The sequence below is a fragment of the Paenibacillus sp. PastM-3 genome (genome assembly GCF_029893965.1).
Taxonomy (GTDB): domain Bacteria; phylum Bacillota; class Bacilli; order Paenibacillales; family Paenibacillaceae; genus Paenibacillus_AQ.
Map to the genome: position 1 here is coordinate 1 of NZ_JARXXP010000036.1, position 46,884 is coordinate 46,884.

46 protein-coding genes, 1 tRNA gene, 1 other RNA gene and 2 riboswitches are annotated in these 46,884 nt (G+C 51.4%); of the genes, 14 read left to right on the forward strand and 34 right to left on the reverse strand.

Annotated features, from left to right (window positions below; all coding sequences use genetic code 11):
- Positions 1–264 precede the first annotated feature (264 nt).
- The 14 genes from M2108_RS28115 to rpoE all read right to left on the reverse strand — a co-directional run bounded on the left by M2108_RS28115 (position 265) and on the right by rpoE (position 13,181).
- Positions 265–528, reverse strand: coding sequence for a pro-sigmaK processing inhibitor BofA family protein (locus M2108_RS28115; protein ID WP_277472750.1), 264 nt, complete (start codon positions 526–528; stop codon positions 265–267).
- Between the two features lie 39 nt (positions 529–567).
- On the reverse strand, positions 568–825 hold the full coding sequence (locus M2108_RS28120) for a hypothetical protein (RefSeq protein ID WP_068722309.1): 258 nt from the start codon (positions 823–825) through the stop codon (positions 568–570).
- Positions 826–1,036: 211 nt separating this feature from the next.
- Entirely contained in the window at positions 1,037–1,633 is a 597-nt protein-coding gene (gene recR, locus M2108_RS28125) for a recombination mediator RecR (protein WP_277472749.1), read from the reverse strand.
- 36 nt (positions 1,634–1,669) lie between these two features.
- Positions 1,670–1,981, reverse strand: coding sequence for a YbaB/EbfC family nucleoid-associated protein (locus M2108_RS28130; RefSeq protein WP_090719013.1), 312 nt, complete (start codon positions 1,979–1,981; stop codon positions 1,670–1,672).
- A gap of 48 nt (positions 1,982–2,029) precedes the next feature.
- Positions 2,030–3,808 (reverse strand): DNA polymerase III subunit gamma/tau, encoded by a 1,779-nt coding sequence (gene dnaX, locus M2108_RS28135; protein ID WP_277472748.1) that lies wholly within the window; start codon positions 3,806–3,808, stop codon positions 2,030–2,032.
- Between the two features lie 135 nt (positions 3,809–3,943).
- An RNA gene (ffs, locus tag M2108_RS28140) (signal recognition particle sRNA large type) lies at positions 3,944–4,212 on the reverse strand.
- Between the two features lie 124 nt (positions 4,213–4,336).
- Complete coding sequence (rpmE, locus tag M2108_RS28145; RefSeq protein ID WP_068722301.1) at positions 4,337–4,534, reverse strand: 50S ribosomal protein L31; 198 nt, start codon at positions 4,532–4,534, stop codon at positions 4,337–4,339.
- 122 nt (positions 4,535–4,656) lie between these two features.
- Positions 4,657–5,934 carry a radical SAM family protein gene (locus M2108_RS28150; RefSeq protein ID WP_277472747.1) on the reverse strand — a complete coding sequence of 426 codons (1,278 nt, stop codon included), beginning with the start codon at positions 5,932–5,934 and terminating at the stop codon, positions 4,657–4,659.
- A 25-nt stretch (positions 5,935–5,959) separates the two neighbouring features.
- On the reverse strand, positions 5,960–7,315 hold the full coding sequence (gene rho / locus M2108_RS28155) for a transcription termination factor Rho (RefSeq protein ID WP_277472746.1): 1,356 nt from the start codon (positions 7,313–7,315) through the stop codon (positions 5,960–5,962).
- A 134-nt stretch (positions 7,316–7,449) separates the two neighbouring features.
- Entirely contained in the window at positions 7,450–8,703 is a 1,254-nt protein-coding gene (locus M2108_RS28160) for a UDP-N-acetylglucosamine 1-carboxyvinyltransferase (RefSeq protein ID WP_277472745.1), read from the reverse strand.
- 186 nt (positions 8,704–8,889) lie between these two features.
- Positions 8,890–9,744: a class II fructose-1,6-bisphosphate aldolase gene (fba, locus tag M2108_RS28165; RefSeq protein WP_277472744.1), complete on the reverse strand. Its 855-nt coding sequence runs from the start codon at positions 9,742–9,744 to the stop codon at positions 8,890–8,892.
- Between the two features lie 221 nt (positions 9,745–9,965).
- Entirely contained in the window at positions 9,966–10,340 is a 375-nt protein-coding gene (locus M2108_RS28170; RefSeq protein WP_068722293.1) for a response regulator, read from the reverse strand.
- Between the two features lie 281 nt (positions 10,341–10,621).
- Positions 10,622–12,229, reverse strand: a complete 1,608-nt coding sequence (locus M2108_RS28175; protein ID WP_068722291.1) for a CTP synthase — start codon at positions 12,227–12,229, stop codon at positions 10,622–10,624.
- 394 nt (positions 12,230–12,623) lie between these two features.
- The gene (gene rpoE, locus M2108_RS28180; protein WP_277472743.1) at positions 12,624–13,181 is read right to left on the reverse strand and encodes a DNA-directed RNA polymerase subunit delta; all 558 of its coding nucleotides are present in this window, start codon (positions 13,179–13,181) and stop codon (positions 12,624–12,626) included.
- 359 nt (positions 13,182–13,540) lie between these two features.
- On the opposite strand from rpoE, the gene M2108_RS28185 reads away from it, so the two are divergent.
- On the forward strand, positions 13,541–14,716 hold the full coding sequence (locus tag M2108_RS28185; RefSeq protein WP_277472742.1) for a S8 family peptidase: 1,176 nt from the start codon (positions 13,541–13,543) through the stop codon (positions 14,714–14,716).
- A gap of 120 nt (positions 14,717–14,836) precedes the next feature.
- Here the strand turns inward: M2108_RS28185 and argS are convergent, their stop codons facing one another.
- The 6 genes from argS to M2108_RS28215 form a co-directional block, all read right to left on the reverse strand.
- Positions 14,837–16,522: an arginine--tRNA ligase gene (gene argS / locus M2108_RS28190; RefSeq protein WP_277472741.1), complete on the reverse strand. Its 1,686-nt coding sequence runs from the start codon at positions 16,520–16,522 to the stop codon at positions 14,837–14,839.
- Positions 16,519–16,962, reverse strand: coding sequence for a YwiB family protein (locus M2108_RS28195; RefSeq protein ID WP_277472754.1), 444 nt, complete (start codon positions 16,960–16,962; stop codon positions 16,519–16,521). The genes argS and M2108_RS28195 overlap by 4 nt, the downstream gene beginning before the upstream one ends.
- 188 nt (positions 16,963–17,150) lie before the next feature.
- Positions 17,151–17,822 carry a GNAT family N-acetyltransferase gene (locus tag M2108_RS28200; protein ID WP_277472740.1) on the reverse strand — a complete coding sequence of 224 codons (672 nt, stop codon included), beginning with the start codon at positions 17,820–17,822 and terminating at the stop codon, positions 17,151–17,153.
- Positions 17,823–17,877: 55 nt separating this feature from the next.
- Positions 17,878–18,546, reverse strand: a complete 669-nt coding sequence (locus M2108_RS28205) for a GNAT family N-acetyltransferase (protein ID WP_277472739.1) — start codon at positions 18,544–18,546, stop codon at positions 17,878–17,880.
- A 15-nt stretch (positions 18,547–18,561) separates the two neighbouring features.
- Complete coding sequence (locus tag M2108_RS28210; RefSeq protein WP_277472738.1) at positions 18,562–19,419, reverse strand: carbon-nitrogen hydrolase family protein; 858 nt, start codon at positions 19,417–19,419, stop codon at positions 18,562–18,564.
- Between the two features lie 204 nt (positions 19,420–19,623).
- Complete coding sequence (locus M2108_RS28215) at positions 19,624–20,784, reverse strand: beta propeller repeat protein (RefSeq protein WP_277472737.1); 1,161 nt, start codon at positions 20,782–20,784, stop codon at positions 19,624–19,626.
- 229 nt (positions 20,785–21,013) lie between these two features.
- Here M2108_RS28215 and M2108_RS28220 point away from each other — a divergent pair, with 229 nt between their 5' ends.
- The 3 genes from M2108_RS28220 (at position 21,014) to M2108_RS28230 (ending at position 24,523) form a co-directional block, all read left to right on the forward strand.
- Positions 21,014–23,077: a transglycosylase domain-containing protein gene (locus M2108_RS28220; RefSeq protein ID WP_277472753.1), complete on the forward strand. Its 2,064-nt coding sequence runs from the start codon at positions 21,014–21,016 to the stop codon at positions 23,075–23,077.
- Positions 23,078–23,163: 86 nt separating this feature from the next.
- Positions 23,164–23,832, forward strand: coding sequence for a DNA-3-methyladenine glycosylase (locus tag M2108_RS28225; protein ID WP_277472736.1), 669 nt, complete (start codon positions 23,164–23,166; stop codon positions 23,830–23,832).
- 220 nt (positions 23,833–24,052) lie between these two features.
- On the forward strand, positions 24,053–24,523 hold the full coding sequence (locus M2108_RS28230; protein WP_277472735.1) for an AbrB/MazE/SpoVT family DNA-binding domain-containing protein: 471 nt from the start codon (positions 24,053–24,055) through the stop codon (positions 24,521–24,523).
- 108 nt (positions 24,524–24,631) lie between these two features.
- Here M2108_RS28230 and M2108_RS28235 read toward each other — a convergent pair whose 3' ends face one another.
- The gene (locus tag M2108_RS28235; RefSeq protein ID WP_128083729.1) at positions 24,632–25,138 is read right to left on the reverse strand and encodes a YwhD family protein; all 507 of its coding nucleotides are present in this window, start codon (positions 25,136–25,138) and stop codon (positions 24,632–24,634) included.
- 104 nt (positions 25,139–25,242) lie between these two features.
- Here M2108_RS28235 and M2108_RS28240 point away from each other — a divergent pair, with 104 nt between their 5' ends.
- The 6 genes from M2108_RS28240 to M2108_RS28265 all read left to right on the forward strand — a co-directional run bounded on the left by M2108_RS28240 (position 25,243) and on the right by M2108_RS28265 (position 31,219).
- Positions 25,243–27,258 carry a M1 family metallopeptidase gene (locus M2108_RS28240; protein ID WP_277472734.1) on the forward strand — a complete coding sequence of 672 codons (2,016 nt, stop codon included), beginning with the start codon at positions 25,243–25,245 and terminating at the stop codon, positions 27,256–27,258.
- Between the two features lie 11 nt (positions 27,259–27,269).
- A complete protein-coding gene (locus tag M2108_RS28245; RefSeq protein WP_277472733.1) occupies positions 27,270–28,100 on the forward strand; it encodes a hypothetical protein in 831 nt (276 codons plus the stop codon).
- Between the two features lie 224 nt (positions 28,101–28,324).
- Positions 28,325–28,463, forward strand: a riboswitch (cyclic di-AMP (ydaO/yuaA leader).
- Positions 28,464–28,535: 72 nt separating this feature from the next.
- The gene (locus M2108_RS28250) at positions 28,536–28,964 is read left to right on the forward strand and encodes a C40 family peptidase (RefSeq protein ID WP_277472752.1); all 429 of its coding nucleotides are present in this window, start codon (positions 28,536–28,538) and stop codon (positions 28,962–28,964) included.
- 382 nt (positions 28,965–29,346) lie between these two features.
- Positions 29,347–29,492: riboswitch (cyclic di-AMP (ydaO/yuaA leader) on the forward strand.
- A 5-nt stretch (positions 29,493–29,497) separates the two neighbouring features.
- Positions 29,498–29,989 carry a C40 family peptidase gene (locus tag M2108_RS28255; RefSeq protein WP_481856959.1) on the forward strand — a complete coding sequence of 164 codons (492 nt, stop codon included), beginning with the start codon at positions 29,498–29,500 and terminating at the stop codon, positions 29,987–29,989.
- A 262-nt stretch (positions 29,990–30,251) separates the two neighbouring features.
- Positions 30,252–30,737 carry a GNAT family N-acetyltransferase gene (locus M2108_RS28260; protein ID WP_277472732.1) on the forward strand — a complete coding sequence of 162 codons (486 nt, stop codon included), beginning with the start codon at positions 30,252–30,254 and terminating at the stop codon, positions 30,735–30,737.
- 125 nt (positions 30,738–30,862) lie between these two features.
- The gene (locus M2108_RS28265) at positions 30,863–31,219 is read left to right on the forward strand and encodes a c-type cytochrome (RefSeq protein ID WP_068728857.1); all 357 of its coding nucleotides are present in this window, start codon (positions 30,863–30,865) and stop codon (positions 31,217–31,219) included.
- A gap of 94 nt (positions 31,220–31,313) precedes the next feature.
- Here the strand turns inward: M2108_RS28265 and M2108_RS28270 are convergent, their stop codons facing one another.
- Together M2108_RS28270 and M2108_RS28275 are read right to left on the reverse strand one after the other, a co-directional pair.
- On the reverse strand, positions 31,314–31,601 hold the full coding sequence (locus tag M2108_RS28270; protein ID WP_277472731.1) for a 4a-hydroxytetrahydrobiopterin dehydratase: 288 nt from the start codon (positions 31,599–31,601) through the stop codon (positions 31,314–31,316).
- A 223-nt stretch (positions 31,602–31,824) separates the two neighbouring features.
- Positions 31,825–32,118, reverse strand: a complete 294-nt coding sequence (locus M2108_RS28275; RefSeq protein WP_277472730.1) for a hypothetical protein — start codon at positions 32,116–32,118, stop codon at positions 31,825–31,827.
- Between the two features lie 204 nt (positions 32,119–32,322).
- On the opposite strand from M2108_RS28275, the gene motA reads away from it, so the two are divergent.
- Positions 32,323–33,123, forward strand: a complete 801-nt coding sequence (gene motA / locus M2108_RS28280; RefSeq protein ID WP_277472729.1) for a flagellar motor stator protein MotA — start codon at positions 32,323–32,325, stop codon at positions 33,121–33,123.
- A complete protein-coding gene (motB, locus tag M2108_RS28285) occupies positions 33,107–33,922 on the forward strand; it encodes a flagellar motor protein MotB (protein WP_277472728.1) in 816 nt (271 codons plus the stop codon). Before motA ends, motB begins: the two co-directional genes overlap by 17 nt.
- A gap of 82 nt (positions 33,923–34,004) precedes the next feature.
- Here motB and rluF read toward each other — a convergent pair whose 3' ends face one another.
- Together rluF and M2108_RS28295 are read right to left on the reverse strand one after the other, a co-directional pair.
- Complete coding sequence (gene rluF, locus M2108_RS28290; protein ID WP_277472727.1) at positions 34,005–34,706, reverse strand: 23S rRNA pseudouridine(2604) synthase RluF; 702 nt, start codon at positions 34,704–34,706, stop codon at positions 34,005–34,007.
- Between the two features lie 48 nt (positions 34,707–34,754).
- Complete coding sequence (locus M2108_RS28295) at positions 34,755–37,022, reverse strand: ATP-binding protein (RefSeq protein ID WP_277472726.1); 2,268 nt, start codon at positions 37,020–37,022, stop codon at positions 34,755–34,757.
- 322 nt (positions 37,023–37,344) lie between these two features.
- Here M2108_RS28295 and tadA point away from each other — a divergent pair, with 322 nt between their 5' ends.
- Both tadA and M2108_RS28305 read left to right on the forward strand, forming a co-directional pair.
- Positions 37,345–37,845 carry a tRNA adenosine(34) deaminase TadA gene (gene tadA / locus M2108_RS28300; protein WP_277472725.1) on the forward strand — a complete coding sequence of 167 codons (501 nt, stop codon included), beginning with the start codon at positions 37,345–37,347 and terminating at the stop codon, positions 37,843–37,845.
- Positions 37,846–37,913: 68 nt separating this feature from the next.
- Positions 37,914–38,480 (forward strand): GNAT family N-acetyltransferase, encoded by a 567-nt coding sequence (locus M2108_RS28305; RefSeq protein WP_277472724.1) that lies wholly within the window; start codon positions 37,914–37,916, stop codon positions 38,478–38,480.
- Positions 38,481–38,552: 72 nt separating this feature from the next.
- Here the strand turns inward: M2108_RS28305 and M2108_RS28310 are convergent, their stop codons facing one another.
- The 9 genes from M2108_RS28310 to guaB form a co-directional block, all read right to left on the reverse strand.
- Entirely contained in the window at positions 38,553–39,644 is a 1,092-nt protein-coding gene (locus M2108_RS28310; RefSeq protein ID WP_277472723.1) for a hypothetical protein, read from the reverse strand.
- 104 nt (positions 39,645–39,748) lie between these two features.
- Positions 39,749–39,898: a small acid-soluble spore protein P gene (locus M2108_RS28315; protein ID WP_277472722.1), complete on the reverse strand. Its 150-nt coding sequence runs from the start codon at positions 39,896–39,898 to the stop codon at positions 39,749–39,751.
- Between the two features lie 13 nt (positions 39,899–39,911).
- Positions 39,912–40,253, reverse strand: coding sequence for a hypothetical protein (locus tag M2108_RS28320; RefSeq protein ID WP_277472721.1), 342 nt, complete (start codon positions 40,251–40,253; stop codon positions 39,912–39,914).
- A gap of 171 nt (positions 40,254–40,424) precedes the next feature.
- Positions 40,425–40,513, reverse strand: a tRNA-Ser gene (locus M2108_RS28325).
- Positions 40,514–40,577: 64 nt separating this feature from the next.
- Positions 40,578–41,867 carry a serine--tRNA ligase gene (serS, locus tag M2108_RS28330; protein WP_277472720.1) on the reverse strand — a complete coding sequence of 430 codons (1,290 nt, stop codon included), beginning with the start codon at positions 41,865–41,867 and terminating at the stop codon, positions 40,578–40,580.
- 85 nt (positions 41,868–41,952) lie between these two features.
- Positions 41,953–42,537 (reverse strand): pyridoxal 5'-phosphate synthase glutaminase subunit PdxT, encoded by a 585-nt coding sequence (pdxT, locus tag M2108_RS28335; protein ID WP_277472719.1) that lies wholly within the window; start codon positions 42,535–42,537, stop codon positions 41,953–41,955.
- Between the two features lie 18 nt (positions 42,538–42,555).
- On the reverse strand, positions 42,556–43,437 hold the full coding sequence (gene pdxS / locus M2108_RS28340) for a pyridoxal 5'-phosphate synthase lyase subunit PdxS (protein ID WP_277472718.1): 882 nt from the start codon (positions 43,435–43,437) through the stop codon (positions 42,556–42,558).
- Between the two features lie 40 nt (positions 43,438–43,477).
- A complete protein-coding gene (locus M2108_RS28345) occupies positions 43,478–44,884 on the reverse strand; it encodes a D-alanyl-D-alanine carboxypeptidase family protein (RefSeq protein WP_481856958.1) in 1,407 nt (468 codons plus the stop codon).
- 119 nt (positions 44,885–45,003) lie between these two features.
- Entirely contained in the window at positions 45,004–46,461 is a 1,458-nt protein-coding gene (gene guaB / locus M2108_RS28350; RefSeq protein ID WP_277472716.1) for an IMP dehydrogenase, read from the reverse strand.
- Between the last annotated feature and the right edge of the window lie 423 nt (positions 46,462–46,884).

The following is a 46,884-nucleotide window of genomic DNA, read 5'->3' on the forward strand; positions in this document are numbered from 1 at the left end:
CGAGAATGTTACATTCTCTAATTTGGAATCACCGAAGTGAATTCCGATACTCACTCGTTGTTCAGTTTTCAAAGATCAATTTGTTCTTTTCTTCAACGTCGCGCTTGTCAGCAGCGACCTTTATAATATATCACAACACCTTCGATTAAGTCAAGCGTTTTTTTGATTTCTTTTTTCGCTTTCCTTTTGAACAAGTTATTGATAATTAGCTTGTCCGAAGGGCCGAGAATTAATGTACCATAGATCCTTAGGCCCCGTCAACCTTTAAAATAAAGTTATTTTTAGACCAAGTAACATCAGTACACCCGGTAGTCCTAAAACCGTTACTGCGCCTATCGTCGCCGGATTTATGGGTATATAGACTTCAGTCAGCAGACCCGAGAAATTAACAATATAAATCCCTACAGCCGCAAGTACCAGGTGAGTTCCAAATACAGTAAGCCAGCCCACGCCCAGCTTTTTACGGAATACAATTAAGCCCAGCAGGATTAACGACCCGACCAGAACGGCTAATGCAATTGTCCGCATCCCACTCTCTCCCCCACTCATATAAATTACCTGACGGCATTACAACCGGCTACGGTTAATCCCCAGGCTTTTGGCGTGCTTGAGATGGATCTGATACTTACGTTCGGCAGCCTCAAGAATAAATATGGCGTAATCAATCTGATCCTGGCCCAGAGCCTCATTAAACATCAGGTGTGCTCTCTCCCACTCCAGCTGAGCATTACGAACCTCCAGGAACACACGCCAGTCCTCATCCACGCTTGAATCACGGAAGCTTTTATCGCTGCTTTCCTGCCGGGCACTCCCCCACCACCGCATACTATACTCCCCCCTTATGAAGAATCCTGCTTCCACAGGCCAAACTGCACAGCTGCATATTCTCATTCATATCGGCGGGAGGACAAACTTAGAACCAAAAAGCAGAAAGCTTCAATTCAAGAAAAGGAGCAGCATTTGTTTATAAACAAAAAAGAAGCCTCGCGGGCTTCTCTTCTGCATACAGCTATAGCAATATCCGTTACAAGACGCCTCACAGCTCGCGTCGGCCCTCCAGAGCTTTGGACAAGGTCACTTCATCCGCATACTCCAAGTCGCCGCCTACGGGCAATCCGTGGGCTATTCTCGTGATTTTGATATCAAACGGCCGGACAAGACGGGAAATGTACATAGCTGTAGCTTCCCCTTCGATATTCGGGTTGGTCGCCATAATAAGCTCCTTGACCCTTTCGTCGCTCAGCCGTGTCAGGAGCTCTTTAAGCCGGATATCATCCGGACCAATCCCTTCCATCGGAGAGATTGCCCCCTGCAGAACATGATAATAGCCGTCAAACTCCTTAGTCCGCTCGATGGCAACAAGATCCTTGGGCTCCTGAACCACGCAGATGACTGAGGAATCGCGGGTTTTGTCCTGGCAAATCCGGCAAGGATCAGTATCGGTAATATTACAGCAGACCGAGCAATAGTGAAGATTTCGTTTGACGCTGACAAGCGCCTTGGCAAAATCAATAACTTCGTCCTCTTTCATGTGTAGCACATGAAAAGCCAGCCGGGCTGCTGTCTTTGGCCCGATTCCGGGCAAGCGCGTAAAAGCATCAATCAGCTTGGCTAGCGGTTCTGGATAATACAAAGTGATGATTCTCCTTTGAGCTAGAGTGTAGCGGGCTTAGAACAGTCCCGGGATCTTCATTCCGCCAGTGAATTTGCCCATGTCATTGTTAGCCAGTTCTTCCGCTTTGGTAAGCGCATCGTTAACAGCAGTAATCACAAGATCCTGCAGCATTTCAACATCATCCGGATCTACAGCTTCCGGTTTGATCTGAATGGACAGTACTTTTTTGTGTCCGTTAACCTGTACGGTAACTACTCCGCCGCCGGATGTTCCTTCTATCGTTTTGCTGCCCAGCTCTTCCTGTGCCTTAAGCATTTGCTCCTGCATTTTCTTAACCTGTTTCATCATTTGATTCATATTATTCATTGGTCGTCTCTCCTTTGGGATGCGCTTAGGCGCTGATAGGCTTAAAGGCTATTCCTTTATGACAACAAGGTCTTCCCCAAACAGCTGGATCGCCTCGTCAATCCATGGTTCACTCTTATCTTCCGCGGCATCGTGCTCATGCTCCAGCCGCAGCTCCTCACTGCCCGGTTTGGCAGCTGATTTCTGCGAAGCCTCATTCCAGTCACGCAGCATCATTGTCACCAGGCGATACGGCTTGCCCAGACGCGAAGCAAACACATTCTCGATTACCTGCCTGTTAGCCGGCTTCTCGGTAGTATCCCGGTGGATAGTATTCTTAAAAGCCACCAGCACCGCATCATCCAGCACCGATACCGGCTCCCCGTCAACAAACCAGGCGTGAACCGTAACCCGCTCTTCCTTCACGGCCTGGAGCACAGTACTCCATTGTTTATAAACAGCATTAGAGTCAGAGCTATCCTTGCTGGCAATGAATTTATCAAGCTGCGGAGGCAGCTTGGAGGATGACGAGACACGCGGAGCCGGGCTTGCAGCAGGGGTCTGGCGCTGCCCAGCACCCTGATCCCGTCCGCCCCCGGATAATCCGCCCGCTTGAATAGCCTGCTCAAGCTTCTTCTCCAGCGCCGCAATCTGACGCTTCAAGGCTTCCAGTTCGCCCGCAGCTGCCGGCTGGCCGCCGGCCGCCGGCCGCCGCAAAGCATCAGCTGCTGATGAAGAAGCTGTTAACGGCGGCACAGTTTCCTGCTGCATGGTGCACAGCTTCATCAGGGCTACCTCAAACAGCGTCTGGGGATGGGTTGCGTATTTCATTTCACCAAGATAGCGGTTTAAAGTCTCAACGATCTGAAACAGCCTTTCCCGGGAAAAACCGTTGGCCATATCACGGAACTCAGCAGGATTAAGCACACGGTCCGTAAGCTTATCGGCACCCGGGACCATCTTGATCATCAGCAGATCCCTGAAATAATACAACAGATTCTCCAGACACTTATCAGCGCTCTTGCCTTCCTGCATAAGCTGCTCCACCAGTTCCAGCAGCCGCCCCATATCTCCTTCAAGAATGGCAGTGGCGAGCTTTGCGAACTGTTCGGAAGGAATGCCGCCGGTCATGCCGAGCACCTGCTGATAGGTCACTTGGCCGTCTGTAAAGGACGAGATCTGATCCAGTATGCTGAGCGCATCGCGCATCCCCCCGTCGGAGAGCCTAGCGATATACTGGAGCGCATCGGCATCTGCGGTAATGCCCTCTTTCTGGCAGATCTCGGCCAGCCGGCCGCTCTGCTCCTCCAGAGATACCCGGCGGAAATCAAAACGCTGGCAGCGGGATATTATCGTTGCCGGCAATTTATGAGGCTCTGTCGTGGCCAGTATAAACATTACATGCGGAGGCGGCTCCTCCAAAGTCTTCAGCAGGGCATTAAACGCCTCTGTTGTCAGCATATGCACTTCATCAATAATATACACTTTACGGCGTACTTCGGTAGGCGCGTATTTCACCTTATCCCGCAGGTCGCGTATTTCCTCAACACCGCGGTTGGACGCCGCATCAATCTCCTGAACGTCCATGATATTGCCCGAAGTGATCCTTAGGCAGGAAGGGCATTCATTGCACGGCTCAGGACCCGGCCCGCGCTCACAGTTGACCGCTTTGGCGAGCACCTTGGCCGCACTGGTCTTGCCGGTTCCGCGCGGGCCGCTGAACAGGTAGGCATGAGAGACCCGCTGTTCACGGATTGCATTCTGCAGCGTCTGGATAATATGCTGCTGCCCTACCATGTCCTGAAACGACTGCGGCCGCCAAGCACGGTACAGCGCGATATGTTCCACTATGCATTACCCTCTCTTAGACTGCCGCTTTCCGGCATTTGTCGCTAATTTATTATACTATATTCACCAGAATTTGACCAAAAACAAAAAGCATCTTCGCTTGTGGCAAAGATGCTGTTATTAGCTGATATTAAACCGTGCACCTGTTATTGATGACTGCGATCCAAGCGGCAACCCTACGGAACTGCTCGGGCTAGGCCACCCTCCGGCACAAGAGTAAACTTGCTTATGGCTGCTTCCTTCCGGACCTGACCAGGTTCACAAGCACTCATTGCGGAGGACCCAACCGTCAACACAGCCCATAGGAACCAAGGCCTCACATCGACAGCACCTCTAACAGGAATTCAACCTCGCTACAGCGGATTGCGAGTTACAGGGCACCGCTACCTCCCCGTCTAGCACGGCGAAGATAAGTATAGCTCACACCCCGGCAAAAATCAACCTCTCCCTGGAAGTGGCAAATAAAAACTCCCCGGATATGCATCCGGGGAGTCCATTTAGTGCTAAGCCGCAGCCCAGCGCTGGTAATTAGATACCGTATTTCTTCTTGAATCTATCGACACGACCACCAGCATCCAGGAATTTCTGTTTGCCAGTGAAGAACGGATGGCAGTTGGAGCAAATTTCGACGCGCAGTTCCTGCTTAACAGAACCGGATTCGAAAGTGTTGCCGCAAGCGCATGTCACATTAGTAACGTGGTACTTCGGTTGAATGGCTTCTTGCATTTCAATTTCACCTCTCTTGCCCTAGGCCTCATGCGGACCCAGAGTTATTAAACACACAACGACATTTTAGCACGAAATTTGGGACACTGCAATATCTTTAAAACACGGTATACCGGATCTGATTAGAGTGTGACACGGCGTGCCTTCACCCGAGCGAGCTCAGCTGGAGGTACATGTGTATAAGAGCCAATTACTACATCCGGCAGCTCCTCACGGAAGATATCAAGCATGGTCTTCATTCCCAGAATCTCCCCCCGGGCAGGAGGAATAAGTCCCAGGTAGCTCTCAGGGTCAATATTAAGATTGCGCATCTGAATCAGCTTAAGATCAGTGCGCCGGCAAAATTCAACCATCGCTTCAATCTCCTCCTCCCGGTCTGTTACTCCCGGGAAAATCAGATAGTTAATTGAAGTATACACGCCCTGGGAAGCTGCATATTTCAACGACTTCTCTACATTGGCAAGCGTATACCCGCGCGGCTTGTAATAGGCATTGTAGTGATCGTCCAGCGCACTGATGGTGCTGACCCGCATAAGGTCAAGCCCAGCATCCACAATCCCGCGGATATGGTCGCTGAGTCCGGCATTTGTATTGATATTGATGTATCCCATATCTGTAGTTGCCCGGACTTCACGGATCGCTTCAATAATCAGTTTAGCCTGGGTGGAGGGCTCACCTTCGCAGCCCTGCCCGAAGCTGATAATGGACTGCGGCGTCTTCAGATGCTCCAGCATGACCTGGGAGATTTCGCTCACTGTTGGCCGGAAGTTCATCCGGGTCTGCGGAGAGACGAATCCGCTGTCATCAGGCTGTTCTGATATACATCCGAAGCAGCCGGCATTACACGAGTAGGAGACCGGGACAGCTCCTTCCCAACGGCCCAAAAAGGTGTTGGAGGAGGTAAGGCATTCGTAGCCGAGCGCACAATTCGAGAGATGGTCATACAGGCGGTTATCCGGGTATTTAGCCCGCAAATCACCTACCCCTACTTCGACTTCTCCCCGGTCACAGTTGAGGGGGTTCCACTTCTCCGGATCATCCGTCGGATCTGCAGCAACATAAAAGCCGCCGTCCTTCCACACTACAGCTGAATAGCCGAAGAGCGGAAGCTTATACGACTTGTCTGTCTTGACATAGCCGGGAAGGCACAGTCTCGTATAACCCTGCGGCAGCAGTGCACCGACTGCTTGTGACCCCTCCGGCAGCGGCAGCATTTCACCCGTCTCAGGATTCATGCCTACTGCACGGGTGCTTGGCAAACCTACGAGGGTAGCTCCTTCCGGCAGCGGAATCAGCTCCTCCTCCAGCATCTCAACGATCATATCGCCGCTGCGGGCAAGACCATACAGCTCCGGATGATCATATACATTTCCTTGTTCATCGGCATATACCAGATACATGTTAATCTCCTCTTATTTTCTATTCTCAGGTTGTAGGGACAGAAGGTGTCTTGGGCCGTGAGGTACGCCGTGCAGATGCACCGCTATTTGAGGTTCCGCCGCTGCTTGCAGTACCGTTTGTTGCCGAATCCTTGCTTCCGGCCACATCGAACGAGGCCAGGAATTCAGCGTTGGTCTTGCTGTCACGCAGCTTTTTGAGGAAGCCTTCTACGAAGTCATACGACTCGTTCATATTCTTGCGGATAGCCCAAATGGTATCCAGTTCTTCCTTGCTCAGCAGTACTTCTTCGCGGCGTGTTCCGGAACGCCGGATGTCGATAGCCGGGAAAATACGGCGTTCCGCAAGCTTCCGGTCCAAGTGAAGTTCCATATTGCCCGTACCTTTAAATTCCTCATAAATAATATCGTCCATACGTGATCCGGTATCAATCAGCGCTGTAGCAAGTATCGTCAGGCTTCCGCCCTCCTCCACATTGCGCGCAGAACCAAAGAACCGTTTAGGACGATGGAAAGCTGCAGGATCAATACCTCCGCTGAGTGTACGTCCAGATGGAGGAACCACAAGGTTATAAGCACGCGCCAGCCGTGTAATGCTGTCCAGCAGAATGACAACATCCTTCTTATGCTCAACCAGACGGAGAGCCCGCTGCAGCACAAGCTCGGCAACTTTGATATGATTCTCAGGCAGCTCATCAAATGTAGAGGCAACTACCTCACCTTTTACCGAGCGCTGCATATCCGTTACTTCCTCGGGGCGTTCATCAATCAGCAGTACAAACAGTTCAATCTCGGGATTGTTAGTGGAGATACTGTTGGCAATTTCTTTCAGGAGGAGCGTTTTCCCTGCTTTGGGAGGTGCTACGATCAAACCGCGCTGCCCCAGGCCTACAGGAGCAAGCAAATCCATTATTCTGGTAGACAGATGGGTAGGGGATGTCTCAAGCGGCAGCTTGTCTTGCGGATAAAGAGGTGTAAGCGCCGGGAAATGCAGGCGTTCCGCTGCACTAGCAGGATTCTCGCCGTTGACGGCATTAACTTGAAGCAGACCAAAGTACCGTTCATTTTCTTTCGGTGTGCGGCATTTTCCTGATACAAGATCTCCGCTTCTAAGATCAAACTTGCGGATTTGCGAGGCTGAAATGTAAATATCCTCCGGACTGGGCAAATAGTTGATTGGCCTCAGGAACCCGTAGCCTTCCGGCAGAATTTCCAGCACGCCTTCCATAAACATCAGCCCGCTCTGCTCCGCCTGTGCCCGGAGGATGGCGAAGATCAGCTCCCGTTTCTTCAGCTGTCCGTAGTAAGGAATCTGGTATTTCTTGGCCAGCTTATACAGCTCGGTCAGTTTCATTTCTTCCAGATCGGAAATTTGAAGATCCATGTAATAACCACCTATTCAATTTTTATAAAATATAAATCTATTAAATTGCTCATTAGGATAGGATTACCCGATTTGGAAGGAGATATGCAGCACTTTCACGAAAATCCCCTTCAAAAATCAGATAATCCTATGATTTAATCTTCCTCGCGCCAGATTTCAGCACCGAGATCACGCATATTCGATACCAGGTTGTCGTAACCGCGGTCGATATACTCTACGCCTGTCACTTCCGTAATTCCGTCTTCAACAGTCAATCCGGCAATAACAAGCGCTGCACCTGCACGCAGATCAGCCGCTTTTACTTTGGCTGCATTAAGCCTGCCACCTTCAATAATCGCCGAACGCCCTTCAACACGGATCTTTGCGCCCATGCGCACCAGCTCGGGAACATGCTTGAACCGGTTGCTGTATACGAAATCACTTAATACACTGACTCCTTCAGCCTGCGTAAGCATGCTTGTCATCGGGGACTGCAGATCCGTGGCGAAGCCCGGATAGATCAGCGCTTTTACATCGATATGCTCATATTTGGGTCTGCCGATAACGCGGATGCTCTCATCCAATTCCTCAATACCAACCCCCATCTCCAGCAGCTTGGCCGTCAGCGCCTCCAAGTGCTTGGGGATCACATTATCTATCAGCACATTGCCGCGCGTTGCCGCCGCAGCAATCATATATGTTCCAGCTTGGATCCGGTCAGGAATGATGGAATGGCGGCAGCCATGCATCTCGGTAACGCCCTCAATCCGGATGGTTTCTGTACCGGCGCCTTTAATAACAGCGCCCATTGAGTTCAGCAGGGTAGCTACATCTATAATCTCAGGCTCTTTGGCCGCATTTTCGATAATTGTAGAGCCTTTGGCCCGTGAAGCCGCCAGCATAATGTTAATGGTTGCACCGACGCTGGATACGTCTAAATAAATTTTTGCACCGCGCAGTTCCTTGGCATACAGATGAATAGAACCATGATCATTAGTCACGGTTGCCCCAAGTGCTTCAAAGCCTTTGATATGCTGATCAATCGGACGGGGCTCGAAGTTACAGCCTCCGGGCAGACCTATAGTCGCCTCTTTAAATCTTCCAAGCAGCGCTCCCATCATATAATAAGAAGCACGAAGTTTTTTGACTGGTCCGTTAGGCATGGGAATGGAAACAATACGGGAGGGGTCAATTCTCATCTGGCTGCCTGTCCAGGAGACAGTCGCGCCAAGCTCTTCAAGAATTTCGGAGTATACGGCTACATCACTTAGGGACGGCAAATTATCCAGAACAACTTCAGATTCAGCTAAAATAGCCGCAGGAATAAGCGCAATCGCGCTATTCTTCGCTCCGCTGATGGTTACAACGCCCTTTAGCGGACGTCCACCGCCAATCATTAATTTTTCCATAGAATTATCTGTTTCCCCCTACGTGTATTGCAGCTTGCCCTGGCAATACCTGCTGTGGCTTATTAGTGTGAAGAAGAAACGGCTGCGCCGCCCTTTGAAAAAGGACGGCACACGTTTCATTAAAAAGAATATCCATATTAGACGATCTACAATATTGAACAGCTTGTCCGCCTGGGGCGAGTCAGCTTAGGCTTTGTTGCTGGAACCGAATTCGCGGATTTTGCCGATAACGGTCTGTTTGATAGCTTCACGGCCTGGTGCAATGAATGTACGAGGATCGTAAGCATCCGGTTTAGCAGCCAGCACTTCGCGAACCACTTTTGCGAATGCAATCTGGTTCTCAGTGTTTACGTTGATCTTGGAAGTTCCCAGGGAGATAGACTTCTGGATATCGTGCAATGGAATACCGGTACCGCCGTGAAGAACGAGCGGAAGCTTAACAGCATCGCGGATTTCTTCCATTTCTTTGAATCCGAGGTTAGGCTCGCCATGGTAAGGGCCGTGTACGGAACCAAGCGCCGGAGCCAGAGTATCAACGCCAGTTTCTTTAACCAGAGCAATACACTCGTTCAGGTCTGCATATTGGATACCGCCGATAACGTCATCTTCCTGTCCGCCTACAGTACCAACTTCGGCTTCAACGGAAACGCCTTTAGCATGTGCGTATTCAACAACTTTTTTGGTCATTTCGATATTTTCAGCGATTGGATGGTGGGAACCGTCGATCATAACGGAAGTAAATCCGGCATCAATAGCGTCTTTACATTTGTCAAAGCTGGAACCGTGGTCCAGGTGAATGGCAACAGGAACAGAAATCTTCATGTCGTGAATAAGTCCTTCAACCATCTTCACTACAGTAGTGAATCCGCCCATGTGACGCGCAGCGCCTTCAGAAACACCAAGGATTACCGGGGATTTCTCTTCTTCAGCTGCACCAAGAATCGCCTGAGTCCACTCCAGGTTGTTAATGTTGAACTGGCCTACTGCATATTTTCCTTCAAGTGCTTTGTTTAACATGTCAGTCATCGATACTAATGGCATGGTTTCAATCCTCCTAAGAATGTTGGTTGCTTATATATAAGCCCACATCACATACAGGCTTATTATAGCACATCCTGTGTCAAATACTAAATAGGGCACACAAAAAAATGTCCCGGTGGGACGATATTTATCCAACCCTTAAAAAGGGTAGACTTATCCTGATTTAGCATATCCATAGAAGACCCTCACCAAACCATTAACACCAACAATACTGCGGCATATTAACCGGCTTGCCCCTGAAGGTGCGTATTCACCGCCACCCGCATTTCATCAATGTCAAACGGTTTGGTAAAATGCATTAATGCGCCAAGCTTTGTTGCCTCCTTGATCATATCGAGTTCTCCATATGCCGTCATCATTATAACCTTTATAGCCGGATCGAGCTCTTTCAGATGCTTGAGGATTTCCAGTCCGTCCATACCCGGGATTTTCATATCCAGCAGAACCAGATCCGGGGATTCCTTCTGGACGATTTCAAGCGCCGCTTTTCCGTTAGCAGCCTGATAAGTGACATACCCTTCGCTATTAAATACTTCCATCAGGAGAATCCGGATTCCGTTCTGATCATCGACGATTAACACTTTTCTCTTTTCCATATCATACCCTCCCAGATATAAGGCAGATTGTCTATGCCGCGCCCTCTCACAGCCGACGGCCCGTTATGACTGTTCAGTCTATACGAAACCTATAATTCGTGCTTTGCAGCCAAAATCCTGCTAATTGGATAAAAAGGGTAAATACATTCCATTAAATGGTGGTATACCGGCATCAGAGTTCGGTAATTTCTGCTTCTATATCCAAAAGAAGACCTCCTTACGGAGGTCTTCAGCCGGCTATTAGTGCCGGTATAACATATACTTATGGTGTTGTTTATGACTTACAGCTGCTCTGAATGCGTCAGGGAGGCTTTGACAAACTCGCGGAACAGCGGCTGCGGACGGTTCGGACGGGAAGTGAATTCCGGATGGAACTGCACTGCCAGGAACCAAGGGTGTCCCGGAAGCTCCACAATTTCGACCAGGCGTCCGTCCGGTGATGTTCCGGAGATAACCAGGCCCGCTTTTTCAATCTCATCGCGGTAAGCATTGTTAAACTCATACCGGTGACGGTGACGCTCATACACCAGCTCATCATCATAGCAGGACATTGCCAGGGAATCCGGCAACAGCTTGCATGGATACAGGCCAAGGCGCATTGTTCCGCCCATATCTTCAATATCCTTCTGCTCCGGCAGCAGGTCGATCAAAGCATGTGGTGTAGCCGGATCGATCTCCGAGCTGTTCGCACCAGCCAGTCCCAGAATAGAACGGCCGTACTCGATTACTGAAACCTGCATCCCAAGGCAAATGCCGAAGAATGGAATGGACTGCTCACGTGCATAACGGATTGCAGAGATTTTGCCTTCAATCCCGCGGTCCCCGAAGCCGCCCGGAACGAGGATGCCACCGATGCCGCCAAGCAGCTCGTCCACATTCTCATCCGTAATCAGCTCAGCGTCAACCCAGCGGATTTTGACTTCTGCGTTGGCTGCAAAGCCGGCGTGGGACAGAGACTCCACAACACTCAGATAAGCGTCATGCAGCGCCACATATTTACCGACAATGGCAATTTCAACCGTGCGCTCAAGCTGCTGAATCCGGCTCAGCATGCTCTCCCATTCACGCATATCCGGCGCCGGCGTAGTCAGCTTAAGGTGGTTGACCACGATTTCGTCCAGGCCCTCGTCGCGCAGATTCAGCGGAACTTCATAAAGAGTGGAGGCATCGCGGCATTCTACTACGGCATTTTTGTCAATATCACAGAACAGAGCCAGCTTAGCCTTCATGTCATCAGTCAAAGGATATTCCGTACGGCATACAATCACATTCGGCTGAATTCCGATGCTGCGCAGCTCTTTTACACTGTGCTGTGTCGGTTTGGTCTTCACTTCACCGGCAGCTTTGATATAAGGAATCAGGGTCACGTGAATGTACATTACATTCTCCCGGCCAATGTCGCTCTTGATCTGACGGATCGCTTCCATGAACGGAAGACTCTCGATGTCCCCTACGGTACCGCCGATTTCAGTGATAACTACGTCAGAGCCTGTCTCACGTCCAGCACGGAATACACGTTCCTTGATTTCATTCGTGATATGCGGGATAACCTGAACCGTTCCGCCTAAGTATTCACCGCGCCGCTCTTTGCTGATGACTGAGGAATAGATCTTACCTGTCGTCACATTGCTGTTCTTGGACAGATTAATGTCAATAAACCGTTCGTAATGTCCAAGGTCAAGGTCTGTCTCCGCACCATCATCCGTTACAAATACTTCCCCGTGCTGATAAGGGCTCATTGTCCCCGGGTCTACGTTAATGTAAGGATCGAATTTCTGGATTGTCACCTTAAGACCTCTGTTTTTGAGCAGCCGGCCCAGCGAAGCGGCTGTAATGCCCTTGCCCAGGGAGGACACGACGCCACCCGTTACAAAAATATACTTTGTCACTGTAAAACCCTCCTAAATAAAGTCCAGAAATTCAGGCGACGCTTCTGTTTATCGTAACCCTTTTTTCCATCATCAAACCGGGGGAAACCAAAGTTACTTCCGCCGCCCAAAATGAAAGGCGATCATCCCAAGTAGAAACGGCTTCACCGTTCTTCAGGGAAGGCGGCATCCGTTTCTGCAGAAATATCAGACCTGTGTATAAGTCCCTAGACTTATACTGCTGATATTTTGAAAAACACGGAAAAACCATCTAAAAAAATAAAAAAAGTGACACCCGTAGAGCCGGGGCACTTTTTATTTTAGAAAACATATTAACTTTCATTAGAAGCCCATGCAATAGTTTACTCTGGCGATACCACCCGTGTCAAGGGAGGAATTAAGCCTTCTTACGATATTAATAATCGTCGTCTTCGGCGCCGTCAGCATCCCCATTGTCATCTTCTTCGGAATCCTCTTCGTCCTCGTCTTCGTCGATGTCGTCATCATCAATAACCACATCATCGTCAACTTCCTCTTCGCTGTCGTCGTCGGAATAGAGGTCGTCGCGGTCTTCGTCGATCGCATCGAAATCCTCTTCCTCAGCAGAGTAGTTATCATCCTCTTCGGTGAAGTCATCGTCTTCCAGATCGTCGTCCTCATCGTTGATGATGCGCGGACGCTTGGAGTTGCCGACTGGATCATCGGAGCGCTCAAGCGGATACCAGCGTTTGAGTCCCCACAGGTTGGTTCCGACACAGGCAAAACGCCCGTCGATGTTGATCTCGGTATATAACTGGGCAATCGTATCGTTGGTTTGTTCTTCGGTCATACCGCGCAGCTTGGCCACTTCAACCATAAGGTCACGGTAATAATAAGGCGTATTAGCCGCCTTGAGCACCAGGAAGGCCAGGTCGACCATCGGCATTTCTTTAACTTTCTCAGGGTCCAGCTTTAAATTGAGTGGCGTACTCACTAAAGGACACTTCCTCTCACGCATATTAACAAAACTAAGTAAAACCTATTTGAGTGCAAAATGCAAGTCAAATACGGCAGGAAGACGGAAATGAACAGGAATAATATGTAATCTGCCTGCAGTCATTAAAAAGGCGGAGGATATTCCTCCGCACATGACTGTATCCACGCCAAGGATCGGCTCCTTACGGGATGTTGCAAAGAGAACTGAAGATCTCTTCTGTTTATTTTATGTGATGCACCGCTTTTTGACACGATGGGCAGCCTATTTCGCTAAAAAAGGGCAAGTTCCCATTCGGACGTCTGCCTCCCCTCATACAATATGGCAGCACGGCAGCGAGGGGGGGGACGGCGTAACCTATGGATTATTACGGATTTTGGCAGTTGCTGCTTGATGAGATTTCGGCTGCCCCCAAAAATGCGGAGCGGCGCATTGTGACCTTCAATGATCACCGCCAGTATGCCGGAGCCCTGTCACAGTGGAAATCCCTGAAGGCGAAGCGCCCGGGGCTGCGGCAGGTTCAGGTCTCAAGTCTGCTCAAGGCTTTTTTTGTACCGGCCGCAGGAGCGGAGAAGCTGATGGACAAATTCGCCGCCTTCTTATGCATAGAAGAAGACCTCAGAATCCAGGTTCACTCCCTGGCGGGTGAAAAAACAGGTGCCGCGATGATGCCATGGGGCGTGAAGGCGATTCATGCCCCCCAGGCATGGTCCAAATCCACCGGCGTCCATGTGAAAATCGGTGTCATTGACACAGGGGTCGATTACCGGCACCCCGATCTGAAGTATTCGCTCGCCCCCGGCGTCAATCTGCTCCACCGCGGCATGCTGCCGCTGGATGACAACGGGCACGGTACACACATTGCGGGCACACTGGCAGCAGCAGGCGGCACCCGCGGCATGATGGGCGTGGCGCCGCGGGCCCTGCTCTATCCGGTCAAGGCTTTTGACCATAACGGCTCTGCCTATGTGTCCGACATTGTGCTTGGCATCGACTGGTGCGTCCAGAACAAGATCGACATCATCAATATGAGCTTCGGCATGAAGACGCGGAGCAAGGCACTGCATGATGTGGTGATCAAGGCCTACCGGGCCGGGATCGCCATCATCGCCTCCTCCGGCAACGACGGCAAGCGGGGCGGGGATTACCCGGCCCGTTATCCCGAGACGATTGCCGTCGGCGCCCTTGACCGGAGGCACCGCGTCGCGGCCTTCAGCAACCGCGGCCCGTATATCGACGTATACGGGCCCGGCGAGGGCGTGACCTCCTGCTGGCTGCGGGAGGGCTACAAGGAAATGAGCGGCACCTCCATGGCGACCTCGCATGTCACCGGTGCCGCGGCCCTGCTGCTCGCGCTCCGCCCGGCGCTGACGCCGCGCGAGCTGAAGCAGCTCCTGCGCCGCACGGCCCTGCCGGTGCGGCTGCGCAAGGGCCAGCGCCGTGCCGCCCTCGGCGGCGGCGCAGCCGATGCCCTGCGCCTGCTGCGCGCAGGCGCAAGAGCCAAACGGGCCGCCGCCGCTGCCGCGAAGGCGTAGGCCCGCCCGCCCCCGCCGCGCACTGCGGCGGGGGACAGCCGCCGGGCGCAGCGCCGGCGGCACCAAAAAGCACCGCCTCCCCGGGGCACGGGGGGCGGTGCTTGGTGTGCTGAGCGGGTGTTACATCCGCTCAGGGGCAGTGACGCCAACGAGACGCAGGACGTTGGCGATGGTGATGCGGGCCGCGCCCAGCAGGGCGAGGCGGGCCACGGTCTGGGCAGCGTCGTCAGTGATGACGCGCTCTGCCTTGTAGTAGCTATGGAACAGTGCGGCCAGATCGTACACGTAACGGATCAGGCGGTGCGGCGCATAGCTGTCAGCGGCAACTGCGATCTCGGCAGGAAGCTCGCCGATCTTGCGCAGCAGGTCGTATTCGTGAACGGCCGTCAGCTTGCTGAAGTCAATCTGATCGATGGCCGGGACGGTGATGCCCTGCTCCTCAGCCTGGCGGAAAATGCTGCAGATCCGCGCATGCGCATACTGCACATAATAGACAGGATTCTCGTTGGAGGTGGAAATCGCCAGATCCATGTCGAAATCAAGATGCGAATCCATGCTGCGCATGGTGAAGAAGTAGCGGATCGCGTCGAGGCCGACTTCTTCCATCAGTTCTTCCATCGTAACGGCCTTGCCGGTACGCTTGGACATTTTGACCTTCTCGCCGTTCTGGAACAGGCTGACCATCTGGGCAATCAGCACGACCAGCTTCTCTGGGTCATTGCCAAGCGCCGACATGGCTGCCTTCATCCGCGGGATATAGCCGTGGTGGTCAGCACCCCAGATATTGATCATGGTATCGTAGCCGCGCTCATACTTATCGTTGTGATAAGCGATATCCGGTGTCAGATAGGTGTAGGTGCCGTCGTTCTTGATCAGCACGCGGTCCTTGTCATCGCCGTATTTAGTGGTATTCAGCCAGGTAGCGCCGTCCTGCTCGTACACTTCGCCGCGGTCGCGCAGCTCATCCAGCGAGCGCAGCACCTGGCCGTTCTCGTACAGCGAGGTCTCGCTGAACCAGATGTCGAAATTTACGCGGAAGCGTTCAAGGTCACGTTTGATCTTGCCCAGCTCCTTCGTAAGCCCGTAGGTACGGAAAAATGCCGCACGGTCTCCCGGAGTCATCTCCAGCAGGGTGTCGCCCTTTTCGGCAACCAGCTCCTTGGCAAATCCCTTGATATCCTCACCGTGGTAGCCGTCCTCCGGCATTTCCGCCGGCTGGCCGAGCTCCTGCAGGTAGCGGGCCTCGATCGATTTGCAAAGATTGTTCACCTGGTTGCCGGCATCATTAATGTAGTATTCGCGGGTTACCTGATAACCGGCAAAATCCAGCACATTGCAGAGGGCATCGCCGACAGCCGCGCCGCGGGCATGTCCGAGATGCAGGCTGCCGGTAGGGTTCGCGCTGACAAACTCCATTTCTACCTTTTTGCCTTTGCCTGTCTCAATCCGGCCGTAATTGTCGCCCTGCTCTGTGACAAGACCGATGACCGGATAAAGGTAGCTCTTGGAGAGCGTGAAGTTGATGAAGCCCGGACCTGCGATTTCCGCTTTCTCAATAGAAGCTGAAGCAGTGTCCAGATGTTCAATAATAGCTTCCGCAATTTGACGCGGGTTGCGCTTGGCGATCTTGGTGAGCTGCATAGCGGCATTGGTCGCCAGATCTCCATGAGCCTTGTCCTTCGGAACTTCCAGTGCAATGGCCGGAAGCTCTTCCTGGGTTACGAGACCGGCGGCCAGAATAGCACCCGCAACCGCTTCTTTGACCCGCTCATTGGCAAGCTGCAGCGGATTTGAACTTTGTGTCATAATTGTGGTTCCTCCTGTATATACAAACTGATAGCGAACTGTCCCGATAGCTCCCCGTAGACGTACAAGTCATACTCCCACGAGACCTCCAGCGAACGTCCATTACGCATAATATCCAGCTTCCGCGTGTCGGTAGAGAGATTAAACTGGGCGTACGGGGACCGGTAGAAGCCCGGCAGGCGCCGTCCTGTCTCAAAAGACTGCTCAGACTCAATGCTCCCGTGCCGGATCAGCTTCAGTTCACAGCCCGTAATCTTGATCATCGTACGGACAGACACAGCCTCTCCCTGCGGACCCTGCTCCGCTTCCTTATAACGGATAAACAGCTGCTCCCCTTTGGAAAAAGCTTCCCCGGCAGCCTTGATCACATTCTTCTGCCCGTCCTGCCGGCTTTCCAGAGTAACAGTAACACCGTATTTGGCGGACTGTAGTTCAGACATGCTCTGTTCCTCGCTTATCGTTCTATTCATAAATTCAAGGCATATTCGCTTACCCATTGTACACTAAATCCAGTCCGGGTGAGCAATACAATTGAACTTTTATTTTCCCCTTTGGGACTAGCCGCGGCTCCAGAGAATGTTTGGACTTCCGGCCGCTGCCCTTCTGCAGATTTCTTCAATTTATTTAGTTACAACGGCAGCAGCCGTACAGTATCCTTGGCCCGCAGCTGTTCCACCATGGCATGCCAGGCCGCAGGCTTATCCTCGAGCACCGCATAATAGCGGGTCAGGAAGTCGGCTACCAGCGCGGCCTCTACCGATTCCAGCCCCTCTTGTCCAGGCATGAAGCAGAGATCCAGACCGGTTACAGCTTCGCCGTCGCCCTGCCAGGAAGGGTGGACATAAGGGAAATCAAGCCGCTCATACCCAAGATGGGACAATACCTCGCGTCGGACAAACGGATTCATCGGCTTAACACCGCCGAAGCTGAAATCCTCCACCCGGTACGGATCATAAATCTCCGCGAACATGCCGTACAGCTCCTTGCCGTTATCTGCTGCCAGCTTCCTCAGATCCTTCAGGCGGCTTTGAGCCAGAAAACGCCCGATCCCCAGGCCCTCACGGCCGATTACGGTGAAGTCAGTCATCGCTACGTTCCAGTCCGGATAGTAACGGTATTCTGTAGTCCCGACAACGATGCCTTCATGGACGGCTGCGAACACACGGATTCCCGGATCCTCCAACGGCTCCTGCCACAGGCTGTATTCCAGCACCTCTTCCGGCGGGAACACCTCACCCAGCAGATTATGTACTTGTCTGAATAGCGGATCAGAAAGGCTCGTAATTCTTACATATTCCATAGAAGAATCTCCTCCAGTGTTATTTTGATTGGGTTTTGCCTTCAGCCTGTCTTTTCTATAAAAAAGGGTTGCGCCACTCCATCAGTGCCGCGTAATTGCAGGACTCCTCGTCCTCAAGATATTCCGGGGCCACACCAAGCGGCGTCCGTCCGCAGCGCAGCAGAAAAGTAATAACCGGATCCGCCAGCTGCCCGCCGGTCACCTCAGCCAGATAAGCCTCTGCCGATAGCCGGGAAGCTTCTTTATGATAGCCGGGCATTCTTCCCGCACCTAGTAGCCGCTCAAGCTTCTGTTCTACGACCACATGATACAGGGACTGCACCAGCTCCTTGCCCAGTCCCAGCTTGCGGAACTTCGGGCGTACGCACAGATCTGCAATATACAGCGTATTGCCGTCCGGCTGATGTGTGGTGATATATCCGTCTGCCGTTACCTCAGACCAGGTATGACTGTGATGTGCCGATTCTTCATTAAAATGAATTTTGAGGCTCGTAACCGAACCGGCCAGTTCACCGTTCACTTCGGCGCACAGCGCCCCCTCCGGGAACAGTTCCACATGATTGTGCAGCTGCTCCCGGTTCCACAGCAGCTCTGCCGGATAAGGAGGCGGGAAAGCTTCCGATTGTATCGTAATGAGCTCGTCAAAATCCGCCGCCGTATAATTCCGGATTACCGCAGGAACCGGCACTTTGCCGTCAAAGGCATAAAAGCTTTTCGTGTACATCCTTGTCTGACTCCTTTATGTCCAGTCTGTGTACAGGTCCGTTCTCCGGTCGCGCCAGGTGGTTACCGAACCGCGCTCACGCACCCGGTACAGCATCTCCAGGTCCAGATCAGCGGTAATAATCATGTCATCGTTAATCTCCCCTTCGGCCAGCAGCCCTTTTGGCGGAAAGGGAACATCATTAGGTGTGATAACAGCGGCCTGCCCGAAGTTCGCACGCATGAGATCAACGGTTGGCAGCGACCCGACGGTTCCTGTGAGCACAACATAAATCTGGTTTTCGATCGCACGCGCATGACTGGTATAGCGGACCCGGTGGAAGCCGTGGCGGTCATCCGTGCAGGACGGGCAAAAAATGACGTCAGCCCCCTTGGCTCTGGCCATCCGCACAATTTCCGGAAATTCAATATCGTAGCAGGTCAGCATGGCAATGGTTCCTTTGTCCGTCTGAAAGACCTCCAGGCCTTCTCCGGCCCCCATATTCCAGCCTTCCACCTCAGCGGGAGTAATATGGAGCTTGGCCTGCTCGGCAATTCTTCCGTCGGGATAAAAGAGATGCGCCACATTGTACAGCTTGCCGTTTCGGCGCAGCACATGGGTGCCTCCGATGATGTGCACATTATATTTGCGGGCAAAACCGGAGAACATCTCCCGGTACTGCTCCGTAAACTGCGGCAGATCCTCAATGCCCAGGGCGTTACCCTGCCCGTCCCCGATGGACATCAGCTGAGTTGTGAGAAACTCCGGAAACAGGATAAAGTCGGTGCTGAATTCCTCAGCCGTCTTAATGTAATGCTCACACCGGGCAGCAAACTCATCAAACGAAGTTATCGTATGCAAATGATATTGAACAGCGGATACGCGAAAGGCCACTCTGCATTCCTCCTAGCATTTGTCCACAGGCTCCGCAGGTATGCGGAACAGTCCTGTTAAAGTAAATCAAATTTTATCATACTGGCGGTCAAAATCACACTCGGCGGGAAAACGTAAAAAGGCGCTCTTGTTATACCCGCAAAAAAAGCGGCCCCGGAAGAGGAACCGCCCTGTCATTAGTATAGAGTTGTTATTTTGTTATTGTTATTTCCCTTTAAAAGCAAACTTCTCCGTCCAGGTCATGCCGCCGTCCTTAGTGGCATAAAGGGATGAAGTATCGGCATCTTTGACTGCCATCCAGCCCGCTTTGCTGTCGGGGAAGGAGATCCTTGCTTCATATCCGGCAATTGCCGGCAGGTTGCTCCATTGCTTGCCCGCATTCACTGTGCGGCCGACAGCCACCTGTTCACCTGCAGGCGAATAGCCGGCCAGAAAGGCTGTGCTGCTGCCGGCCAGTTGCATGTTGCCCGGTCTGCCGGAGGCAGGTCCTTTCTTCAGCAGCGCTGATCCGCTGCCCGGTGCAGGACCGCCGCCTGCCGTCTCCTGGGCGATTACACGGGTCCAGCTCTTTCCCTGATTGCCGCTGGCGTACAGCGAATACGAGGTCTGGGACATGCCTGATCCTCCGTACAGGAGTGCATATACCTGATCACCCTTGGCATATACCTGTCCGTACTCCGGGTAAGCAAAAGCCGATTTGAGTGCCAGCTTCCAGGTCGATCCGCCATCTGTGGTCTTCATAACCCGGTAGCCTTCGCCCGGTGCCACCACGACTGCCCAGCCGTTATTGCGGCTGGTAAACTCTGCGCCGCGCGTGTTAGCCGGAGTCTTGATCTGGCTCCAGCTCCGTCCCCCGTCCTCCGTATAATACGTAAAGGCACGGACATAACCGAAGCCGTGCTTGCTGTCTGTAAATGCGATCCGTTCAAAGCCTACCTGTGACTCCGAAATTCTCTTCCAGGTTGATCCGCCGTCCGATGTGCCGATAAGATAGGCCCCGTTCTGCTCCTGAACCGAAGCTAATGCCCACCCATGCACATTGTCCGGGAAGGAGATCTGCCGGAAGTTCCACTGGCCTTCATAAATGTTCTGGAAATGGCTGCCGCCGTCCGATGTGCCGATCATAAAGCCTTTGCCTGCAGCCCGTCCTGTATCTGCACTGAGAAACGCCAGGTCATTGAAGCTGAGCGGTGTCTCTTCAGCAGCCAGATGCTTGGCCTGCAGCTGCTTAAGCAGACCATGGTCTCCGGCGCCCGCCGGTGCTGCTGCATGTACCGGAGCTGCTGCACCCCCGGACGAAACCGCGAGCAATCCCGCGGAGAGAATGGTTAGTGCTTTTAGATGTATCTTTTTAGTCCAATTCATGATGACACCTCCTGTGATATATATACCCTTTCCTGTCAGCACTACTCTGTTATACTCCCCGTCCGCAGTTCTATCTACCCTGAGAAGGTCACAAAAAGAAGACAATTTGGTTACCGCTGCCTCCGGCCCTGAATATCTGCCCGTTTCCTTTCCCATAATGAGAACTAACCGGCACTATTATGAACGACGCCGGCCGTTTCGCATTCCTGAGGACAAGGAGCCTGAAGCCATGCCGCGCGATTCTGCTAACCCGAAAGTCAAAAGACACCGTTTACGCCGGCTGACCCGGCTGCTGGCCGCCCTGACGATACTGCTGTTGCTTGCTGCCGGAGCACTGCTGGGCTATCTATATAACAAACCGCTTCCGCCGATCGGCGATGATATCCGCTCCCGCCTGCTGGATGCCAGAGGCAATGTGCTGGCCACCTTCACGACGGACGGGCGCAGCCGCACTCCGGTTACGCTGGACCAGATCTCCCCTGAGCTGATCCAGGCTACCCTGGCCGTGGAGGACCGCAAGTTTTTTAGTCATTCCGGTTTTGATTTGAAAGGCATGGGACGGGCGGTGCTGGCCAATCTGGAGACGGGCGAGCGCTCCCAGGGGGCCAGCACGCTGACCCAGCAGCTGGCGCGCAACCTGTACCTTACCCATGAAAAAACCTGGACCCGCAAGGCCAAGGAAGCGATTTACACAATGCAGCTGGAGATGAAATACAGCAAAAAAGAGATTCTCAATATGTATTTAAATGAAATCTACTACGGTCACGGGGCTTATGGCATTGAAGCAGCCTCCCGCATGTACTTCGGCAAAGCGGCGGCAGATCTGAATCTGGCGGAAAGCGCACTGCTGGCCGGCATCCCCAAAGGCCCGACCTATTATTCACCCTACACCCATCCGGATAACGCCAAAAAGCGGCAGAGTATTATTTTAAACTCTATGGTCCAGGTAGGAGATATTACAGAAAAACAGGCCGAGGAGGCCGCCCGGACCGTTCTCAGCTTTAAGCCGCAGGGCCAAAAGGATACTGTCGTGCTTGCCCCTTACTTCCGTGATTATATACGCGGGCTGGTCACCGACACGCTGGGGATCAGCAATGACGAGCTGGAGCTGGGCGGGCTGAATGTGTATACCACGCTTGACCCTGATATGCAGCAGGCAGCTGAAGAAGCCGTGGATAAAGGGATGGACCCGGCCAGTGAGCTGGAGACCGCCCTCGTCTCCATTGACCCGCGCACCGGTTATATCAAAGCAATGGTCGGAGGGAAGAACTACCGTTCCAACCAGTTCAATCATGCCCTGGCCACTACCCGGCAGCCCGGTTCATCCTTTAAGCCCATTATGTATCTGAGCGCGCTATCCTCAAAAACGATGACCGGCCTGTCGGTTTTTAACAGCCAGCCGACGCTGTTCCATTACGACAACAACCGCAAAACGTACCAGCCCAAAAATTTCGGCGACAAATATCTCGGGGAAATTAATATGCGCCAGGCCATCGCCGCTTCCGACAATATCTATGCTGTAAATACGATTATGAAAATCGGCGCGGACCATGTCGCAGAAATGGCAACCCGGCTGGGGATAAAAAGTCCGCTGCAGAGCGTGCCCTCCCTGGCGCTCGGAACCTCACCGGTCAGCCCACTCGAGATGGCTTCCGCCTTCGCGGTAATCGGAGGCGGAGGTGTCCGGCAGCCGGTGACAGCCATTCTGAAGATTACCGATTCCAAGGGCGATCTGGTCTATGAAGCCCCCCAGGCCGGGGGGGAGCAGGTCGTTGAGCCTGCGGCAGCCTATGTCCTGACCCGGCTGATGGAAGGGGTCTTTGAGAGCGGCGGCACCGGTAACCGCGTAGCGTCCATTATCAAGCGCCCCGTAGCAGGCAAGACCGGGACTACGGATACAGACGGCTGGATGGTCGGCTTTACGCCGGAGCTGTCTACTGCAGTCTGGGTTGGATATGATAAGGGCCGCGAAATCGCTACCTCTGACGGAAGACGTGCTGCCCCGATTTTTGCCGAATTTACGGAGAAGGCGCTGGCCAATGTGCCGCCAAAGATTTTCCCGATTCCTGACGGCGTTGTCAGTGTCTACATCAACCCGGAATCAGGCAAACTGGCTACGGCCGCCTGCCCGGAGAAGGAGCTTGAGACCTTTATCAGCGGCACGGAACCGACAGAATATTGCGATGAGCACAGCACCCGCGGGGAAACAGCGCCTGCTGAAGAGCCGCCGGCCGGTCCGGCCAAGGAAGAACACTCGCTGTGGAGCGATATCAAGCGCTGGTGGCTGAACTAGCTGGCAGTTGCAGCCGGCGCGCCCCATAAGGTACGATGAGCCCAAAAGCGGCAAGCCCCGCTTGCCGGGAAAGGTGCCATCCTGATATGAACCATAAAGATAACGAACCTACAGGGTACGGGCTTGTCCCGCCTGAGCTTTACAGGCTTCCGGCTCTGCAGGCTGCACCGCTTCTCCTGGGCCAGCACCTGGTGCGGCGCACAGAGGACGGGGAGATCCGCTGCCGCATCGTAGAAACAGAAAGCTACGGGGGCTTAGAGGATAAGGGCAGCCATGCCTTTGGCGGCCGCCGTACCGCCCGGACGGACGTAATGTTCCGGGAGGGCGGAACCATCTATATCTATCTCATTTATGGCATGTACCATTGCCTTAATGTCGTTACATCCGGGGAAGGTGATCCCCATGCTGTACTGATCCGGGCTGTGGAGCCGCTGACTGACGCCGATGCGGCCCTGATGCGTGTTTACCGCGGTAATGCCGGCCGCAATCCGGCCGGGCTCTCCGGCGGGCCCGGCAAGCTATGCCGTGCGCTGCGGATCGACAAGAGCCTGAACGGGCTCCGGATTGACAGCGGAGACAGCCCGCTGCGGCTGGAGCAGGGTGAACATCCTGAAGTCCTGGATATTGTACAGGCTCCGCGCATCAATATTCCCTATGCCGGAGAATACACAGAGCTTCCCTGGCGCTTTTATCTCCGGAATAATCCTTATATTTCAGTGAAGGATAAGCTGGAAACACCCTTTATCCCGGGCTGAATCCTGCCTCTTCGTTTCCGCCTGTTTCGGTGCCCGTATATTGGGTAAAAGGAATAGAACCCTAATAAGCCGCCTGCCCTGGTTGACCAGAGCAGGCGGCTTCCCTCATGTTCACCCAATTGATAAATGGATGCGCTTTCCCCGTTCTCTAAACTTACAATTACTGCTATAATCGTAGATATCCGCAAAAAAATATAAAGATGTAAATGAGGGACATGAGATGAAGGATACAGGCATGATCCGGAGTTTAGACAGTCTTGGCAGAATTGTGGTTCCTGTAGAAATCCGCATGACACGCAATATCGAAATTGGGGATCCCATCGAATTCTTTATCCTGAATGATGAGATTATTGTACTCCGCAAATACACTTCGACCGAATGTACGTTTTGCAGGAGCCTTGACCACGTAACTTACTACAAGGATCAGTTTATCTGTAATACCTGTCTTAAGGAGCTTGGCGATCCCGGCCGTGTTCCGGAAGAAGCAGAACCTCTGCAGGGGGCGAATGAGGAGAGCACTGACCCTGCCCGCAGCGGCCGCCGGACCAAGACTGAGGAGATGAGCCAGCGTCTGGAGAAGGCTATAGCCGAGCACCCCTATGCCAACCAGAAGACGCTTGCGGAGATGCTTGGCATCAGCCAGGCCAGAGTAAGCCAGCTCAAGCGCAAAATCAGTTCATCCGGCAAGTAGAAGCACTGCCTGCATCCATGATCCCTCAAGAATAATAATAAGGGCTTGAACCTTCCTGCTGTGAAGGTCCAAGCCCTTTTGTCCGTCTAACCTCTATCCGGCTGCCTGCTATTCACTCAGCGCGTTTTTCAGCTCATCAGAGGTGGCTGCCCACCAGTCCGCATTATGCGACATCAGCAGTGATTTTAGTGCCGCCTTCTCCACCGGTCCCAGACCATCCAGAATAATCTTGCGCTTCAAGGCAGCATCCAGCTTGTTCACATGATCGGCAAGAATCTTCCAGCCCCGCCGTGCCTCGGTATCAATCCACATTTCACAGGCCGTTATGCCGCCGTATAGCTGTCCTTCCGGCGTACGGTCCACTGCGACCCAGACTACCCAAACCTGTCTTCCGTCCGGTACCTCATCACGGTTCATCGAAAATTTGATGCCCTTCTCTACCTTGCTTTTGGCATGCATGGCACCAATGTCGATAACGGCTTCACCGCCGTCGATAATGACCGGCGATACATTGTTGAGATCAATGGAGCCGGCACCAAAGCCTTTATGCTTGCTTTTTGCGTTCACAATATTCAAGGCAATCTGCTTTTTGCCCTCCGGTTGTACGTTATCCACAAGTGCACATCCTTCCCTTTCACTAATAATTTAATTTTAGCTAATAATGCGGCGATTGCAAACATATACATCCCGTAGATGCTTGTCACGGGAGGAATCACAGTATGAAGCCACTGTCATTAAGGTTCATGATCATCTCTGCGGCCCTGGCCGCCCTCATCCTGCTGGGAGGCTCCCTCTGGCTCCTGAGCGGGCTCAGCCCTGCCGCCCAGTCTGCCGCTGCCCCAAAAGAGGCCAAGTCCCCCGCTGCCGTGTCCCAGACCAAGGCGGTGCAGCCTGTTCTTCCCGAGAGCAAGCCGCTTCCGGTCTCTGAAGCTTTAAGCATGCGGGTAACCGAGTATCATATCGATGTGCAGCTGGACGCGGATGCCCGGGCGCTCCAGGCCGCAGAAACAGTTACCTGGATTCATCCCGGCCAAAAGCCCGTACAAGAGCTCTATTTTCACCTCTATCCCAACGCTTTTGCCTCTGAAAAAACAACATTTATGAAGGAATCAGGCGGTGAGCTGCGCGGTGATACCATGCCGGAGAACGGGTTCGGCAGCATGACGATAACCGACCTGCGCACTACCGAAGGGGTATCTCTCATGCAGCGTATGCAGTATGTGCAGCCCGATGACGGCAATGTTAACGACAAGACCCTCGTCAAGGTCCATCTGCCGCAGCCGGTAAACGGCGGAGAGAGTGTCACGCTTAAAATCCAGTTTGAGGTCAAGCTGCCCAAAATATTCGCCCGTATGGGGACTGCCGGAAATTTCGTGATGGCCGGACAGTGGTTCCCCAAGCTCAGTGTATATGAGCCCAAAGGAACAAGAGGCGTTCAGGAGGAGGGCTGGGATCTTCATCAGTACCACGGGACTTCAGAGTTTTATAGCGATTTCGGCATTTACAATGTAACGATCTCTGTTCCTGCCAACTACATCGTAGGCGCTACCGGTTTTCCGGTCAAAAGTGCCCAGATTAAGCAGGACAGGAGAATTTATCAGTTCTATGCCGATGATGTCCATGACTTTGCCTGGGCTGCATCCCCTGATTTTGTCGTTGCCGAGGAGGCCTTCTCCGCCCCGAATGTGCCGGGTGTACGGATCAAGCTGTATTTGGACCCGCTGCACAAGGATCTGCAGGAGCGGTACTTCCAGGCTGCCAAAGCTGCCCTGACTGCATTCAGCAAATGGTATGGGCCCTACCCTTATTCGACCTTATCGATCGTGGTTCCGCCCAAGGAAGGGAACGGGGCTGGCGGAATGGAATATCCGACGCTGATTACTGCCTTTGGCGCAGCTGAAAGTTCCCCCGGCATGTCGCTTGAGCGCACTGTCATTCATGAGATCGGTCATCAGTACTTTTACGGCATGGTGGCCAATAACGAATTTGAAGAGGCCTGGCTGGATGAAAGCTTTACCTCTTATGCCGAAGACCGCCTGATGGAGCAGGAGTACGGGGTCAGCTCCAGCGCTGCCCTGCAGGCCAGCATGGTCACAGCACCCCAGCAGCTTAATCTCGAGACATGGAAATATAGCACCGCTGACGGGTATACCCGCAATGTATATATCCGCGGTAAGCTGGTCCTCAAGGATATCGAACAGCAGGTCGGCACCAAAACAATGGATGCTATCATGCTCGCATATGCCCGTAAATACAGGTTTAAGCATCCTTCCACGGCCGATTTTCAGAGGATTGTCGAAAAAGTAACCAAGCAGTCTTGGCAGGATTATTTTGACCAGTATGTCTACAGCGGCGGTGCGCCTGACTTCTCCGTTGACCGCATCACCACCGGCACTGGAAACAGTAGTATTGATGGAGAAGAGGCCCGCTATGAGGCAACAGTGGAAGTGAGCAATAAAGGCAGCGGGTATGCCAATGTACCGGTAAAATTCACTTTTACTGACGGTTATACCATACAGCAGTTCTGGAAGGGAGAACAGAAAACAACTGCTTTTCAGCTATCCTACAAGACACCTCTTGCTTCTGTGGATATCGACCCCGGACACTCCATCCTTCTGGAGAGTAAACATCTTAACAATTTCATGCTGGCGGAGCTTGCACCCAAGACACTCTCGCGCTGGACACTCAGTGTAACCAAATTGCTTGAAACTCTGCTCGGAACTCTAGTCTGGTGAGGTGAACGATAGTGAAAAGCGCGATTTCCCGCAGCTGGATCAGCATGAAGGAGCAATTTTATATCCTGATTCTGCTATTTATCTACCGGCTGCTCTGGGGCTATTTTTTGTACAGGTTCGTCAGGTCGGCTGTCATTCCGGTGCTGCTGCGCTATCCGGATACCCATGCCGGCGGCAGCGGACTGGGCAGGCTGCTGTATTATATCGAAGGGCAGGCCGCCTTGGGCGGTGACCCGGCGGTGCAGCGCTGGCTCTGGCTGCTGCTCGCGCTGTCGCTGCTGCGGCTGCTGATTTCCCCCTTTATCCGCGCCGGTCTGCTGCATGAGCTGCATCAGGAGCGTAAAGGTGAACGCGGACTGTTTTTTTTCCCGGGGATGAGACTTTACGGGCTGCCGGTGTTTATCTTCAGTCTGGCGGAATGGCTGCTGTCTGCGCTTCCGCTTTACTGGCTGCTGCCCAAAATGTATACGCTGCTGTTAGGCGGTTTATTAGATTATAAGCTCCTGCTGAAGCTTCTGCCCTACCTGCTGGCCTGGATGCTGTATCTCTACATCGTCCGTACGGTGCTGCTCTACATGCAATTCGGCTATACCGCCGGGACAGGCATGTTCTCCGCCCTGCTGGCCTATCTCAGGCTGCTTGCTCCTTCAACCAGTGCTTCACTAGTGCTTGGCGCAGGAGGGCTGCTGACGTTGCTGCTCTCGGCTGTAACCGCCCTGTTCTATCCCGGATTGCCGGCGCTGCTCTTCCGCCAGTTCGCACCGCTTCCATCCACCATGTTCAAAATGTGGGGAATCGCCGCCCAGTACCAGCTATGGAGCAGCAAAACATTTCCACAATAATTTCCCGCCAAAACGGCATAATAAAAGAGTCACTGCCTCTGTTTCAGGGGTGTGACTCTTTTGTGCTTAACAATGATTTAACGTAGAATTTGCAAAACATCAAAACCTCTGATACAATGATGCCTGTACCGCTGGTAACAACTTTGTAATCTTTTGAAACTATTTCGAACTAACTGTATGTACCTTATACACTTCAACATTGTCAATCAACAGTCACTGTTCTGGTGCATAAAACGCCAAATTCCCAGCACCGGGAAGTGGGGGAACCATATTTTGGGTGAATTGATCTCGCTTTAGAGGGGTCATAGGGGAACCTTCTACCGAATCCTTAAGCTAACCTCGCAGGCCTTGGAAGGAGTACATCTTTTGAAAAGTCACAATTTGTTCCGCACACATTTAAAAAAGAAATGCACCGCAGCAGCACTGGGTCTTGTGATGGTATTCACTATGGGCGCCACCAGCGTCTCGGCTGATTCCAAAATGGACACAGTTATCTCCAAAACCATCGGAGTTTCATACAAAACTGGAGGTACAAGTACCTCGGGCTTCGATTGTTCAGGATTCACTAAGTACGTCTTCAAGAGTGTCGGTCTTACCCTGCCCCGCACCTCCAAAGCACAGTACAGCATTGGAACGCCTGTTTCCAAAAGCAATCTGCGTGCCGGCGATCTTGTATTCTTCAATACGCTGGGTAACGGAGTTTCCCATGTAGGCATTTACGTCGGGAACGGCAAATTTGCACAGTCCTCCAGCTCAAAGGGTGTAAACATCAGCTCGCTGAGCCAGGCTTACTGGGCCAACCGCTACGTTGGCGCCAAACGAGTAATGAGCACAACAGCTTACCAGGCTGTCGCTTACGATTGAACCTTCCCCTCACATTTAACCTCTGACACATAATTGTAACTTAACTGGCCCGGATTTGATTATTGCCGTAATCATTCCCGGGTTTTTCCTTTTTGTTTCCTTATTCTACCTTTTACACACATCCAGGGCTTATGAAACACCCCTCTTACTAAAAATTCCAACATTGTTTCTGAAAAAGCTTACTTCCCGCGTAAATTTGAGTCTTTTTAAGCAGAACTCTCTCTTAAAAAACGCAAATATTATGCACTAATATGTTTTAAGTGATTGCCAACGGCCTCTGTCTTTGCTACAATTATCGCAGTGATCCTTTAGTAACATTTTTGTAATTAATCAACCGGGTTTTTCAAACGTTTTGTCATAATGTTCTGCCAGCTAATCCTAATCAACAGTCGTGCCGAGTTCCCTTACGAAATAAGGGAAACGGGGGAACCAATTTTTGGGTGAATTGACCTCCTATTCACAGAGGGGTCATAGGGGACCTTCAACCGAACCCTTAAGCTAACCTCGTAGGCATTTGGAAGGGGTATTTACTTTTGAAGAAGAAGTTAGCCGCCGCACTACTCAGTTTTTCTATTATGCTTACCATTGGGGCAGGAAGCGCTTTCGCGGATTCCAAAATGGATAAAGTCATCGATAAAGCCATCGGAACCAAATACGTGTCCGGCGGAGTATCGACCAACGGCTTTGATTGCTCCGGATTCACCATGTATGTGTTCGATAAGATTGGCATTAACCTGCCGCACCAGTCCGGCTCCCAGTACCAGATGGGCACTGCCATCTCCCGTGATAATCTGCGGGAAGGCGATCTTGTATTCTTTAATACAAGCGGCCGCGGTGTATCTCATGTCGGTATTTATGTCGGTGACGGCAAATTCGCACATGCCTCAAGCTCAAAGGGTGTAACCATCAGCTCGCTGAGTGACAGCTACTACGTCAACCGCTACGTTGGCGCCAAACGGATCATGAGCACAGATGCTTACCATGCAGTTGCAACTGATGCTGAAGATAACGATGATGTTCAATAAGCAATGATACGACAGGTGCTTTTCCAGGATTTTTGCCGAAATCTTGGAGGGCTCCTGTTTTTTTGTCTATAAAACTACTTACCCCTCCCCTAACGCATAAAACACCTAAAATCCCTTTTTTCCGCAATTTCATAAAATATTTTTAGCGGTTTGTCAAGTTTCTGCCGTCCTTGCTAATTTCCTGAGTTGAACCCGCCCAGTTTTGTATATAATTAAGTATACGATATAGAAACGTGCCCCCTGAAAGGAGGCCTGTGGCCTTATGAGCAGTTACCCTGTCACTTTTTACATTGTGCCGATGGAGACCAGTCATGCCGAAGATATTTGCGGATGGGATTACAGGCCGCCTTATAATATTTACGGATGGCTGCCATGGGAGCAGATGCAGGCGCTTGGCATTGAATTCGGAGACCCGCAGCTGCGTACAGAGCAGTATGTATCTGTTGTAGACGGAGAAGGGGATCTGTGCGGATTTGCGCAGCTGTTTCCGATGGAAGGCGTGGTCCGGCTGGGAATCGGCATGCGGCCCGAGCTGTGCGGGCATGGAAGGGGTCATTCCTTTATGAATGCAATCGTTCAGGCGGCTCTGGAGCGATACCCCGACCGGGAGATTGATCTGGAGGTGCTCACCTGGAATCAGCGGGCTATCCGGACATACCAGAAGTGCGGATTTACGATTACTGATACGTACGAACGCCGTACTCCAAGCGGAGATAAGCCATTTTATTGCATGGTCTATAATAAATAGCTCCATACTGAGGTTGAAGCCCCTATCCGCACAAAAATCGTTCATTTTTTTGACACAAACTCTATGATAACGCTTTACCTTTCGGTATAATGAAGGAAGCAGCTTACACGGAGGGGACGATGGAGATGCAGAAATGGATCATGAGCGGTTTGTTTTTTGCCGCATGTGCTTTTGCGGTAGTACTCTTGTTCACATTGCCCGGCAAAGAGGAAGTCGCGGAAGAAAATAAGCCTACGATGCCCCAGGTTACCCTGGATGCCGCAAGTGCGGAAGCCGCTGTCAAAACCAACTGTATTTCCTGCCATGGTGATCAGCTTCAGGGCGGTGTTGGCCCAAGCCTGCAGCATGAAGGCAGCGAACGGGATGCCGAGAGCATCTATAGCATTGTGACCAAGGGACGCGGACAAATGCCATCCTTTAAGGATAAGCTTGCCCCTGAGGAGATCGCCAACGTTGCTTTATGGCTCGCAGAGAAAAAGTAAAAGATCGCTCATTCATTTAAAATGCCCGTACAAGGACTCCAGCCGGTCCTTTGTACGGGCATTTTTGTGTGCAGCGGTTATATTAGACCGTGTCCTAACGTGTTTTGTCAAAGGCTTCATTGAATTCATGAGCCTGGCGGATATCAAGCGCCGCAAGGCCGCTCTCTTCTTTTGCCGATAAGCGCAGGGTGACGGTTTTGTAGTCAATCGTTATATGCGGATGATGATCAAAGGCTTCGGATATGGCGGCTACCTCATCCACAAAAGCAATGCCCTTCATATACTCGCTAAACATGTACTTGCGTACCAGCGTTTCTTGTTCCAGCTTCCAGCCCTCCAGCTTACCTACCTGCTCATGCAGCTCTTCCACTGATAATTGCATTTGCTTCCTCCCTTACTTTATTAGCAGTAAAGTCTTTAGACATATACTTTCTGATATTTTAAACAAAACATCCCTTAGCTTCTGAAAGTCCAAGGGATGCGCCAGGATGAAGGCCTTTTTTCGGTTTAATGTATTCTGTAATCCCGGCAAATAGCACTCGTCAGCTCAATTTTACCATGGCTGCATGGAGAGGGGCAAACCTGGGCCCATTGCTGCTGTCCAGCTAGACAAGTACTACCGAGGCCAGATCTTCCTCACCTAGCAGAATGTTGATCCTGTGGGTCTCTTTGTCATAGATGACAACTCCGCTGCCCACTTGAATGACCGGCTCATTACCGAGCCCATAAAACAGATCCTCGGCCAGGGCTTCCCATACCTCAAGCTTTGATTCCTGCGGCAGCTCCTGCCACTCGTCAGGTTCCATCTCAAAAAACACATAACTGTCTGAAATACGGCTGACGGCCTCCGTCAGTTCCTTCAGAATCTCACTGTAATCTCTGCCGTGCTTAACACCCACGTCTATCACTCCGTTTTCTTCACAGATGAATAATAACTTACCCTATCCATTATAGCCGAAAAAATGACTTCACAAAAAAGGGAATGCTGTCGATAAATAAGAATATACGTGATTTCATTCCACACAGGGTGTCCCGCTGCTCTTCAAGGATGATACAAGCGGCTGTGACGGATCACTTTTTAATTCTCATGGACGAGGTGCATAATGGAAATTTCAACATTACTTGGTTTGATTTTTGGTCTGGTTGCTTTTCTTGGCGGGATGGTGCTGAAGCATGCCCCGCTTACAAGCTTAAATAACCCTGCGGCGTATGTCATCATTCTCCTGGGTACCGTAGCCTCCGTCTTTGTGGCCTTCCCGATGGCGGAGCTCAAGACGATCCCCAAGCTGTTCAAGCTGCTCTTCGTTCAGCAAAAGATGGTGAACAAATCCGATTTGATCACCACGTTCATGGAATGGGCATCCATTACCCGGCGTGAAGGACTGCTGGCGCTGGAATCGAAGGTTGATGAAATTGAAGATGATTTCCTCAGAAACGGTATGCGTATGATCATCGACGGCAACGATCAGGAGTTTGTCCGTGATGTATTAATGGAAGATATTCATGCAACTGAAGACAGACATAAAGCCGGTGCCCTGATCTTCTCCCAGGCAGGCATGTATGCCCCTACGCTCGGGGTGCTCGGAGCGGTTGTCGGACTGATCGCCGCCCTTGCGGATATGAGTGATATGGATGTGCTTGCCCACGCGATCGCAGGGGCGTTTATTGCTACACTGCTCGGTATTTTTACCGGTTATGTAATGTGGCATCCAATGTCCAACAAGCTTAAACGTATCTCCAAAAAAGAAATCCAGCTCAGGCTGATGATGGTGGAGGGGCTGCTGTCCATCCAGTCCGGGGTCTCAACCATTGCGATCAACCAGAAGCTGTCCGTCTTCCTTACACCGTCGGAGCGTGCCAAGCTGAGTGCAAAGGAGGGCGGCTTGAGTGAGCAAAAAGACTAGGCATGAAGAGCATGAAGAGCATGCCGATGAATCCTGGCTATTGCCCTATTCTGACTTGATGACGCTGCTGGTCGCCTTGTTCCTTGTTATGTACGCTATGAGCGCAACTGATGCCAAGAAGTTCGAGGAGATGAGCCAGGCTTTCAGCTCCGCACTGAACGGCGGCACAGGTATTCTCGACCAGCGGGCTGCTTCGCCAACCGAGTCACAGCTGGATCAAGGCGAGCACGATAAAATGGATAACGTGGTTGCTCCCAATACAGGCGAATCCGAAATTGCCAAGCTGCGCAAGCAGGAGCAGGAGGACTTGGAGAAGCTTAAGAAGCAGTTTGACCAGTATATCGAGAAAAACGGGCTTACCGATCTGCTCAGCACCAAGCTGAATCAGTCACAGCTGATGATTACAATCAGTGACAACGCCCTGTTTGCTTCAGGTGAGGCCGATGTTAAGAATGAATCCCGGCAGCTGGCCAAATCAATTTCCAGTATGCTGCAGCAGTTTCCTGATTACAATGTACTTGTACAGGGGCATACCGACAACGTCCCGATTTCCAACAGCAGCTATTCTTCCAACTGGGACCTCAGCGTAGACCGGGCCCTTCATTTCATGAAGATCCTCCTGCTGAATCCGAACCTGGACCCGGTAAAATTCAGCCCGATCGGCTACGGTGAATACCATCCGATCGCTGATAACTCCACGGCCGCCGGACGGGCCAAAAACCGCCGCGTGGAGGTCTCCATTCTCCGCAAATACACCGACTCAGCAGATACTACAAGCGTTGCTCCTCCTGCTCAATAAACGGGACTCCGCAACGAATAAAGAGTAAAGAGCTGCCTCCCGGGATTACCCGGGCAAGCAGCTCTTTCTTTGTAAGGGCTGGCTATTGCAGCTCATAGCTGAGCATAGCCCCCAGCTCCTGCTTCTCCTGCATGGTCAAATCACGCCATTCCCCTGTCTTGAGCGCGCCCAGATGAATATTCATTATCCGGATACGCTGCAGGTGTCTTACCTCGTAGCCAAATGCGCTGCACATCCGGCGGATTTGCCGGTTTTTGCCCTCGGTAAGAATGATGCGGAATACCCGCTCCGAGATCCGGGTTACTGTGCAGGGGAGGGTTTTGCCACCCAGAATCTTTACCCCGCTCGACATTGCAGAAATAAAGGAAGACGTAATCGGCCTGTCTACAGTTACTATGTATTCCTTTTCATGCTTGCCTTCAGCCCGCAGTATTTTGTTAACGATATCGCCGTCATTTGTAAGCAGAATTAATCCTTCGGAGTCCTTATCTAGCCGGCCAATCGGAAATATCCGCTCCTGATGCCCGACAAAATCAACAATATTCCCCTGAATATGCGCCTCTGTGGTAGAGGTGATGCCAACCGGCTTATTTAAAGCGATATAGACCACCTGGCTGCCTGTTTTAAGCAGTTTGCCATCAATCAATACCTTATCTCCCGGCACAGCCTGGCTCCCCAGTACAGCAGGTTCACCGTTGATTGTAACTCTTCCGCTTTCGACCAGCTTATCTGCTTCACGGCGTGAACAGTAGCCCGTGTCACTGATGAACTTATTAATTCTCATTTCTGTTCTCACTCCGTTCCTTATTCAATCCTTCACTCAGGCCTAATTCTATGCAACAGGCAGTATAATCGTAATCTCGGCTCCGCACCCGTATTCACTGCTGATCTCCATGCTGCCTTTGTGAGCCTGGATAATCCGCTGGCTGACCATCAGTCCAAGACCGGTTCCCGTCTCCTTATTTGTAAAGAAGGGCTCTCCCAGCTTGGGCAGCATCTCTTCCGGAATTCCCTCTCCCTCATCCGAGATTACAATGATAACAGAATTTCCTTCGATCCGCTGCAAAACGGTAATGGTGCCGCCTGAGGGCATCGCCTCAATTGCATTTTTGACGATGTTAATAAAGACCTGCTTCAGCTGGTTCTCCTCACAATGTACTCTGGCCGGCTGTACGGAGAGCTGTGCTTCAAACTCAATGCCGAAAAGATGCGCCTGGCTGTCCAGCAGGGAAATGACATCATTCAGTATATGCCGGACATCCTTCTCCTGAAAGTGGACAGCCTGCGGCTTGGCCAGGATCAGAAATTCGCTCACAATCAGATTGATCCGGTCCAGCTCAGACAGCATCAGATCAATATGCAGCGGTATAAGCACTCCCTTCTCCTTCTGAAGCTGCAGAAATCCGCGGAGAGTGGTCAGCGGGTTACGGATCTCATGGGCCACCCCTGCCGCCAGCTGCCCCACTGTCGTCAGTTTCTCTGAGCGTCTGAGCAGCTCCTCGATCCGGTTGCGTTCGGTCATATCACGGGATACATGTACAAAGGCCTGAGGACGGCCCTCTTCATCCCGGATCATTGAGGTGCTTACACTGACCTCAACTAAAGATCCGTCACGCTTCAGCCGGAGGGTCTCCACAGGCGGCAGAACGGCACCTTCCTTAAGTTCCTTAAGTCTTATATCCTCCTGCCGCTGTACGGTCGCCGGCACAAGATAAGGCGGCTTGATTGCGGCATCGGCAACATTCCAGCCGTACAGCTTCTCAAAGGCTTTGTTCGTGCTGGTGATCCGCCCTTCCATATCTACGGTATGGATTGCATCCGATGTCCCGTTAATTACCGATTCCAGGTGTTCCTTTACAGCCCGGTTCTCCTCCAGTGTCTTCCCCAACTGATTGGTATGCTGATACAAGTGATCGGCCATCACATTAATCCGGCTGGCCAGCTGGCCCAGCTCATCGCCGCTTGTTACATTTAGCGGGGACTCGAAATTTCCCTTGGCTACATCATTGACCTTACGCAGGATATCCTTAATCGGCCTTGTAACAATGCCGGACAGCACATAGCTGCATATGAAAAAAACAACCAGCAGCAGCACCGATGTCGTAATATCACTTACCAGCTCCTCATTAATGACGGAGGAGATTACCGAGTAATCCATGACTACGCTGATAACATAATCATCGTTGCCGGGCTGAGCAATCGGGATGAAGCTTTTAAGCACTCTTTTGCCCAAGGCTGATGTATCAATGGTTACCGGAGCTTCCTTCCTCAGGGCTGTCATCATTGCAGTCTTATCCTCGCCAGGATTGCCAAAAATGTAGGTTCCGAAACGGATGGGACGGTTGCGCAGCTTATGATTGACACTGTCTGTACCGTCCGGCTGCATGGTTTCGGAACCAAAGGTCTTGGGATTCATCCCCGTAATCTCCAGTAGCCCCGGGTTGACCTCCTTGGAGCGCCGGACGATCTCTTCCGGCTCCATAATTCTTACGTAGTCACTGACGGCTGTACTCCGTATATACGGATCTATAATGTAGTTTCTTGACGGATCACGGTAATAGCCCCACTTCTCAATGTACTCCGGATTAGAGGTGGAGTATTCAAAGGGGCCGGACCAGAAATTATCAAGCGTCTGCCCCTGCTGAACGGATACCTTCTGGCCGGCAAACAGCTCAAGAAAAGCTACATACCAAAAACCCATACCCTTGGTAGACAACCCAAGCTCGGCAGGATCTGAGGACTTAGCTACTATAATATCATCTTCAGTCTGAACAAGGAGCGAAATATTGGACACCCCTAGCTTGTCCGCCAGAAGCTTCAGCTGTGAGTTTTTCACATTGCTGATGTCCGGATCGAGCTCCTCAGCAGCGAGAATAGCGGCCAGCCGAAGATTATAGGCCATCTGCTGCTGCACGTAATTGGAGCTGTAATTGCTCTGCTCGACAGAAACGGCAATCTGCATGGCTGTAGTCTTCATATTATTCTTGCTCTCGGTAAGCAAATTATTCCGGGCCGCATATAAATTCAGCATCAGATTGAGTCCCAGTATTAACAGCACCGACCCGAAAATGATTGCCGATAATTTTGTTTTAATGGACAAGCTGTTTGTTCACCTCTTATCAACTGGTAAAAAAATCAAGCAGATCATTCATAAATATCATACCTTCTGCCCCTTCTTTTGAAAAGAGATTTCAAAGGGGATTATCCACGTACAGCATTGAATTTTGAGGATAGTTTCTCTACAATAATGAAGGAAATCATGAACACCATCTACAGCATATACACATATAAACAGGTTATTAAGCTTGAGTGTGTACAATATTGTGTATAAGTAGGCGGTTATCCACAGAGTTATGCACAATTTGTTCAGAGCGAATATTTGTTCGTTGTACAAGGATTGTTCGAGGAAAGGAAAGATGGGCTTGAATATATACAAGGATGAACTGCCACCCGAGGAGCTGGCCATACATGAGTTCTGGATGAAGGAGGCGATTGCCGAAGCGCGTAAAGCAGAGAGCCTGGGTGAAGTGCCTATCGGTGCAGTAATCGTTCGTCACGGGGAGATTATCGGGCGCGGCTACAATCTGCGGGAAACTACGCTCGATTCTACCGCACATGCTGAAATGGTCGCAATCCGCCAGGCAAGTATTGCACTTAATTCCTGGAGGCTGCTTGACTGCCAGCTATACGTTACACTTGAGCCCTGCCCCATGTGTGCGGGGGCAATGGTTCAGGCCCGGCTGCCGCTAACCATATACGGTACTGCCGATCCAAAGGCAGGCTGTGCAGGCACCCTTATGAACCTGCTCGAAGAACCGAGATTCAATCACCGGACCGGAATCATTCAAAATGTACTTCAGGAGGAATGTGCAGAGCTGCTGACTTCTTTCTTCCGCCGGCTGCGCCGGAAGCCCAAGCTCTGAGGCATTAGCGTCCCGTCCCCCTGCCACACTGTTTCTATAATTATTATGGGATAAGGAGAAACCCTGTTATGTCATTTAAGCTCTACAATCATGCACAAGGCATCTATCTTTCATTACTGCAGCTGCAGGATGCACAGGAGCTTCTGGAGCTGCGTCTGCGCAACAAGGAGCATCATCAGCGGTTTGAACCGCTGCGCGAGGCTGATTATTTCACCCTGGAGAGCCAGCAGCAGCTGATCAGCCAGCGGTTGAGCGACTCGGAGCAGGACAGGGCTTATATGTTCGGCATCTTCATGTCTGACGGACGGCTGATCGGTCAGATTACACTTTCGAATCTGGTGCGCGGGGTGGCTCAGTATGCCGATCTGGGTTACTTTATAGATTATGCTATTCAAGGCAAAGGTCATATGACCGCCGCAGTAAGCCTGATCCTGGAGCATGCCTTCCGTGCCCTTGCACTGCACAGAGTACAGGCTTGCATCCTGCTCCACAACGATGCTTCACGCCGGGTGCTGGAGAAAAGCGGTTTTCAGGCTGAAGGCATAGCCCGCCGGTACCTCAAGATCAACGGCGAATGGCAGGACCACCGGACCTATGCAATATTGGCCGATGATTTTTTGACAGCCCGCTCATAGCTCACATATAACAAAAACCTGCAGTTTGCACTCAGCACTCTGCAGGTTTTTGTATTTTGTATAGGATAACGATTAATAAGTGCTCATTCCGCCAAATTGCTGCTGCAGCTCTTCCATTGTAATAACATTCTCACCCTGCGGGATACCGATCACGAAGGTCTGCTTCTCATTGATTTTGCTGTACTGATTAGTACCGGTTAGTGACAGATTGATATTCTGCCCTTGCTCCGGATCCTTAACTACCACATCCATCAGCAGGTTCTGATACACTGGGAAATCATCCTTGTTGATGGCTGTGTTCAGCTGGAAGTTGTTTACTGTCAGATAGGAGTCCAGGTCAGCTAAGCCTTTATCGAACTCTGCCCGGGCCTCACCCGATTGGAGCTGCTGTTTAATATCCGCGAGCTTGGCTTCGTCAATCTGCAGCATTTCCTTGTACTCTTCTTTGCCCAGGATATCAATGATCTTAGGCAGTGCATTGTTCACCAAAATGGTAAGCGCCTCTTTGACATTGCTGTTTGTCACCTGGAACTGGACAACCTGCTTAGCATCCACGCCCTCAGGCAGCCCCGCATCCTCAGGCTTCACATTCTTGAAGTACGTCTCTTCGTCATATTCACCCAGCAGCGTGCTCACTACCTCATTGGAAAGATCCTGAACTTTCTTGGTATCCACTGTCCCCGGTGTTACACCCACTCCCTGCTGTTCAGCAAGCTCTTTCGGATCAAGCTCCAGGAACTTGCCAACGATGGTCTCCGGAAGCGGCAGGAACGGAATCGACGGGATTTTGACATACATCTTATCTGTGGTCAGCACCATCGGAATGTTGAAGGACATGGCCATGTCCCCCTTCAGATTCAGCACCATTGTTAATTCGGTCTGCATCGGGTCTGACTGATGGACGCCATTAATGGAGATATCAGCGTTCTGAAGCATATTGAGCACCATGCCCGTAGTCTCATCCCCAGCCCCCGCAGGTGCATCAATCGTCAGGTTGTTGATAGTAAGTACGCTCTTCATTTCGTAAGAAGTCATCGTTAACGCCTCTTTTGCAGACGACGATATCGCTTCTTTCGGTGACTCCTCTTTACTTGCGCATCCGGGTAAAATAACTGCAGCTGTAAGCAGCAAAGCCGCTGCGGAAAGCCCCCATTTTTTAAACATTATAGTTCTCCTCTCCCATGTAAAAATATTACTTCCCCCTGTTAATGATAAACCAATTATCAAATATGAGAAACATTACGTTTCAGATACTGCCGGGTTCCAATCTAACCTTGCGGGTTATTATGGTCCACATGATTAGCCTGCTTTACCTTTTTGGAGCCCGATAACGGCTCGGGACCGGAAGAATGATGCTCTTGTCTGGAGTTCCGATTTGATTCTGTTCCCGGTACAGGCACGCTTTTTGGCTTACTCATTTTACATCGCCTCCTAAGGATTAGTCAGATTCTGCAGCGCCTGGGCGCATTCGTGAATCTGTCTGGTATACTTTTGCGCCAGCTGCTGGACAGCATCGGTGTGCTCATCCGTATGACGCCCCCCCTGCTCCACATCAACCAAATCAACGGCAACCTCCCGGCTGTCCACATAGGTACAGCGAAAATCCAGGGAGTACGCCTGATGGCCGGCAGCGTTAAAATGAATGAGCAGGCTGTTCTGGTCTGCCGCATCCCCCTGCAGGCTAAAGCTGTCCCCGTCTTGCATCAGCGCAGGCAGACGTTCCTGCCAGGCTGAAATCAGCGTATTCTGGTCCAACTGCATTTCTCGGTTCATTGTTATGATCAGCCTCCTTCTCTATTACATTGCGGAGAAGCGGAGGTTTTTATTCCTGTCCGCAGCAAAGGTGAATGGATCCGGCATAAATCTCTATGAATGCCGGCAATCATAAAAAGCCGCCTTCCGGAGAAGACGGCTTCTATCTGCAGATCATTGTATTAAAAAAAATGGCGGAGAGGATGGGATTCGAACCCATGTGGGCTTGCACCCTAACGGTTTTCAAGACCGCCCCGTTATGACCGCTTCGGTACCTCTCCATAATGCATCTAAATTTCACATGCATTAGGAATTGTACCACATTTGGTGAAGAATATACAAGTACTACTGAGAAACTTTTGGAGTGATTACTTTTGTGTTACGCATGTATGGCTGAAGCACTTCCGGAATCAGTACACTGCCGTCTTCCTGCTGGTAATTCTCCAGGATCGCTGCCACAGTCCGTCCTACTGCCAGTGCCGATCCATTGAGTGTATGGACAAATTCCGGTTTGGCCTTAGGCTCTTTGCGGAAACGGATATTAGCCCGGCGGGCCTGAAAGTCTTCCGTGTTCGAGCAGGAAGAAATCTCACGGTACATAGCGCTCTCCGGCAGCCACACCTCGAGGTCATAGGTCTTGGCCGATGTGAAGCCCATATCGCCTGTACAGAGTCCCAGAACGCGATACGGCAGCTCCAGTAACTGCAGCACACGCTCAGCGTCTGCTGTCATCTTCTCAAGCTCCTCATAGGAGCTCTCAGGCGTAGTAAGCTTTACAAGCTCCACCTTGTTGAACTGATGCTGGCGGATAAGCCCGCGGGTGTCACGGCCTGCTGAACCGGCTTCAGAACGGAAGCAGGAGCTGTAAGCGACAAAATACTTAGGAAGGTCCGCAGCTGTCAGAATCTCCTCACGGTAATAGTTCGTTACCGGTACTTCTGCAGTCGGAATCAGGTAATACTCTGTATCCCGCAGCTTGAACAGATCCTCTTCGAACTTCGGCAGCTGGCCCGTACCGTATAAGCTGTCCTTATTTACAATCTGCGGCGGAAGCATTTCTTCGTAATTGTGCTCTCCGCTGTGCAAATCCATCATGAAGTTAATCAATGCACGCTCAAGACGCGCTCCGAGCCCCTTATAGAATACAAATCTGGAGCCTGTAACCTTGGCAGCAGCTTCGAAATCCAGAATATCCAGCTGCTGCGCAAGCTCCCAATGGGATTTCGGTGTGAACCCGAACTCGCGCGGCTGGGACCAGCGCCGGATTTCGACATTATCTTCTTCGGACTTGCCTACCGGCACCGATTCGTGGGGAATGTTAGGGATGCTCAACGTCAGCTCATCAATCTGTGCCTCAAGCTCACGGACTTCATCATCCAGCTCTTTAATCCGGTCAGAAACGGTACGCATCTCTGCGATCAGGTCATCAGCCGGCTCTCCGTTTTTCTTTTTCTTGGCTACATCGCCTGAAACAACGTTACGGCGGTTCTTGAGTCCTTCTGTCTCTTGCAGCAGTTCCCGACGGCGCAGGTCAAGCTGCGGGAATCCGGCAATCAGATCAAGCGATTTACCACGGTTCTTAAGCGCTTCTTCTACTTTAGCGTAGTCACTGCGCAATACTTTTACATCTAGCACAAAGTTTCCCTCCTGAAAACAGCCTAGACTCTTTCAGATTGCCGTTTGCAGCATTGAAAGAGTCAGGTTGTTCTTATATGCAGTTCTATTGTGTCGCAGCAGCCTTAGCCTTCACCATATCGGCAAAGTACTGATGCAGTCGGTAATCCTCTGTCAGCTCCGGATGAAAGGAGGAAACCAGCAGATTGTCCTGCCGTGCTGTAACAATCTCATTATTATAAACGGTAAGCACATCAACCTCAGGACCTACTTCACTGATAAGCGGAGCACGTATAAATACAGCGCGGACCGGCTCGCTAATTCCTTTTACATCGAGGTCACATTCAAAGCTTTCCCGCTGGCGGCCAAAGGCATTCCGGGCCACGGTTATATCCATCAGCCCCAGATGAGAATCTTCGCCGCCGGCAATTCTCTTCGCCAGTACAATCATCCCGGCACAAGTGCCAAAGATAGGCTTGCCCTGGCCCGAAAAATCACGTATGGCTTCAATAAAGTCGTACTTGCGCATCAGCTTGCCGATTGTTGTGCTCTCGCCACCGGGAATAATCAGGCCGTCCACTTCCTCAAGCTGTTCAACACGCTTAATAGGAAGGCCCTCGGCTCCAGTCTTCTCTATACTGACAATATGCTCTGTTACAGCGCCTTGAAGCGCCAACACTCCTATTCTCATGCGCCAACCTTCTCTCTATTAACGGCCGCGTTCTGACATGCGTTCAGCCGGAGTCAGAGTGGCGATATCAATCCCCTTCATCGGGGTGCCGAGATTCTTGGATACCTCGGCAATCAGTCTGTAATCGGTAAAGTGAGTGGTTGCTTCCACGATGGCGCGGGCAAACTTCTCGGGATTATCCGATTTAAAAATACCCGAGCCTACAAAAACACCATCTGCCCCCAGGTGCATCATCAGGGCAGCGTCGGCAGGAGTAGCCACACCGCCTGCGGCAAAATTAACAACCGGCAGCTTGCCAAGCTCATGAACTTCGAGCAGCAGCTCATAAGGGACACCCAGAGTCTTGGCTTCATGGTACAGCTCATCCTTGGACAGATTGGTTACTTTGCGGATCTGGCTGTTAATGTAGCGCATATGCCGCACAGCTTCAACGATGTTGCCTGTTCCCGGCTCACCCTTGGTACGGATCATGGAAGCCCCTTCATTAATGCGGCGCAGCGCCTCTCCAAGATCTTTGGCTCCGCACACAAAAGGAACAGTGAACTCGCGTTTGTCGATATGGAATACTTCGTCAGCAGGCGTGAGCACTTCGCTCTCATCCAGATAATCTACGCCCAGCGATTCAAGCACTTTTGCTTCAACATAATGGCCGATCCGGGCTTTGGCCATTACAGGAATGCTTACCACTTTGAGGACTTCCTCTACAATAGTAGGATCAGCCATACGTGCTACGCCGCCTGCGGCGCGAATATCAGAAGGAACACGCTCCAGCGCCATTACGGCTACTGCACCTGCAGCCTCGGCAATCTTTGCCTGCTCAGCATTCATGACGTCCATGATGACGCCGCCCTTTTGCATTTCTGCCATACCTCTTTTTACCCTCGATGTTCCTGTTTCCATTTCCTGACCCCCCGATTTTTTTACTATATCCCGCTAATAATTAGAACAGATCCTTAATTCCTGTAAACAAATCACCGAAAAAATCGCCAATTGCCCGCATCAGCAGCTTAAACCAGCCTGCCTTCTCTGCTTCTTCTGCTGTGATCAGATTGACCGTTTTCTGCTGGGCCTGTTCCATGCCTTCTATCTTATAGGTGTAAGTCACCTTTCCGACAGCAGTAGCATTGGCAATAGGAGCAACGAGAGTCGAGGCGTCGTTGACCGCAACAGCCGTTTCGATTGCCGGGTTCACCGTTCCTTTTGGCACAATAAAGGTTACACCGGCGTCTGTAACTACAGGTACGCTCTCGTTTTTGCCCTTTTGTACAGGTACGGTTTCATTTCCTGTGATCACAGACTTGGCGGCTACTACCTGCTTGATTTCAAAATTATTGAAGCCATAGTCAAGCACCTTTTTAGTCTCTGTAAAGCGGTGTGCTTCCGAATCGGCTCCCATAACGACACTGATAAGACGCATACCGTCACGTACTGCCGTACCGGTAAAGCAGTTGCCTGCCTTGGTAGTGTGTCCTGTCTTCAGTCCGTCAAGACCCGGATATGCATAAGCCTTAAAGTTCGCTATATCCTTATTGGCTTCGAGCATCCAGTTGTAGTTAATCATCGGCTTGGCATCGCGCTCACGAAACTTATAGGATTGGATCGTTGTGAACTCAGTAAAATCAGGATGTTCAGTTACTATATATTTAGCAAGTATAGCTGCATCCATTGCAGACATGACCGTTTCGCGATCCGTTTCCGGACGGTACTTGGAAGGCATATCTGCCCGGTCAAGACCGGTCGAGTTAATGAAATAAGCCGTCTTCATCCCCATTTTCTGGGCAGTCTCATTCATCAGGGTTACGAATTGCTGTTCCGAGCCGGAAACCAGCTCTGCCAGTGCAACAGTAGCATCATTGGCTGAGCCCACTGCCATAGCTATGTAAAGCTCTTTAACGGTATGTTGGTCACCCTGCGCCAAAAAAATCCGGGAGCCGACCTGCTGGGCCGCATTCTCCTGAATAGTAACCGTCTGATCCCAGGAAAGCTGCCCGTTATTAACAGCTTCGGTCACAAGGTATTCTGTCATCATCTTGGTCATACTGGCCGGAGGCAGCGCCTCATCGGCATTATACGATAGAAGAACTTCTCCGGTTGTAGGCTCAATTAATACAGCTGAGCTCACATTAAGCCCCAGAGATTCTATCGAAGGAATTTTGGCAGCAGCTGTATTCGTTGCCGCCGTACCTGTACCGGTTGTGCCTGCTTCTGTTGTAGCCGGAGTCTGAACCTCACTTGCTAATACTGCGGAACTTACAGGAGAAGCTAACATATTTAAAAGCAGAACTACTGTCGCTGTCTTGATCACAAATTGCTTGCTGCTGAATTTACGCTTGTGCTTCAAAATCAATACTCTCCTTTGGTCCTCATATCCATTGCTTGTTCTATTCTAACACAGGGGTATCTGCAAAAAAAGACAGGCAGAGCGAATTATGCCCTGCCTGCCCGTATTTTAGCGAATTGGCGCAATTACAAGGAGTAATTAGGCGCTTCCTTGGTAATCTGCACATCATGCGGATGACTCTCGCGGAGGCCTGCTCCGGTAATCCGGATAAAGCTGGTGTCGTTACGCAGCTCAGTCAAAGTCTTGGTACCGCAGTATCCCATACCTGAACGGAGTCCGCCGATCAGCTGGTGAACGGTATCGGAAAGCGGCCCTTTAAATGCAACTCTGCCCTCGATTCCTTCCGGAACCAGCTTCTTGTCATCATCCTGGAAGTAACGGTCCTTACTTCCCTGCTTCATAGCACTCATACTTCCCATCCCGCGGTATACCTTGAACTTGCGTCCCTGGTACAGCTCGGATTCTCCCGGGCTTTCTTCTGTTCCGGCAAACAGGCTTCCCATCATTACTGCAGATGCGCCGGCAGCAATCGCCTTAGTAATCTCACCCGAGTATTTAATCCCGCCGTCTGCGATAATCGGTACTCCATACTCCCGTGCGACTGTTGCGCAATCATAGATGGCAGTAATCTGCGGTACACCGATACCGGCAATAACTCGGGTTGTACAGATCGAACCCGGTCCGATACCAACCTTAACAATGGATGCACCTGCTTCAATCAGATCACGGGTAGCTTCACCAGTAGCTACGTTACCAGCTACAATTGTGAGGTCAGGGTACTTGGCGCGCAGATTACGAACTGCTTCAATAATATTGATATGGTGTCCGTGAGCCGAGTCCACAACAAGCAGATCGACACCGGCATCAATCAGAGCCTTCGCACGTTCATCCGCATCCTTCGAAATACCGATAGCTGCACCTACGAGCAGGCGGCCTTGAGCATCCTTAGCCCCGTTAGGGAATTGAATTGCCTTCTCAATGTCTTTAATAGTAATAAGTCCTTTGAGAATGTTATTGTCATCAACCAGCGGCAGTTTTTCGATCTTGTGGCGCTGCAGCATAACCTCTGCTTCCTGCAGGGTTGTGCCGACAGGAGCCGTTACCAGATTATCACGGGTCATATATTCGCTGATCGGCGCGCCGTAGTCATGAATAAAGCGCATATCACGGTTAGTAATAATGCCGACCAGTTTGTTGTTATCATCGACAATTGGTACTCCGGAGATACGGTATTTACCCATTAAACGTTCCGCATCGGATACCAGATGATCCGGTGTGAGGGAGAAAGGATTCGTGATTACGCCGCTTTCGGAACGCTTTACCCGATCGACTTCGCCAGCCTGCTGCTCTACAGACATATTCTTGTGAATAATGCCAACTCCGCCTTCACGGGCAATCGCAATGGCCATTGCTGCTTCAGTTACGGTATCCATCCCGGCACTGATAAGCGGAATATTGAGCTTCACATTGTTACTCAAAACCGTACTCAGGTCTACTTCTTTAGGCAGCACCTCAGATTTACGCGGTACCAGCAGCACATCATCAAAAGTCAGTCCTTCTTTGCCAAACTTATCTTCCCACACCTGGGTCATTCCTCCTCGAATTGTCGTTCTAAACGTCCGCAAACTTTATAAATGAAGAAACTTCGGTCGGGCCAGAGTCCATATCCGATAGACACCGGCAGGAGTAGCGAAGCTGCATTAATGAATATCTTCAATTAAGGTTTGAGATGCTTGTCCAAAAATATATTATTGCCATCTTAGCAAAGGCCTTTTAGCCTGTCAAGAATATTACATCATCCTGGAAAGGTTTCAAAAAAAGCCTGCCGCGTAAGCGAATTCTTGGACCTCAGTCCATTCACAGTGGACATTTAGCGGAGTAATAACTGTAATTATTCCTGCAATATTAAAACAACAAAAAAGCCATTGTCGATTGCTCAACAATGGCTTTGTGTGCTTGGCGGCGTCCTACTCTCCCAGGACCCTTCGGTCCAAGTACCATCGGCG

Coding starts and splice junctions, on each gene's coding strand:
- M2108_RS28115 (WP_277472750.1), bottom strand. CDS start 528: ATGCGGACAATTGCATTAGCCGTTCTGGTCGGGTCGTTAATCCTGCTG.
- M2108_RS28120 (WP_068722309.1), bottom strand. CDS start 825: ATGCGGTGGTGGGGGAGTGCCCGGCAGGAAAGCAGCGATAAAAGCTTC.
- M2108_RS28130 (WP_090719013.1), bottom strand. CDS start 1,981: ATGAATAATATGAATCAAATGATGAAACAGGTTAAGAAAATGCAGGAG.
- rpmE (WP_068722301.1), bottom strand. CDS start 4,534: ATGCAAGAAGCCATTCAACCGAAGTACCACGTTACTAATGTGACATGC.
- M2108_RS28150 (WP_277472747.1), bottom strand. CDS start 5,934: ATGTATCTGGTATATGCCGATGAACAAGGAAATGTATATGATCATCCG.
- rho (WP_277472746.1), bottom strand. CDS start 7,315: ATGGATCTTCAAATTTCCGATCTGGAAGAAATGAAACTGACCGAGCTG.
- M2108_RS28160 (WP_277472745.1), bottom strand. CDS start 8,703: ATGGAAAAATTAATGATTGGCGGTGGACGTCCGCTAAAGGGCGTTGTA.
- fba (WP_277472744.1), bottom strand. CDS start 9,744: ATGCCATTAGTATCGATGACTGACATGTTAAACAAAGCACTTGAAGGA.
- M2108_RS28170 (WP_068722293.1), bottom strand. CDS start 10,340: ATGGAAAAGAGAAAAGTGTTAATCGTCGATGATCAGAACGGAATCCGG.
- M2108_RS28185 (WP_277472742.1), top strand. CDS start 13,541: ATGGATTATTACGGATTTTGGCAGTTGCTGCTTGATGAGATTTCGGCT.
- argS (WP_277472741.1), bottom strand. CDS start 16,522: ATGACACAAAGTTCAAATCCGCTGCAGCTTGCCAATGAGCGGGTCAAA.
- M2108_RS28195 (WP_277472754.1), bottom strand. CDS start 16,962: ATGTCTGAACTACAGTCCGCCAAATACGGTGTTACTGTTACTCTGGAA.
- M2108_RS28200 (WP_277472740.1), bottom strand. CDS start 17,822: ATGGAATATGTAAGAATTACGAGCCTTTCTGATCCGCTATTCAGACAA.
- M2108_RS28205 (WP_277472739.1), bottom strand. CDS start 18,546: ATGTACACGAAAAGCTTTTATGCCTTTGACGGCAAAGTGCCGGTTCCT.
- M2108_RS28215 (WP_277472737.1), bottom strand. CDS start 20,784: ATGAATTGGACTAAAAAGATACATCTAAAAGCACTAACCATTCTCTCC.
- M2108_RS28220 (WP_277472753.1), top strand. CDS start 21,014: ATGCCGCGCGATTCTGCTAACCCGAAAGTCAAAAGACACCGTTTACGC.
- M2108_RS28225 (WP_277472736.1), top strand. CDS start 23,164: ATGAACCATAAAGATAACGAACCTACAGGGTACGGGCTTGTCCCGCCT.
- M2108_RS28230 (WP_277472735.1), top strand. CDS start 24,053: ATGAAGGATACAGGCATGATCCGGAGTTTAGACAGTCTTGGCAGAATT.
- M2108_RS28240 (WP_277472734.1), top strand. CDS start 25,243: ATGAAGCCACTGTCATTAAGGTTCATGATCATCTCTGCGGCCCTGGCC.
- M2108_RS28250 (WP_277472752.1), top strand. CDS start 28,536: ATGGTATTCACTATGGGCGCCACCAGCGTCTCGGCTGATTCCAAAATG.
- M2108_RS28260 (WP_277472732.1), top strand. CDS start 30,252: ATGAGCAGTTACCCTGTCACTTTTTACATTGTGCCGATGGAGACCAGT.
- M2108_RS28265 (WP_068728857.1), top strand. CDS start 30,863: ATGCAGAAATGGATCATGAGCGGTTTGTTTTTTGCCGCATGTGCTTTT.
- M2108_RS28270 (WP_277472731.1), bottom strand. CDS start 31,601: ATGCAATTATCAGTGGAAGAGCTGCATGAGCAGGTAGGTAAGCTGGAG.
- motA (WP_277472729.1), top strand. CDS start 32,323: ATGGAAATTTCAACATTACTTGGTTTGATTTTTGGTCTGGTTGCTTTT.
- rluF (WP_277472727.1), bottom strand. CDS start 34,706: ATGAGAATTAATAAGTTCATCAGTGACACGGGCTACTGTTCACGCCGT.
- M2108_RS28305 (WP_277472724.1), top strand. CDS start 37,914: ATGTCATTTAAGCTCTACAATCATGCACAAGGCATCTATCTTTCATTA.
- M2108_RS28310 (WP_277472723.1), bottom strand. CDS start 39,644: ATGTTTAAAAAATGGGGGCTTTCCGCAGCGGCTTTGCTGCTTACAGCT.
- M2108_RS28315 (WP_277472722.1), bottom strand. CDS start 39,898: ATGAGTAAGCCAAAAAGCGTGCCTGTACCGGGAACAGAATCAAATCGG.
- M2108_RS28320 (WP_277472721.1), bottom strand. CDS start 40,253: ATGAACCGAGAAATGCAGTTGGACCAGAATACGCTGATTTCAGCCTGG.
- pdxT (WP_277472719.1), bottom strand. CDS start 42,537: ATGAGAATAGGAGTGTTGGCGCTTCAAGGCGCTGTAACAGAGCATATT.
- pdxS (WP_277472718.1), bottom strand. CDS start 43,437: ATGGAAACAGGAACATCGAGGGTAAAAAGAGGTATGGCAGAAATGCAA.